Raw genomic sequence first — 57,671 nt, 5'->3', positions numbered from 1 at the left:
CGAATGACCATTCCAGAAGGCATGACGGCACCAACTTTGGCAACGACAACTTTTTGGCCGGCGTCTACATTTGGCGCGCCGCACACAATTTGAACTGTTTCATCTCCAATATCAACTGTACAAACACTTAACTTATCTGCATTAGGATGTTTTTCCTTCGTGACGACGTGCCCAATGACAAACTTAGGAGAAAGGTCTACATCTAATTTTAGATCAACATTATTCTTCCGAAGCGCTTCTTGGATTTCTGCAACTAGTTTATCCGTTAATTCAACTTGTCCGTTTCCTGTTACTTGAACATAGTCGGTCGCATGAAATAAGTTAAACCCAATTAATGATTCTGACGATTCGTCATAAATTAACGTAACATCATCGTTCGATTTTGTAATCACAGCTTGTGGACGATCCGTTGTCAATTGCACAAGCAAGACATTCCCAATTCCATTCTCATTAAAAAATACGTTCATTTTTTTCTTTCTTCCTTTCTTGCCACTCGATTTTTCGCCATAATGAAGATCGGCTCCATCTTCCCTTTTTCGAAAAGAAAAGAAAGAGACGTGACAGGTACTGCTCCTGTCGTAAAGAAATGCATTGCCATTTGGGCAAGTACATCATACCCTGTGTCGTTGCGAATGTCTCCAATAATGAGGACATCTTGATGGGGAACCGAGATGGTCATATGCCCTTTGATTTTACTTTCCATTTCATTCAAAAACGCTTGGTTTAAGATGCGGCTTGCATCATAGCCGTCATTATTATTGACAAAATAATAAACATTATCTGCCACTTCGTCTTTCTTCATGGCAGTTGGTAGTGAGCGAACACGGAACATCGCTGATTCCATTATTTCCGTCTCTGACATACCGATTTTATCCAACATTTGTTCATCCACTAGTCGATAGGTTGTATCAAGATCCAATGCATAAAAAATACGCGTTTCAGCTGTATGGTCTTTTGTGATGAATCGAACACCTGCCGATGATTCGGTTGGAAATGAAGTGGAACGAATGACCGGATAAATGACGGCCTCTTTCCCAAAGCCTTCAGATTGCTCTTTTTCCATCGCTTTAAATGTTTCTCCAATGGTGTAGACGATCTCATCAATGGCAGCTTCCTTCTTCACCTCATACTTTGCTAAAATTTCAGGTAAAGAAATATCCATTCCTTTATTCAACGTTGCATGATCTAAACGGACTTGATCTTTCTTTCGATCAAACGACCATTGGAAATGATGTGACGGCAATCGTTCTTTTAATAATTCAACTAACTGTTCAGATTTCATTTAAAGAATCCATCCTTTCTGCAATAAAAGAAGCGCAAAGACTTCTTGCGCTGATCGGAATTATGATTTTTCCTTAATCGAACGTACAATTTCCATCATCTTGGTCAAATTCTCTTCAATCTTTTTCTTATTCGCCATCGTTGTCATTTTTGCACCGCCGACACTCGCGATAAGTTCAATCTCATCTTCGCCGCTTTCCACCACAGCTGCAAAGCCAAACAGACCATTGTCTGTGAACGTTTGGGATTCAATGATTTCCTTACTCGTGTCTGCCTTTAACAAGTCGAAAAATAGACGACTATCATTTTCTTCATTCGGATTTATAAACAAAATAAAAGTCTCGTCATTTTTTGTGAAAACAATGTTTTGCGCATCGGAATTTTCCGCAATTACGTATCCCGCAGGCTTATATAATTGAATACCATCGATTTCGGCTGTTTGTTCTTTAGGACCTGCTGTAAATGTATTTCGTGCTGCTTCGATGCCAGCATGTACCTGTTCTTCAAGTGTTTGACCACAAGCTGTAAGAAGCAACGATGAAACAAGCAGCAGGAGTATGAATTTCCATTTTCGGAACATCCGATATCCTCCATTCTTACAAGTATACTTATCAATTACGCCTAGGCGTAATTGCGTCGGGATTTTGAATTGCGCTTGGGGCCTACAGGAGGTAAGTCATGCAGTCGTTGCGACAGGACGTCGCGCACTTAGACTGCCTTCCTTAACTCCTTTCAAAATCCCTGACATCCGCCGGAGGCTTAACTTGAATCAGCTAGGAGTTTGGATTCCCACTGATTTAAAGGAATTTTAGCATTCATCCCGTCACTTATAGAAACGGGGGCTTCTGCTGAATCAAGTTAAAGTTCCTTCTATTATTTTAATGATCTCTATATGGAGTTGCAACTTTGGCGATTCATGGCGTCTGTTGTCGATATTTCATTTGACCTAACAGAAGGAGCATAATATGTTCGAACAATTGATCACGGTTCACTAATCTTGCGGTAAACATGCCCATCGCACCTTCATTACTGCGAATTCCTTGCCTCTTAAAATAGGCGTCAATGACTGGACCAAGCTCCTTGCCGCGTAATATTTCCATTGCAATCTCATGCGGCAGCGGGATTTGTGCCCCACCAGCAGTAAATTGATCGCCACTTGGTAAAACAAGCACTCCCCAGTTACACAAGTACATTTGCTTGCCGATCATTCGCACGCCACCTTCTAACCCGATGCCGATTGCACCCTCTCTTGTTGCAGCTGCACGCATAGCCCGATTCATTGCACCAAGTTGCGTTTCATTATCTCCAAATGGCTGATCAGAAACACCTGAACTGACTTCCACTTTCAACAAGACTGTTTCTGGAAACCAAGCTGTAATAGTCTTTTCTACCGCTTGCACTTTTGCTGCATTTGTTGACCCGATGATAAATTCCATTATGTACACCTCGTTATCTGTCTGGTTGGTATTAGGATCACCAGGTTCCTTGCCGTTTCCTTTAAAATCATATAACTAAAGAGTCAAACAGTAAAGACTTCAACGGCTTGATGAGATGCGCTAAGTTTATTTCTTCTTCAATCAGGGAAACTCATACACATAATGAATTGATATTTCATGGAGTGAATGGCCGATATGACAATAGAAGAACAGATCCAAACGACAGAATTACCCATTCGTAGATCTCATCTTTCTTTTCTCTTACCTTTAGGATTCAATAACAAGAAAAGACTAGCATTTACACGATCACTCGAAAAAAATGAATACACCTTTTTTAAACTTAACGAATGGACTGAGCAGGAAAATATCTTTGGGGAAGACATTTCTGTTAAGTCGAAAGAACTTGAACAGTATTTCCTGCCTCATACTGAGCATATTCTTTTTCCCATCTCATTGAAAGAAAATGGATTCCACCGGTTTACAAAGGCTATTAAAAAGACCTTCTATCTTCACATCCATAAAGTGAAGATACCTTTTCATATACAAAGTTTAGATATTACGCTCGGATCTTTTGGCATCGCTTTTTTAACGATCCGCGTAACATTGGACAGTTCCGACAATGACCTGGCAGACGTTCTCGATTTTGTGCATCATTTTCGAACAGTGCAACCTAAATTGCACGAAGAGCAAGGAGCAGTCATCTTCGATCCAGACAATAACCAGCCATTTTCTGTTCATGATTTACTCTTTACAAAGCTTTGCCCTTTCTTAAAAGAGTTCATGTTGCATGATGAAAATTTAGACCGCTATTTTGGCTCACTCCCTTACTACGAGGATGAACGAATGTTTGTATCCGCGTTTCTGTTCAGTGAAGATAACGCGACAATAACGGATGATCAGTTATATCGCATGGGGGCGGTAAATGGAAGAACCTCTACTGGCGAAATTTTCATTTCAGCTAACAACCCTAGTTATATTTGTCGTTTTCTGAACCAATGCTTGCATGACAGGTGGGCACCGCACACATACACGATCGTGACGTCCCATGCTTTTATGACGATCACAAATAAACGACCCGAAAGTATGGTTCGAAAGCTCTCCCAATTTATGGGCACCCACTATTACAATCTACTGTTACACTATTTTTATAAAATCATGTTACTACGGGTTGCTTATGAATACAGTAAGATCAATTGGGAAAAAGATGATGAGTATGTTAAATCATTGATCAAGTTCATTACATTATTTTCTTCATTGTATTATAAGAAGGAAGTAAGCACACGGTCTGAAGGGAAAGAGTTCACTAGTCTTTTCCAGAATGCTTTTCATACCAATTCCCTTTTCAAAGAAGTACATCATACTTTACAAGCATTGTATAAAAGTCAGGAAAATCATACTGCGGATCGGATGAATATGCTTTTATTTGTCCTAACCGTGTTTACGGTCATTTCAGGAATTTATGGCATGAATCTCGTCATTAAAGACTGGGAACTTCCTTCAGGCTGGAAAAACCTTACGACCTATACATGGTTTGAATGGATTGCATTCGTTACCGCTATCACGGGAATTGGTCTCTCGGTTTATCTGGTAATCACGACTTTTAGTAAAATGCTCAAAAGTAAATGGCGCAAAAAAAACTCAAAAAACCAAATGGAGTAGTGTAAAATAGTTAAAAGTCATCCAAAGCATTGTCAGCTTTGGATGACTTTTTGTTATACATTTCTTTTAATGGCTTCCAACGTCGATTTGTCGCATGCTTTGACAAGCTTAATGAGGAGCTCTTTGGCTGCCGCATAATCATCTGTATGAATGATGGAAGCAGATGTATGAATATATCTTGAACAAATCCCGATCACGGCACTTGGAATTCCTTCATGCATTGTGTGTACACGCCCGGCATCCGTCCCCCCAGGTGAAACAAAGTATTGGTATGGGATGTTGTTAGATTCTGCCGTATCTAAAATGAATTCGCGCATGCCGCGATGCGTGACCATCGTACGATCAAAAATTCGCAGCAATGTGCCTTTACCTAGCTGTCCAAATTCATTTTTATCACCTGAAGCGTCATTTGCAGGACTTGCATCTAATGCAAAAAAGAGATCTGGACGAATTAAATTCGTTGCAGCTTGTGCACCGCGCAGTCCAACTTCCTCCATAACATTGGCACCTGAATACAATGTATTCGGCAGTTGCTCACCATGCAGCTCTTTTAACAATTCAATCGAAAGACCGCAGCCATAGCGATTATCCCAAGCCTTCGCTAAAATTTTCTTTTCATTGGCCATTGGGGTAAAGGAGCAAACCGGCACAATTTGCTGTCCTGGGCGAATCCCTATTTTTTCTGCATCTTTTTTGTCATCTGCTCCAATATCAATGAGCATATTTTTAATATCCATCGGTTTACTGCGAACTTCTTCACTTAACAGATGCGGCGGGATCGAACCAATAACGCCTGTAATCGGACCGCGATCTGTCATAATTTCCACGCGCTGTGCAAGGAGTACTTGACTCCACCAACCGCCGAGTGGTTGGAATCGGATCATTCCATTATCTGTAATCGCTGTGACCATAAAACCAACTTCATCCATATGTCCTGCGACCATGATACGCGGACTATTTTCTGGTCCTTTTCGCACACCGAAAATACCGCCAAGATGGTCTTGTACAATTTCATCCGAATATTTTTGCAGTTGTTCGCGCATGTAATTACGTACCGCATGTTCATTTCCGGGTGCACCTGGAAGCTCTGTCAGCGTTTTAAACATTTCCATTGTTTCATTCGACATCGTCATTTACTTCAAGCCCCTTTAATTTAGTCAGTTAAGTTAATTATATACAGTTATTAGTGTAGACGATCATTCAAAAAGTTTCCATTGATTGCTAAGAATTATCCTCACGCCTGCAATCGATATGGTACACTTATGGAAAGACTGATGTAAGGAGTGTTGGGATTCTATGAAAATGAAAGATTTTCTTGCAGGAGTTCTAACCGGCGTTGCGGCGGGTATTGTTGTAAGCGAAACCATTGACCGTATCAACCAAAACGTTCCGGCAGATTACGTCTTAGAAAATGTTAAAAATGCGTTTAAACAAGAAGGTCCGATCGATGGATCGTGGATCGTCATGAAAACCGAGCCATTTGTAAATCATGCGATCACAATGGACGTCTACCGCGGCGGCATTTCACGTGTGAAGAATGGCGACTTGGAACAATTTGAATTTGCAGCCAATGCAAAAACCGGTACAGTTGTGGAAATTACAAAAAAATAAATAAAGAGACTGTCCTAGATGCGCAAAACACTTCTAGAACAGTCTCTTTTTTCTACACCGAGCATTCTAACGCCTCAACGATTTCTTTCCCACTTTCATCCCATTGAACGAGGCGATAGACTGCATCATGATAAAAGATAAATTTGTAACCAGCAGGCAAAGCCTCTTTCATTAATCGTTCTTTGGCGTAAATGGACGTCATTGGATAATCATCGAACGCTAATACCCATAGCGGATTGCTGTGGGCATGAGTCGGCATAATATCTGCCATATGCAAAATGGTGTCACCATCTTGTGTAAGCTTGACGATGCTATGCCCTTCGCTATGGCCGCCTGTATGAATCAGTGCTATGCCAGGAAGCACTTCAATCTGTCCGTCAAATGTTTTCACCTGCTGCTGTATCGGCTCCCAATTTTCACGAAAATACGCATTTCTGGAGCGAATATTCGGATGACGCATTTCATCCCACTCGATTGCCGAAACGTAAATCTTCGCATTCGGAAAAAATGAAACAGTTTGTTCTCCAATCCGCTTCGTTAAGCCTGCTGCATGATCATTATGCAGATGGGTCATGATAATCAGATCGATGTCTTCAGGTACAAGACCTAGCTCCCCCAAACTTTCTTCAACATTCGATTCCGAAACCATGCCCAAATTACGCTTTTGTTTTTCGGTAAGCTTCCCTTTTCCATGTCCAGTATCAATCAGAACATTTTTCCCCCTATACTGGATTAAAATCGGATCATTTCTCAAGCGAATCTGGTTATGTTCATTTGTTTCATACCGTTTTGACCATAGTACTTTAGGAACAACACCGAACATTGTACCGCCATCTAAATAATTCAGCCCTCCGTCTAGCCAGGTGAGCTGCATGTCGTGAAATGTATATTGATCCACCTCAAAACCCCCATTCCCCTACTCCCTTAGATCGTTTTCGGAACGAACGCCGATTCCAATCGATAAATCGGTTGTCCTTTCGCTGAAAACTTCTCTTCATATTCCGTCATAATATTATCTTCCGGCATTTCAGCATGCAAGTCGAGAGAGACATCTTTTAACTTCATGCCATATTCAGACATCGTTACGAGCGAATACTCAAAAAGTTTGCGGTTATCCGTTTTAAAGTGAATTTCACCGCCTGGAATTAGTACTTCTTCATATAACGTTAAAAATGATTCATGCGTTAAACGTCGTTTCGCATGTCTCACTTTTGGCCATGGATCTGAGAAATTTAAGTAAAGCCGATCAATTTCTCCCGCATGGAAAATTCCCATTAAGTCGGATCCATTCGCCCGAAACAAGCGCAAATTAGATGGCTTTCCTGCCGCAATTGCTTTTTCGAGTGCGGAAACAATAACATTATCGAAATGCTCAATGCCAATATAGTTAACCGTCGGATTCGCAAGCGCCATTCCAACGATAAATTGCCCCATGCCAGATCCAACTTCAATATGAATCGGATTTTCATTTCCAAATAACTGGTGCCAGCCTTCTTTCATTTTTTCCGGCTCGGCGATGAGGACATCGGGATGTTCAGCCATGAAATCCCTTGCCCAAGGTTTATTTCGAAGACGCATTTTACTTTACACTCTTTTCTTTATTCATCTTTTAGCGCAAACAAGCTTCTCGACGTTGTTTGACCTGTGTCAAGAATTGTTTGCGCCGCTTTAAATTGTTTAAATTTCATCGGAATCGATGTTTTTCGAATGGCGTTAAACCATGCCTCATACGATCTTTTATCAATAATCGTTACATCAAATGGAGCATTCGGATAATCAACAAAACCGTTGGGGGAAATTAGTACTTTTCGAATCGGAAAGTCAATCTCTTGTTGGCGAAATAATCCTTCTACTACCCTTTCCATTCGGTTTAAGGAAATAATTGGATTTAATACTTTCGATTCTATTTCTCCCCATCTTTTCATCCAAAACCGTTCTCCGCTTCCTATGAACGACGCATCATTTTCCTTATCCAGCACCGTGATGCAAAGACATTCAATCGGTGTGAGAAGAAGAATATCGAGTTCGATCGGCGCTTTTTTCGGCACAACAATCGGATAATAAAACAACAATAAATTATCAGGAAGCTTTTCCAAAAAACTGCGCAACAACGGATCCCGGTAAAAACGCGGATCAATTGGGGAGCTTTCCATTAACGTAGAGCTTGCCCACTTTAACTGATATTGAAATAGCTGCTGTAAATAAACTTTGCGCAGTTGCTGTAAATCTTTCGGTTCATGTGCAAACTGTAAGGTAAAACCAAAATCATCTTCTTGTTCATCTGTCCCTGTTTCTTGTTCTTCTGGCTCCTTTTTTCGGCGTACCCAAAATCGAGAAAGAAACGATCGTTTTTCTTCTTGGACTTCCTCTTGCACTGCCGGGCGCTTCCACTCCGATAAATCTAGCCCGTTTTCCCACTGTTTTTTTAATCTTTCCCATTGATATTGTTTTAACCGAATATACTGTGTTGGATATCGCGATAGATCATTTTCATATCGGGAAACATAGTCTAGCAGCTTCACAAGCTGTGCCATTTCTATTCACTCCGATACTATTGTAATTAATTTTTCCCAATAGGAACAGGGATTTGTGCCGCAAAGGCTTCTTGCAGCTTTTTCGTTATGACACCGGGCTGCCCTTCTCCGATCAGTGACTGATCGACAGCAACAACAGGCATAACTTCAGATGTGGTGGACGTTAAAAACAACTCGTCCATTTGAAATGCTTCACGAAGCGTAAAGGCTTTTTCTTCAATCGGGAGCCCAATTTCCTGACACAGTCTCATAACAGTTTGACGTGTAATGCCATTTAAAATTAAATTCGTTGCAGGATGCGTGTAAACAACTCCATCTTTAATCCCAAAGAAATTGGATGCAGATCCTTCTGTCACAACTCCGTCACGGTGAAGCAATGCTTCAAAGCAGCCGGCTTCTTGCGCTTCTTGCTTTGCAAGGACATTACCAAGCAAGTTTAAGCTTTTAATGTCGCAACGCAGCCAACGGACATCTTCAACCGACTTTACTGTAATTCCCACTTCCATATTCGCAACTAGTCTTGGATTTGTTAAAGCATAAGCCATAAATACAGGCTGTACGGAAGGATTCGGGAATTGATGGACGCGCTTTGCGTTTCCTCGCGTCACTTGTAAATAAATATGGCCAGTATCCAAGTTGTTATTCTCAACCAATTTGGAAGCAATTTCAATGATTTGCTGTTCTGTGTATGGAACAGACAACTTAATTTTATCCGCGCTTTCGAATAGTCTTTGAATATGCTCATTGGCAGTGTAAAGTTTGCCATTGTATACTTTGATTACTTCATAGACCCCATCTCCAAAATAATAGCCACGGTCATCTACTGAAATCGAAATTTCTTGTTTGTCTGCAAATTTTCCATCGATAAAATAAATTGACATCTTTGGTCCTCCTAGGTCATTTCGTTCCAAGACGTGTTTCTGTTTTAACATTATAACATCCAACCGTCCAATAATAGAAGTTACGATTCGGTTTCAGTTAAGTTGATCGAACATTAACAATAATTTAACACTATTTAACTTTAAAATACGTTATACTAGTACTGTCAGAAGAATTGCATTCTGGCGAATTGGTACAGAAGATTTTTAGCAGATCCATGTCAATCGTCTCTCGTCCTTGGAAATATGAAGATGAAGGAGTGGTTGAACACTTGAACTCCCCTACTGATCGTATGCTTACCCGTATTAAGGATGTATACTTATACATCCTTGACAATGGTACTGTCACAACGACAAAGTTGGTTGAAGAATTCGGTATCACCCACAGAACTGCACAAAGGGACTTACATGTCCTGGAATACAATGAGCTCGTCACAAGCCCGGTTCGCGGTAAATGGACAACAACTGCTAAAAAAGTGAAAATATAATCTTCTGTACCAAAAATAAAGAGGCCGAGCCACAATTTGGCTCAGCCTTTTTCTTTAGTCCTAGTTATTCTTTCGGCATATAAACAGAGAGTGCTGCCAATTCTTCGTTCGTTAATTCACGATACGCACCAAGTGATAATTGCTCATCCAATTGTAACGGTCCCATGGATAATCGTTTTAAATAGATGACTTTTTTCCCAACTGCTTCAAACATACGCTTCACTTGATGAAATTTCCCTTCCGTGATGGTTAGTTCGATTTCGGAAACAGATGCAGATTGTATAATTTTTAGTTGCCCAGGCTTAGTAAAGTAGCCATCATCCAGCGTAACTCCTTCCGCAAACTGCACGGCATCTTCTTCCGTCACGACCCCTGCTATATGAGCATAATACGTTTTTGGCACTTCTTTTTTTGGCGATAATAGATTATGTGCAAGTTTGCCATCGTTCGTTAATAATAAGAAGCCTTCTGTATCTTTATCGAGTCTGCCAACTGGAAACGGTTTAAAATGTTGGCTTTCCCCGTCTAGTAAATCGATAACGGTTCGATCCCGAAGGTCTTCTGTTGCCGAAAGAACATTTTGTGGTTTATTCATCATTAAATAAATGAATTCTTTATAAATAATCCGTTCACCGAGCAACGTTACTTCATCCGCATTCGGATCAACATGTGCAGCCCCATCTTTTACTGTTTCTCCATTAACACGAACGGCGCCTTTTTTCAGCAGTTGCTTTACTTCTTTGCGTGAACCGAATCCCGTATTTGAAAGTAGTTTATCTAATCGCATCTCTTCACCTCCCAAGCCCAAGCTTATCCGTATATTTCGTGAGTCGTTCTCCAAACAGTTTTTGCGCAAGTCCAAGCTTTAATGATAGTAATCCGTATACGGCTCCGCCAATCGCAGCACAAATGGCAATATACATAAAGGCGTGCACTTTTCCGCCAACAGGTGAAATGGCCGTCAATCCTTTAAGGGTGAACAATACTGCGACGAACATGACCGCATTCAATAATCCAATTAATAAAATGCGCCGCACAACCATCTTGGATCGGTAATGAAGCGTCTTATGGATGACAAAAAGATTCAATCCAACTGCAATGGCATAACCGATCGCAGTTGCAGCGATTGCCCCATTCGTTTCAAATAGCTTAATGAGCGGAATGTTTAAAACAAGTTTAAAGAGTAAACCAACTAAAGATGTGAAAACGATCCATTTATGGCGATTAATGCCTTGCAAAATTGCCGCTGTCACAGTGTACATGCCGAACAAAATCGCAACAGGTGCATAGCTCGCTAACACTTCCGCACCGATTTCATTCTTTTGATAGAGGAATTGATAAAATTCATTCGATAACGTCATTAATCCAATGACGATTGGCAATGTTAAAAAAAATAAGATTTGAAACGTTTGGTCCAATGAGCGTGTAATTCCGTTTTGATCACGTTTTGTATAGTAGCTCGTAATCACCGGGATGAGCGCCATTGAAAAGCCCGTCGCGACCATCACAGGAATCATGACAATTTTATGTGTCAAGAAGTTCAACATCGATAAATAAATATCCGATACTTTAGCCAAACCGATCGATGCCATCGCTTGGTTAAAGGTAATCATATCGACAAATTGATAGAGCGGGTTAATAATGCCAACGAGCACGAATGGCAAAATATACGCAAAAACTTCACTGTACATATCTTTAATGGACACATTTTCTGCCGGTGGACTTTTCGCTAGTAAATGATCGAATTCCGGCTGATAGCTTTTCCAATACTTATACAAAACAACAAGTCCAGCTAACGCCCCGATGAATGCTGCGAATACCGCAAAGTTAACAGCTATACGCGGTGATTCATGCATAAAGTTAACGACGATGTATCCTCCCACGAGCACAACAACGATCCGAACAATTTGTTCGACTAGCTGCGAAACAGCAGTAGGCTCCATTTTTTGATAACCTTGCAAGAACCCACGGACAATACTCATCATTGGAACCGCTAATAGCGCATAACTTACCCAGCGAATAACACCTGTAATTTCCTCAATTGTAAAAATTTGTTCATCACTTTTTCGGACAAGGTGAGCAATCGGCTCTGCCAAAAAGTATAAAGTAAGGAAAGACAACACCCCAGTCAGTCCCATGACGAGCATGCCCGACCTTAACATTTTTCGCCCTGTTTCATAATCTCCAAGTGCATTATATTTGGCGACGAATTTCGATATGGCAAGCGGCGCACCGGAAATCGCAATTGAGAGCGCAATATTATACGGTATGTATGCGTATTGGTATAAGCCAATATTTTCTTCCCCAACTATTGCATAAAACGGAATGACATATAAAAGACCTAATGCTTTCGATAAAAAAAGCCCGATTGTTAAAATGGCAGTGCCTTTCACTAAATTAGATGACATTGTTTTAATCCTTCCATTCAATGAAGATAAAGGTAAATCTACTTTATACAGTTTACCGTTTGAAGACACTTTTCACAATGATAAGTGCCAACCTTTGTGTATAATGAAGAAAAACAGAACGAAAGTGTGGTTTCTATGATGTATGACATCATCGTCATCGGCGGAGGTCCTTCAGGCCTAATGGCATCGATTGCCGCCGCTGAAAACGGCAGCAAAGTGCTGCTTTTAGAGAAAGGCAAAAAGCTGGGGAATAAATTAGCGATTTCTGGCGGCGGCCGCTGTAATGTCACCAATCGGCTTCCCCAGGAAGAAATTGTGAAAAACATTCCCGGCAATGGGCGTTTTTTATATGGTCCTTTTTCGGTTTTTAATAACCAAGATATTATTCAGTTTTTCGAAAAGCTTGGTGTTGCGTTAAAAGAAGAAGATCACGGCCGGATGTTTCCAGTTTCGAATAAATCAAAAGATGTTGTGAATGCTTTGCTTACCGAGATGGACCGTTTAAAAGTTGAGGTACGTCTTGAAACGAAAGTAAAAAAACTGTTAATGAACGACGAAAAAATTATTGGCGCCCGATTAGAGTCTGGCGAAGAGATTCAAGCGAAATCAATTGTTGTCGCAGTCGGCGGCAAGGCTGTTCCGCAAACAGGCTCTACAGGAGACGGTTATCCTTGGGCAGAAAAAGCCGGTCACACGATCACGAAACTGTATCCAACAGAAGTGCCGCTTCTTTCAAGCGAGCCTTTCATCGCATCGAAAGAACTGCAAGGACTTGCCCTTCGTGACGTTGCCGTTTCGGTGCTAAACGCAAAAGGTAAAACATTAGTGACGCATCAAATGGACATGCTGTTTACACATTTCGGTTTAAGCGGGCCTGCGATTTTGCGGTGCAGCCAGTTTGTTGTGAAGGAGCAATGGAAAAATGGCGGAGCGCCTGTTGAGATGCGGATCGATGCCCTTCCTTCCATGAATGAAGAAGAAGTGTTTCAATCGATTCGTTCGCAGCTGAAGGATGATCCGAAAAAAGCTTTGAAAAATGTGTTAAAAGGCATTGCACCCGAACGTTGGCTACTGTTTTTATTCGACAGAGCAATGATCGATCCGCAAGAAATTGGCGCGACACTTGCTGCCGAAAAAATCCGTAAGCTGGCGCGTCTATTAAAAGCGTTTACGATGACGGTCAATGGTACACAGCCGATCGAAAAAGCATTCGTAACAGGTGGGGGCATTTCCGTCAAAGAAATTGAACCAAAAACGATGGCTTCCCGTAAAAAAGAAGGATTGTTTTTCTGCGGAGAAATTTTAGACATTCATGGCTATACGGGTGGGTATAACATTACTTCGGCACTTGTAACTGGTAGAATCGCGGGGATGAGTGCGGGAGCATTTGCGAAGAACATCTAAGGTACCTGGCACACCTGTTTAAGAGTAAGAAAAAAAGCGAGTCATTCCTCTTTTAAATGGAGGGATGGCTCGCTTTTTTCGAGTGTGTGTAATTCCCACAATCACTGCGGAACTTTATTCGAAGCGATGAACCCAGTTTCACGTCCTAATTTATTAAGGTGTCGAGTCATACTATTTAGATCCTCTTCACGTACAATTCGAAGCATTTCTTGCGTTGCTTCCCTCAGCTCGTCCTCAACTGGATGGTCTGGATCATAAAACGCCAAATGTTGCGCAGCCATAACGAAACTAGATAAATCTTTAAAAGCTTTCAATGTAATCTCGTAATTATTACTCATTAGTATCTTCCCCCCATACGTTGTTGATTTCATTATAAGCCAACTGGTACGGACAAGCAATAAAATTACAGAATTTAGTTAAAACTTAGTAAACATTCCACTATTTAATTCCCACGTGAAAAATAACTAGATCAAAATGAAAGTGGAGGGCATCTGCCGAATCAAGTTAAAAGTAAATACTAATATACGTCTTTTCCCCACATACAGTAGCAAGGGGTGGTCTTTCATGAGAAAAACCGGGTTATCATTGTTTGCGTTCTTCCTATTATTGACTATTTCCGCTTGCACCAAAGAAGAGCGTTTTGAAAAAGCCTTTTTTGAGATCGGTTATCAAGAAGTGGATCAAGCTCTTATGGATAGTAAACAACATTACAAACGTGATATTGCATTACCCATTCGAATTCCGCCGATTGCTTTCACGCACTCTTTCGGAAGATTTGCCGATTTGGAAGGCTATGAAGATGATCATCTTGAAATCACCTACTTAAACCAAAATAATGAGGAAAATCATTATAAAATTGTCATAAGACCGATTGAGTATAAGAGCCTGCTTGGTGAAGATAAGATTGATAAAGTATTTACGCTAAATGATGGCAATGAGGCACTTTTTAGTGAAACTGCGTTGGAAGGGTTTAATACGTTAGCCTTTGAAAAAAATGGGTGGCAATATGTCTTAATGCTTGATCATAATGCTGCAAAACATGCATCTGAATTATTACTAGACATTGCGAATTCAGTCAGGGATTGAAAATTGCCTTCGTCTAAAAAGAATATTCAAAAAGCCTGTATCCGAACTCATTTTATAAGTTCGGACACAGGCTTCGTTCATACAATTTATTTCGCTACAATATTCACAAGTCTTCCCGGGATAGCGATGACTTTTTTCAATTCTTTTCCTTCGAGCCACTGTTTGACATGCTCGTCATCCAACGCGACTTTTTCAAGGTCTTCTTTTGTAATATCTTTCGCAACATCGATTTTTGCGCGGACTTTACCGTTAATTTGAACGGCAACTTCCACTGTGTCGTCAACGAGCTTTGTTTCGTCATATGTTGGCCAAGCTTCATACGTAATTGTATTTGTATGACCTAGCTTCTCCCATAGTTCTTCCGCTAAGTGCGGTGTAATTGGGGAAATCAATTTCACAAAGCCTTCCACATATTCTTTCGGAATCTCGTCAACTTTATAGCCATCATTGATGAATACCATCATCTGTGAAATAGCAGTATTGTTGCGCATGCCTTCGAAGTCTTCCGTCACTTTTTTGACTGTTTGGTGATACACTTTTTCAAGTGGACCGCCCGTTGTGTCAGTAATTTTTGCACTTAGTGAACCGTCTTCGTTGACGAATAGACGCCAAATACGGTCTAGGAAACGGCGTGCGCCATCCAATCCGTTTGTCGACCATTCTTTTGAAGCTTCAAGTGGTCCCATGAACATTTCATAAAGACGCAGCGTATCCGCACCGTGAGAATGTACGATATCATCTGGATTAATAACGTTGCCAAGTGATTTAGACATTTTGACATGCCCTTCACCTAAAATCATCCCTTGGTTAAAGAGCTTTTGGAATGGTTCTTTCGTCTTGACAACACCGATATCATACAATACTTTGTGCCAGAAACGTGCGTACAATAAGTGAAGAACCGCATGTTCCGCACCACCGACGTAAATATCAACCGGCAGCCAGCGTTCTGCAAGTTTCGGATCGATGAGCATGTCATCATTATGCGGATCGATGTAGCGGATATAATACCAGCAGCTGCCTGCCCATTGCGGCATCGTATTTGTTTCGCGGCGGCCTTTCATACCCGTTTTCGGATCGACTATATTTACCCACTCATCAATATTCGCAAGCGGTGATTCACCTGTACCACTCGGTTTGATATTATCCGTCACAGGCAATTTAAGCGGTAGTTCTGATTCATCAACAGTTGTCATTGTGCCGTCTTCCCAATGGATAATTGGAATCGGCTCACCCCAGTAACGCTGTCTGGAGAATAACCAATCGCGCAGGCGGTATGTAATTTTCTTTTCGCCTTTGCCTTGTTCGACAAACCAAGCAATCGCTTTTTCAATCGCTTCTTCTTTCCCAAGTCCATCCAAGAAACCAGAGTTGACGTGCGCACCGTCACCAACATACGCTTCTTTTGAAACATCTCCGCCCGCCACAACTTCAATGATCGGCAAGTCAAATTCCTTCGCGAATTCATAGTCACGCTCATCATGCGCCGGAACTGCCATAATTGCACCGGTTCCATAAGACGCAAGTACATAGTCCGCAATCCAAATGGGCATTTTTTCGCCGCTTGCCGGGTTAATCGCGTAAGCACCTGTAAATACGCCCGTTTTCTCTTTTGCAAGATCCGTACGCTCTAGGTCGCTCTTCATTTTTACTTCGTTTAAATAGTTTTCAACCGCTTCTTTTTGCTCGGCTGTCGTAATTTTTTCGACTAATTTATGCTCCGGGGCAAGCACTGCATACGTTGCGCCAAAAATCGTATCTGGACGCGTCGTAAACGCTTCAAATGATAGATCTGTGCCATCGATTTCAAATGTTAATTGTGCACCTTCTGAACGGCCGATCCAGTTGCGCTGCATATCTTTCAGGCTTTCCGGCCAATCAAGATCATCTAAATCTTCTAGTAAACGATCTGCATATTCTGTAATGCGAAGCACCCACTGACGCATTGGACGACGCTCAACCGGATGACCGCCGCGCTCGGATTTCCCGTCGATCACTTCTTCGTTCGCTAACACCGTTCCAAGTGCAGGACACCAGTTCACAGGTACTTCATCGACATATGCCAAGCCTTTCTTGTACAGTTGGATAAAAATCCATTGTGTCCATTTATAATAGCTTGGATCAGTTGTATTAACTTCACGATCCCAGTCATACGAAAAACCTAGATCTTTCATTTGACGTTTAAACGTCGCGATATTTTTCGCTGTAAATTCAGCCGGATCATTTCCCGTGTCAAGTGCATACTGCTCAGCAGGTAGACCAAACGCATCCCACCCCATTGGATGAAGGACGTTATAGCCCTGCTTCCGTTTGAAGGAACTTAAAATATCCGTTGCAATATAGCCGAGCGGATGGCCGACGTGAAGTCCTGCCCCCGACGGATACGGGAACATATCTAGTGCATAAAATTTCGGCTTGGATGGATCATCTACCATTTTATATGTTTCGTTTTCATCCCAATACTGTTGCCATTTCTTTTCAATTTGACCATGATTGTAACTCATACTATAACTCCTCTACTATTTAAAGATAAAAAAATCCCGTCCCTAAAAAAATAGGGACGAGATCATGAAATGCATTTTCCCGCGGTGCCACCCAAATTGACGACAAAGTCGCCCAGCTTGAATCCTTAACGCGGAAAACGGCAATTAGTTACTATTGTTCACCAATGCGAGCTCTAAGGTGAGTTCATCAAAATTGCGCCGCCGACTTGCACCAACCGTCAGCTCTCTATCGATCACTTTTCTGATTACTATTCCTTATCAAAGCAAAAAATATGTTGTTTCATGTCGCTTTCGTACAGTGTACCCGAATTGTGAAAAAAATACAAGCCGACATTGAAGTTGCCATCTTTCATCGACTATCCTTTATCAAAAACGGACATTTTCTTTCACATCATTTTGAATAAGCGGCACTTCTGTTGTATCGACAACATCTTGAATCGAATAGCCTTCAAACACTTCTTTTAATTCGAGTCCTTCTGGCGTAACGTCAATCACAGCACGCTCCGTAATGATTTTTTGGACGACACCCTTTCCTGTCAGCGGCAAAGAACATTCCTTTTTAATTTTTGGTGAACCATCCTTTGCGACATGATCCATCACAACGATAATCTTTTTCGCGCCATGCACAAGGTCCATCGCACCGCCCATCCCTTTAATCATCTTGCCTGGAATCATCCAGTTTGCTAGATCTCCTTTTTCTGACACTTCCATTGCACCGAGAATTGCAACATCGATATGACCGCCGCGAATCATACTAAAAGATTCGGCACTAGAGAAATAGGCAGATCCAGGAATTGCGGTAACCGTTTCCTTTCCGGCATTTACTAAATCTGGGTCAACTTCGTTTTCAGTTGGGTAAGGTCCAATGCCTAGCAAGCCATTTTCAGATTGAAGTACGACTGTTTTATCTTCCCCAATAAAATTCGCAACTAACGTAGGGATGCCAATGCCTAAATTGACATAGTTACCGTCTTGGATTTCCTGCTCCGCTCGTTTCGCAATTCGTTCCCTTATATTTAATGCCATTCGTGAACGTCCCCTTCCCTTATCGAGTTGTCAACCGCTCAATTCGTTTTTCCTGCTCTGCTTGCAGCAAGCCTTGCACATAAATGCTAGGTGTGTGAATCATCGCTGGATCTAAACTGCCTGTTTCAACGATTTCTTCCACTTCCGCGATGGTCACTTTACCTGCCGCCGCCATCATCGGATTAAAGTTTTGCGCTGTTTTATTGTAGATTAAATTGCCGAACCGATCCGCTTTTGCCGCACGAATGAGTGCAAAATCCGCATACAAAGCCTCTTCCAAAACATACTCCTTGCCGTTAAAAATACGTGTTTCTTTTCCTTCTGCGACAGTCGTTCCAACGCCGGCCGGAGTGTAAAATGCAGGTATGCCTGCCCCGCCCGCGCGTATTTTTTCCGCCAATGTTCCTTGCGGCGTCAATTCCACTTCAATTTCGCCGGATAGTACTTGACGCTCAAACTCTTTATTTTCTCCCACATAGGAGCCAATCATCTTTTTAATTTGTTTGTTTTTTAATAAGAGCCCCAGTCCCCACTCATCTACACCGCAGTTATTTGAAATAACCGTTAAATCAGTAACGCCTTTATCAACGAGTGCTAAAATGAGCTGTTCTGGAATTCCAACTAGACCAAATCCCCCAACCATCAATGTGGCACCGTCATGTATCTCGGCAACCGCTTCTTTAGCCGATGTGTAAATTGGTTTCACGTGACACTCCCCCTTTATCATTCATCACTTTAAGAATTCCCTTGCCCTTTCATTTAATCAAAGTTCATTGAATGTTTCAATAATAGTGTCAGTGTATGCAGCGTACGGGCTAGAACTGAACAAAAGAATTTTAAAAAACCGGCAAGCTATCATTAGCTTTCCGGTTCATAAAAATGATTTTTCTTTAAAGGTCGATCATAAAGGAAGGTCGTAATAACTGGAATAATCAACAGACCGGTCAGTAAAAAGAGCATTAGTTGCATACCGTATTGATCGGCCAGTACACCCCCCGCCACCGGACCAATCATACGACCGACAGTTGCAGTAGAATTGACAAACCCTTGGTAAAATCCACTTCTGCCTTTCGGTGCCAGTTGATCAGCAATTGTCGGGATCGCAGGCCAGACAAACATTTCCGCAAACGTTAATATGACCATCGCCACAATAAACATTGTAAACGTCTCCGCAAACGCAACGACAATGAATGAGATAGCAAAAATGAAAATACCGACTAGCATTTGTGATTTAATTTTATCTTCTAATAGCTTGATCACGGGTTTTATGAGCGGTTGTCCGAGTACGATTAACAAACCATTCACAGTCCAAAGCAAGCTATACTGCGGAAGACTGATTCCGAGCGACAAAGTATGTGTGGAGATCGTCGTAATCCATTGGGAATACACTAACCACGTAATTAAATATCCGCTCGTAATTATCAATAATGCATAGAAAGGTGCTTTGTTTTGAATGCGCTTTTTTTCCTTAATAATGGATGTATGCCGATCCGGCGCAATTTCCATTTTACGATAGCCGAAAAATGCGAGCAAAAAGAATAATAGATAAAAGAATAAATTTGCAGAGAAAATGAAATGAATATTAATAGAAGCAACAATTCCCGCCAATGCAGGACCAATTGCCACGCCAACATTTTGCGCAAGGTAAATCGCATTGAACGCTTTACGACCGCCATCTGCCCAAAGCGTTCCGACCATTGCATACATACTTGGGAAAATAATCCCCCCGCTAAAACCAAGAATTGTTAATAACCAGACGTAATGGGGCCAACCGTGCCAAAAGACAAGCGCCAATAACGACAATGACGAAATGACAATGCCCGTTAAGATCGATTTATAACCACCAATTTTATCAAATAAGTACCCGCCTAATAGATTGCCTACTACACCTGCCGCGGAATTGGCCATAAGCACAAGCCCAGCAACAGACAAAGATTTTCCTAAATAATCATGCATGTAAATGGTGTTTAAGGGCCATAAAAATGAATTCCCCATCACATTGATGAACATGCCGATGATTAACAGCCAGACTTGTTTTGGCACAAAAATTTCCTCCGTTCACCGAAATATATGTCGAGTGTATGCTTTTTCGAGGATTTGAACAAGTCTTATGAAATATGTTCTATTATTCAGATGACAAAACGTGATAAAATGTACCGTTAGAGGAGATGAAAATTTTGGAGAATAATCTATTTCCGTTTCCAACTGAAGGGAAACGATACCATACATGGTCTAGACATTTAAAAGATGAATTTGGTTTTAAAGTGTTTAAAGTAGCACTTGATGGCGGGTTTGATTGTCCAAATCGCGACGGCACAGTTGCTTACGGCGGCTGCACATTTTGCAGTGTTGCTGGTTCAGGTGATTTTGCGGGTGATCGGGTCGATCCGATTGATGTGCAATTCGCGGAAATCCGTGATCGCATGCACCAGAAATGGAAAGATGGAAAGTATATGGCATATTTCCAAGCGTATACAAACACACATGCCCCGCTGCCCGTTTTAAAAGAAAAATTTGAAGCAGCGCTTGCGCAAGATGGTGTCGTTGGAATGTCGATTGCGACGCGCCCGGATTGTTTGCCCGATGATGTTGTGGAATACTTGGCAGAATTACATGAACGTACTTATTTATGGGTCGAACTTGGACTTCAAACTGTCCATGAAAAAACAGCAGCGCTCGTAAACCGCGCACATGATTTCGCAACATATGTTGAAGGTGTGGAAAAGTTGCGAAAACATGGCATACGTGTTTGTACACACATCATTAACGGATTGCCGATGGAAGATTACGACATGATGATGGAAACCGCGAAGGAAGTTGCGAAGCTTGATGTGCAAGGCATTAAAATTCATTTGCTGCATTTATTAAAAGGAACGCCAATGGTGAAGCAGTATGAAAAAGGTCAGCTGGAATTTCTAGAAAAGGAAGAATATATCAATTTAGTTGCAGATCAATTAGAAATTCTTCCGCCTGACATGATCGTTCACCGCATTACCGGGGATGGCCCGATCGAGTTAATGATTGGTCCGATGTGGAGCGTTACTAAATGGGAAGTGTTAAACGGCATCGACAAGGAACTCGAACGACGCGGCAGCTGGCAAGGTAAAAAATATGCAGGTGTGGTGGAACAGTCATGATGCTTAAACGTGTGTTGCCAATGACCAAGCACCTCATTGCACAAACGGTTGAACCGGGCGAAACCGTTGTCGATGCAACTGCCGGCAATGGCAATGATACATTATTTCTTGCGGAGCTCGTCGGCGAAGATGGACATGTGTTCGCCTTTGATGTTCAGCAGGCGGCGCTTGATGCGACGTCTGCTCGTCTTGGTACTTTGAATGACCGAACAACGCTCCTGCTCGAGAGCCACGACAAAGTTGGACAGTTCGTCGAAGGTCCAATTGGCGGTGCGATGTTTAATCTCGGCTACTTGCCCTACAGCGACGATTTATCAATTATTACAAAGCCAAAAACAACCATTCAAGCGATTCACACTTTGCTTGGTTTGTTAAAAAAGGGCGGCATAATAACGATTTCTGTTTATGACGGGCATGAGGGTGGCCCAGAAGAGCGTGATGCGTTGCTTGCTTATGTCAAAAAGCTGCATCAAGCGGATGTCCATGTCATTCGCTATGAGTTATTGAATCAGCGGAATAACCCGCCATTTTTAATTGCGCTGGAGAAGATGAAAGATTTCGATGTACCGACGTTAGTGGAATAAAATGAAAAAGAAGTGTTCGTGAAAGGTGAACGCTTCTTTTTTTAGATTTCGCGAAGATCTGCAATCGGATTTGACGTTTCAAAATCATCACTTTCGATAAAACGAATCAATTTGGCAGCGATCTCCTCTGCACTGCTTAATAGACCTTGTTCCTTATAATCAACGAACCGATCGATTAACGGAAACTGGTCAGCATTACTTTGACGGATCGTTTCCTGCATGCCCGTATCAATAATCCCCGGTGCAATCGAGACGATCGACACCGGGTGCTGTGTATTTTCCTGCTCAACCGCAACAACGCGTGAAAAATGATCCAATCCGGCTTTCGTCGTACAATAGACGCCCCATCCTTCATACACTTTTCGCCCGGCGCCTGACGAAATGTTGACGATCTTTTTCTTTCCGCTAAAATGATTTAACTGTTTAATGAATGTATTTGAAAGAATGATAGGAGCTGTCAAATTAACCGCTAGCGCTTTTGAAATATCTTCTGGCGATAGTGATCCAACCAACCCAATCGGCTCCACCATTCCCGCATTATTAATCAATGTAAATGAAGTCGCTTCTTGACGATGTTGCGAAATACACGATGCCATGATTGACTCAAGCTGCTCGGTATTCGATAAGTCAATCGCAACAAAGCTGTCCGCGTTCTCAGGATTCGTCCTCGCCATGCCAATCACTTTTTTTCCTGCTGCTTGTAGTTGCTTAGAGAGTTCAAATCCAATCCCTTTCGAAGCCCCTGTGATGATAAAAACATCCATTTGTTATTCTCCTTTCATAAATGCTGCTAACATTTTTTCCGTTTCCCCTTCCACAAGAGGTGTTTGCACTTCTTTCTTGAATACTTCCGGATCTAGCAATGCCTGGAAATCATTACCAAACCATTGTGCCACATTTTCCCTTGTGACAATGTAAGAATGATCTTGGAAATGCATTTCGATCTCTTCAAGATTATGAATGAGGACAAATGCAGCGGTCGTATTATAAATTACTGCTTGCTCCGCCTTCCCTTGAAGTTCATCGGTGCTGACTTCATAATTCATCGTCAAAGAGAGATGTTCTGGATTCAGCGCAAGCGTTCCTTTATATTGATGGAGCGGTAATGCCCCAAAAAGATTGCTGATATTCGATGCATTCCCCATATAATCGTTTTCAAATGAAAGAACCTTTTCAAATTCATGCTGTTCCGGGTCTTGTTGCATACGTTCCTCTCCAATTTCCACCTTGTTCGGTATCTCAAAAAATTGCAGCCAGATGAACAGCGGAATAGCAATCGCAACGATTCCGAGTAGAAGAAGTCTTCGTCGATCCATTCTTTTCCCCACTTTCCTTTTTGACAAGTTTACCATCGAAGGGATTAAAATAATATGATGCATGCACAAAAAAAGCCTGTCCACTCTTGCCGGACAAGCTTTGAATGCTATTATTCAAGCACTTTAATTTTAACGCTTTTTCTTCCCCAATTATACGCTTGGCTTTTTGTTGGGAAAAAGACGTCGATTTTATTTCCTTTAATCGCACCGCCGATGTCGCCGGCAACCGCATAGCCATATCCTTCAACATAAACCTTTGTGCCAAGTTTAATGACACTTGGATCGACCGCTATGACTTTAGCATTTGGATTTTTCTTTAAGTTGATACCCGTTTTCGTAATGCCCGTGCAACCATTGCAGCTTGCTGTGTAAGCTGTCGCAGAAACAACGAACTCTTTTACAACTTTTTCTCCATTCGATCTAGAGGGTGTTGTTGACACCTTTTTTGCTACTGGTTTTGCAGTTTGTGCTTTCGTTGTACCCTTTACAACTTTAAGTTTTTGATTTGGATGAATTAGATCTGATTTTAATCCATTCCAAGACTTTAAATTCGCAACAGTCACATTATGCATTCTGGAAATTTTGTATAATGAATCACCTTTTTTAACAGTATATGTGCTAGATGCAGCATAGCTTTCTGTTGAACTTCCGACCAATAACGCAATTACTATAATGAGTGTCCCAAGAATTTTCTTCAAATTTCTCTACCCCTCGCTGTTTTAGTCTATTGCTAGAATAACAGCCGACTATTACAATGAGGTTACAATAGTCTACCGATCTGTTTACAAATAAACATCGATTGTTACAAACTAAACAGGAAGGAAATGGAAAACGCGTTCTTTTGACATCTTTCGCAAAATTGAAACCTTAAGATCTATGAACTTTTGAAAGGGTTTACATACTCTTTGTCGAAAGAAAGATTATTACAAAGTGAAACATTACATAAAAAATTCAAAGAAATACCGCATGCAATATATTGTGCACTTTTTATTTTATTCGTTTTCCTGTATACTACAAAGTAGCAACTATTTTAGGATGGTGATTCAGTCATGCCGGTACCTACAGATCTCGCAAAACCTATTCGTGTTTCTGCGAAAGAAAACGCATTCAAACAATTACAGCAATGGATTATCGACGGAACGTTACACCCCGGCGAAAAGCTGAACGATACAGAACTTGCTTCTGCATTAGGGGTTAGCCGTACACCGATTCGCGAATCTCTTCAGTTATTAGAAGTGCAGGGATTTGTGAAAATGTATCCTGGTAAAGCAACGCAAGTGACAGAAGTTGACCGTTCATCAATCGTCGATTTACTGCCTCCACTTGCTGCTTTACAAGCCCTGTCGGCTGAGCTTGCAGTTCCACATCTTACCGATGAAATCATTGAACTATTAGAACATACAAATGAACGATTTGCAGAAGCTGTTCGTTCTAAAGATTATTTTTCCGCTTTAAAAATCGATGAGGAATTTCATCAAATTATCGTCGATACAGCGAACAATCAATATATCTCTTCATTGTTGTCTTCGCTTCAAGCGCATGTACGCAGAATGTTCTTCCACAATTCGATCATTTTGACAGATAAATCGATTGATGAACATCAAAAAGTCATAAAATTAATGAAGGACCGAAATGCTACTTACGCTTCAACCATTATGCGCGAAAACTGGTTGCGGGCAATTGATGAGTTTCATTCATTAGAAGAAGCAAAATAAAAATCCGTGAAGAATATTCTTCACGGATTTTTATTTTTACAGATAAACTTTACATGAAAAAACGCCTAGCGAAAAATCTTTCACTAGACGTTTTTGATCTTTATTTATGCTTCCACTGTACTTGAAGCAAATAGACGAGCGATGATTCCAGTTACAATCATCACGATAGCGACTGGTAACAGCCATCCAAGCCCATCGCCATAGAACGGCAAAGTACTTTCGTAAAATGATATAATTGGCGCTAACCAATCAAAATACTCGATTTCTAGCAATTGGCAAAGAGTTTTTAATCCATCCACAGTACTAATCATCAATGTAATAGCCGTCGCTGACACATACACAAGACGCGAATGGTTAAATAATGGTGCTGTGAACGTTAAAAGCATTAATGCTACTGCTAATGGATACAAGAACATAAGAACCGGAATGGAATACGTAATAATATTTGACAAACCAAAGTTTGCTATGATAAAACAAAATGCAGTGAAAATAATAACAAACATTTTATAGCTAACTTTCGGTAATAATGCATGGAAATACTCACCACATGCAGTGACTAGTCCAATCGCAGTCGTTAAACATGCTAGAATAATAACGATCGCGAGAAGTACCAAACCAACTGTACCCAAATAGTAGGATGCTGTTTCGCTTAATACCATACCACCGGAAGATAAATGACCTAGCTTCTCAACACTTACAGCTCCTAAATAAGCAATTCCTACATAGATTAGTGCTAAGAACGACGTGGCAACAAGGCCTGTTTTTGTGACAGCAGACATGATTCCGCTGCGCGATGTCACACCCATTGAACGAACGGCATTAATGACAATGATTCCAAAAACTAATGAAGCAAGTGCATCCATCGTATTGTAGCCTTCGGTAAATCCTTTTGCAAAAGCACCACTTATATAATCTTGTGATTGGGGCATTTGAATGGCACCCATCGGCTTCACAACAACCATGACTAATAATGCCAATAAAAGAATGATGATACCTGGCGATAGAATTTTTCCTACATTATCGACAATTTTCGCAGGATTGAGAGAAAGCCACAATGTCAATGCGAAAAATAATAATGTGAAAATAAATAACGCTATTTTGATATTTCCTTCCCCAATAAATGGCGCGATCCCAATATCAAATGCAACAGCGCCTGTACGAGGTGCCGCAAAGAAAGGTCCGATTGTTAAATAAAGAAGAGATGTAAAAATGATTCCATAAATCGGGTGAACGCGGCTTGCCAAATCTTGCAAGTTTCGGCTTCCCGAAAAGCCCATTGCTAAAATTCCAAGAAACGGAAGTCCAACACCGGTGATTAGGAATCCAATGACTGCCGGCCATAAATTTTGGCCCGCATCTTGACCAAGCTGCGCTGGGAAAATAAGATTTCCTGCTCCAAAAAATAATGCAAACAGCATAACCCCTATCGCAAGATAGGAAGTAAAATTCAATTTTGTTTCTTGCATATGAGTTCCTCCTTAAGTTTTGTATGCAATATATCACTTTAAAATATCATACTGCTTCTTGTCCCATAATGCAATATATTAAGAAAGTTTTTTTCATTAAAATTATAAACTTAAATCTGATAAAACCAATGAACATTTAAAATGTTTTAATAATTTAAACTATTAAATTAATAACTTTCTGATAAAAAAGGAAATCCGAATGTACTGACAATACACTCAGATTTCCTTTCAATCATTTTACAATAAACTTCGTTCGACTATAACCGCCCGTGGACTTTGTTACTTCCAATGTGGCCGGCAGCGCTGCTTTTAGCTCTTCAACGTGTGAAATGACGCCGATCATTCTACCTGATCTTTGCAGGTCGATCAGTGTATCAATAGATTTATTTAAGGCTTCTTCGTCTAATGAGCCAAAGCCTTCATCGATAAACATAGTTTCAATTGAAACAGCGCCTTGAAAACTTTGGATTACATCCGCCATGCCAAGCGCAAGACAAAGTGAAGCATTGAATTTTTCGCCGCCCGATAATGTTTTAACATCTCTCGTTTGTCCTGTATACGCATCATAAACATCCAATCCTAATCCGCTTTGCTTCCCCCGTGTTTCTTGGCGATCACTTCGTATAAAGACAAATTGCCCATTCGATAACTCTTTCAACCGCTCATTGGCAGATTGTAAGATTCGCTCCAAATATTCTATTTGGATAAATCGTTCAAATGATAGCTTCCTGTTATTCTGTCCTCTGACGGTATCGTACAAATCGGTGATTTTGCCGTAAGTATGCTCAAACGCCGCAATTTCCTCTGCCGACTGTAGCAAGTTTTCTTGTAACGAAGCCGCAGCTTTCGTAAATTCGACGGATGCATGATATTGCTTTAGCGCCTGCTCATAATGCATTTTTAATTCATCAATTTCCACAGCTAAAATAGTGAGGTCCGTAACTGCTTTCCCTTCCAATACTGTGTGTAAGTGCGCCACGGTTTCCCGGACAGTGTGAAGCTGTTGGTTAAAAGCGACAATTTTCTCTTTTAGCAACTGCCGCTCGTACTCCGGCATTTTTGCCGCTTGGTAAGCCGCTAACGAGGGGAATGCTGATGTTTCTAGCGCGTTTTGAAACCTTGTTTCTGCATGATTTTTTTTATTCTGCACTTCTTGTAAGTTTTTTTCGGCATGCAGTTGAGCAGATTGTACTGTGACTTTTTGCTTGGCAGCCTCCTCCCTCTCCTGTTGAGCGGTTTTCCATGCAAGTTCCCCTTCATTTTTCAGTGTTGCTGTCTGTGCGATTTGTTGCTTTAGCGCTTCTAAATTCCGGACTCCTTCTGGAATGGCTTGCAGCGTAACTTCAAGCAATGCCGCCTGCGTGTTATAAGAAGATTTATTTTCAAATAAGTCCCGTTCTAGTTGATGATGTTGTTGAGTGATTGTCTCAACGAAAACTTCTTGTTTTTTTAAGCTTTCCTTTTGTTTTGTTTGAAATTCCCTTGCCTGTTTCAGTTTGGCGACTTTTTGTTCTAAAGCCATTTTGTTTTGTTCTAGCTCATTTCTGTCGGTTTTACTTTTTAAACCTTCTATCTCTTTTTCTTTTATAGACAATTGTTCCGAAGCCAGATCGAATTGAGCGCTGATCCTCTGAAAGTCGCTTTCCCTTTTCCTTAACTGCGTATTTTCAGTCTTTAATCGCTCTCTTGAAACAGTCTCTTCCGCTTCTTTATGGGATTTCAAAGGATGGTGCTCGCTTCCACATACCGGGCAAGCTTCTCCTTCTTGAAGCGACGCCGCTAAAAAGGCGGCTTGCTCATCCAGCCACTGCTGTTCCATTACATCATATTGTGCTTTGTTCTTTTTATACAGCGCTTCACTTTCTTCCTTTTCAATCAATAAGGCATCATAGCGCTTTTGCATTTGCACAAACTCATCTAACTTCTTACATTGCTCAACCGTTTCATTATATTGATCGATCGTAGCATCATAAGTGAGAAGCAGCTCGTCCAATTGGTCAATATTTTCTTTTATCGTCTTTAGTTGATCAGTTTCAATTTCCACCTTTTTCGCTAGCTGCACTAAATCGGCTTCCATCTGCAAATTTTCTTTTTCCATTATTTCCAAACTTTCTTTTCTGGAAGACAAGCTTGAAACTTCCGGTAAAAATTCTTGTAAACGAATGAGACGTTCTGTTAACCTTTCTCGCTCTGCCTCACGCCTTACCTCCGCATCATAACGAAGTTCGGCTTGTTCCATTCGTCGGGCCGCTTCTGTCACGGCAACTTTCATTCTTTCAAGGTGTTCGGCTTTTGAAACTACTTCGTCTTTAAAAGAATTGGACTGATTTTCAATTTCCTCTATCGCCGCCGCACGCTCTGCCTCCGTTAATTGGCGCTCCCGCTCTTCAACTGTCGGTAACGCTTTTGTGAGTTGAGTCAATTCTTCCTGCTTTTCACGCAGCTCTTCAAACCGTTCATTGATCGCTTTCGCGTGATGATAAGCGTCCACTTCTTGCGTGTGCTTTTTATGCGCTTTTTCATAACGCTTTTGATCGTCAACTGTTTTGGCTTTATAAAAAAGATGTTCTTCTTCTAACCCTTCTATGATTTGATGCATATTAAAATGTTCATTTTCTAAGGTCGTAAAAATGGAAGATTCGCGCGTTGGCAATAAAGTTGATATTTGGCCGATCATCCCTTCGCTCTTTTGCGTTTGCTTTGTTAAATTTTGATAGGCTTCCTCTCTTTTCTCTTTGAGTCGTTCAACGATTTCACGATACGGTTCTGTTTTAAATATTTTGCGCATAATCGCTTCTTTATTATCCGTGTCGGACGTTAAAAACTTTCTAAACTCACCTTGCGGAAGCATGACGATTTGACTAAATTGTGCTTGTGTAAAGCCAATTAGCTGTTCCACTTTCCGGTTAATTTCCGAAACAATTTGCCGGTCGACACAAGGAGTTTCTCCCTCTTCCGTTAGTTGATAAAGCTCGCATTGTCCCACCGTTTCTGACTTATTTCCTTTTTTCGTGTAAGGAATTTGCCGCGAAATCCGATACACTTGTTGATGGATCGCAAAGGTCAATTCAACGGTCGTTTGAACGGCGTCGTCCGCAAAATCACTGCGCATTGCTCGAATATCAACCCGGTCTTGTCCACTGGCTTGACCATAAAGCGCAAAGCAAATCCCATCGAAAATGGTTGTTTTGCCCGCCCCTGTCGCCCCCGAAATAACGAATAATCGATTGTCTTTCAGCTCCTCAAAATCGACGACTTCAGTATCCTTGTATGGCCCGAATGCTGTCATTGTTAAACGAATCGGTCTCAATGCAGGCCACCCCCTTTATTCATCACTTCATGTAGTACTTCAGCAAATAATGCTTCCGTTTCTTCATCCGGAACATCATTTTTCATTTCCTCGTAAAATGCTTTAAAGAGCGTGTGATCATCTTGCTTTACATGCTCAATTTGCTGCTCTTTTGTAGACTCCATTGTCGCTTTCAGAATGACCTTGCGTTCAACGTGCATTGCATTTGGAAAAACAGAACGTATTTTCTCCATTGGAAATAAAACTGGCGCTTCATCCAACAGTTTTACAAAGACATAATCCTCATTGATCGGTTGGCGTAATAGGTTATCCAAAGTCCCTTCAACCGTACGCAAATCTTGTTGAGGTGTAAGTTCGCGTTTTTCAATGTTCACCTGACCGTCGCCATCCATTTCAACAATTAAAAAACCTTTTACGTGGTGCTCTTCAGAAATAGAATATTTCATCGGTGAACCTGCATAACGGATGGTTTCATTATGTACATAATGCGCTTGATGCAAATGTCCAAGCGCAGTGTAATGAAACGGTTCAAATAACTGCGCCGATACATATTCTGCCCCTCCGATTGAGAGCGGCCGTTCAGCATCACTCGTATTGTTCTCACTTTCACCATGAGGTGTAACGAATGCATGTCCGACAAAAACATGCCGTGCCTTTTCTGCCATTTGCGGACGTAGCCCGTCAATGACTTTTGCCATCGCACTGTGATGATCCACGATTGTTTCATCTTGATAAAGATGCTTCACAACAGACGGGTCTGCAAATGGGATCAGGTGAAAATGGACTTCACCATATTCATCATTGAGCACAACTGGTTCCATCTGTTTTGTCAGCTGACCCACAATGTGAAATCCGTTTGCCCGCATGAGTTTGCTGCCGAAATGCAAACGGCTTGGACTGTCGTGATTGCCGCCAATGGCAAGTACAGGTATTTGTAGATCTAACGTAATTTTCTCAAGTACATCATCCAGCAATTGAACTGCTTCAGTCGGCGGGACAGCTCGATCATATAAATCACCTGCAATAATGACTGCATCAGGTCTTTCTTCCTCAATCGCTTCAATGAATTGGTCGAGGATATAACGCTGCCCTTCGGTCATATAGACACCTTGAACAAGCTTTCCTAAATGCCAATCCGCTGTATGGAAAAACTTCAAAAATCTCTCCCCTTTACACGCTTTACTTCTATTTTACAGAACGTCTCCTGGAAATGAAATACACATACCTTTCGAACTATTCCAAAAACACAGTTGACCTTCTAGTACTTCTATGCCTATAATAGTTTTGAGTCCAATTGCATAAGAACCACCCTGGGGGTGCTCGACAAGAGCTGAGATAGGCGTAGTGCCTGACCCTTATAACTTGAACTGGATAATTCCAGCGTAAGGAAGAGGTGACGAAGACAGTAAATTCTGCCAGTCTGGCTACTTATCTCATTGTCTACAACCCACTTCTTCAAGGAGTGGGTTTTTGATTTGCTTGAAGCAGAGATTCCAGCATATGAGGACAGTGTGGGGGATGATCCGAGGTCATGACGTCCTGTCGTGACTACCACTCTCTCTACAGTAAGCCGTCCTAAAGCACGAATGGGAGAATGTTGTAGCTTTACGGCTGAGGATTCAGGCTGGACACAATGACAGAGAGAGGTAATCAGCTGATTCCTACGGCAGAGGGAATGACCCCTGGGTAGAGTTCCGAAGTAGTTGCAGCAATAATTGGATAAAAATTCAAAGGGAGTGTTGGGGAAATGAAGTTCACTGATCGCTTGCTTGAAAAAACGTTACCAATTTGGAGGCAGAATCATAGTCATCCGTTCGTCCAAGGAATTGGCGATGGGACACTAGATCCGGACAAATTCAGATTTTATATGGTACAAGATTATTTATATTTGATCGATTATTCGAAGGTATTCGCAATCGGTGCGGTAAAGGCAAATGATGATTTGGAGACAATGGGCAAATTCGCTTCCCTTCTCGATGGAACGTTAAATACGGAAATGGCGCTTCACCGAAGCTACGCAGAACGCTTCGGCATTACACATGAGGAGCTTGTATCGGCAAAACCATCACCAATCGTACTAGCTTACACGCATTACATGCTGCATGTGTGTCAAAATGGGACGGTTGCAGAAGTAATCGCTGCCCTGCTGCCTTGCGCATGGAGCTATTGGGAAATTGGAAAAGAATTAAATGCCATTCCGGGTGCAGCAGACCACCCGTTATACGGTGATTGGATCCGTATGTATTCCTCAGAAGAATTTGGAGAACTTGCGAGATGGTGCATTGAGTTAATGGACAAAGCAGCTGAAGGAAAGCCAGAACATGAGCTATTGAAACTTGAGGAAATCTTCCTGAATACCACACGTTTTGAATATATGTTCTGGGATATGGCAATGAACAAACAGATGTGGCCTGGAGCAGAACTGGAAAATGTTGGCGTTTGACAATGTAACATTCGGGTATGAGAGGAGCCGCAATATTCTAGATGGACTTTCGTTTAACGTCCAATCTGGTGAATTTATTTCGATTGTCGGTGCAAGCGGCTCAGGGAAAAGCACCATCTTCCGCCTTGTTACTGGACTGGACGAGCCGTCAACAGGTGCCATTTCACTAGCAGGCAATTCGAATGGTCAACTCCTTGGGAAAGTTGGTTATATGCCGCAGCAAGATCTACTCTTACCGTGGCGAACGATCTTAGAAAACGCTTGTCTTCCCCTTGAAATCGCGGATGTTAAAAAGAAAACAGCCCATGAGCAAGTAAAGCCGTTATTAAAAGAGTTCGGTCTTGCCGGTACAGAAGATAAATATCCCGGAGAACTTTCTGGTGGGATGAAACAGCGCGTAGCTTTTCTGCGCGCTGTCCTTTCCGGCAATGAGCTACTATTATTAGACGAACCTTTTTCTGCACTCGATGCCATTACAAAGTTATCGATGCAAGAATGGCTAGTCAATCAATGGGAAAAACGCAAAGCTACGGTACTGTTCATTACACATGATGTGGAAGAAGCTTTATTTCTTTCGGATCGGATTTTCCTGTTGAAAAACAGTCCTGTCACATCATTCGAGGAAATCGAGGTGCCACTTCCAAGGCCGCGAAATCGTAGCGATTTGCATCGCTCAGATATTCTTCAATTGAAGGAACGTTTACTGCAAGCATTGCGTGAAGCGGTGATGCTATGAAAAATGCATCTACGGTACTAATTGTCATTGTATTCCTTACGATCTGGGAAATCGGTGCACGGCTGATCGATAAATCATTCATTTTGCCTTCACCCATCCAAATTTTACTAAAATCTTGGGAATTAAAAGAAGTGCTTTTACTCAAGCATTTACCGATAACTTTATTGATCATACTCATCGGACTGATTATTTCTATCGGATTAGGCACGGCCATCGCAATCTGGATGTCTTCGAATGCGTACGTTCGAAATGCACTTTATCCAATTTTAATTGCATCGCAAATGATTCCTGTGATTGCCTTAGCACCCATTTTCGTACTTTGGTTTGGCTATACGATTTGGAGTAAAGTTGCCGTTACGGTTTTAATTACCTTTTTCCCGATTACTGTGAACACATTCGATGGACTGTCATCCGGAAACAAGGAGAACGAAGAATTATTTTTAACAATGGGTGCAACAAAAAAAGATATTTTCTTAAAATATTTAGTGCCAATCGCTCTGCCTCATTTCTTTTCCGGCTTAAAAGTAGCTGTAACGCTTAGCGTCATCGGTGCAGCAATTGGAGAATGGCTCGGGGCACAAGCAGGGCTTGGCTACTTCAGTAGGCGAATGATGACACAGTTCGATGGAGCTGGTGTATTTGCTCCCATATTCATTTTAACACTGATCGGTATTTCACTATTTATATGTGTGAATTTTATAGAAAATCGAATGATTAGATGGAGGTTGAAAAATTGAAGAAAGTAAAATGGTTTTTAGTGGGCATTGCGCTTATGTTATTACTGAGTGCGTGTAATAATGAAACAGAAGCTGGTGCCGAAACAGGGAGCGAGACAGAAAAAGTGAGCATTATGCTCGATTGGTATCCGAATGCTGTACATAGCTTTTTGTATGTTGCAGAGGAAAAAGGTTATTTTGAAGCGGAAGGCATTGAAGTAGATATTCAATTCCCTGCAAACCCGACAGATCCTATTAACCTGGCAGCGGCTGGAAAAGTAACGATGGGCATTACGTATCAACCGGATGTCATTATTGCAAAATCCGAACAAAATATTGATGTAAAGTCTGTCGGTACACTCGTCCGTTCACCGTTAAATCATGTTGCCTTTTTAAAGGATAGCGGCATTCAATCACCTAAAGATTTGGAAGGAAAAACAGTCGGCTTTTCAGGGATTCCATTGAACGAAGCGATGCTTGAAACGATGATGAAAGCAGATGGAGCGGACTATAGCAAAGTAACAATGGTCGATGTTGGATTCGAACTCAATTCCTCATTGATCTCGGAGAAAACAGATGCCGTCATCGGTGCGTATATTAACCATGAAGTGCCGTTTCTTGAATATGAAGGATATGCTACTGGCTATATCGACCCGACTGATTATGAGGTACCTTCTTTTTACGAGCTTGTCGTCGTAACGAGTGGGGATACTTGGAAGAAAGAACAAAAGAATATTGAAGCATTTTGGCGCGCAGCAGAAAAAGCATTTAATGATATGGAAAATGATCCAGAAGAGGCATTGTCGATTTTGTTAAAAAATCAGGACGAAGCGAACTTCCCGCTGATTGAAGAGGTTGAAGTTGAATCCCTCTCCATTCTCCTTCCAAAAATGAAAGCACCTGGAACATTTGGCGAACAAGATCCAGAAACATGGGAAGTAACAGCTAATTGGATGGAAGAAAGTGGATTACTCAAAAACAAAGCGAATCTTGATGGTATTTTTGTGAATATGAACTAACAAAAGCGGCGGGCGCTGCCTAGCCCGGCGTCTAGAAAAAAAGCAGCTAGGACTTTACTGTCTTAGCTGCTTTTTGTATTATTTGCCTAACCCATTGAAAATCATTTCCGCATTCCATTTCAACATCTTCATATACGTATCCCCTTCTTCCCCAGGTTTACCAAGAGAATCAGTGAAGATTTTGCCAGCAATCGGCACGCCTGTTTCACGCGATACCATTTCCATACTACGAGGGTCCACACTCGTTTCAACAAATAGGGCCGGCACATTTTTCGTTTTTACAATATCAATAATGCTTTTCAATTGTTCGGGTGTTCCTTGACTATGTGCATTAATTTCCCATATATAAGCTGCTTCAAAATCATTCGCCTTGGAAAAATACTTGAAAGCCCCTTCGCTAGTGACAAGTACACGTTTGTCTTTTGGGATACTCGCCATCAGCTCAGTAATTTCGGTATGAAGTGCTTCAAGCTCTTGAATATAGGCAGCAGCATTTTTTTCGTAAACATCCTTGTGTTCAGGATCAATTTTGATCAATGCAGCTCGAACTTTTTCAGTATACAAAATACCATTTCTTACATCTAGCCAAGCATGTGGATCTTCCGCCCCGTTCTGTTCGCTCGACCTTAAATAGAGCGGATCAACACCTTCACTCACTCGGAACACAGGTGCATTGTCGCCGGACTTTCCTGCTGATTCCATTAACTTCTGAAACCATCCATTTCCCTCTTCTAAATTTAAGCCATTGTAAAATATAGCATCCGCATCTGTCGCTCGGACCGCATCTTGCGGCAACGGATCATACTGGTGTGGATCCGTACCGATTGGCACTAAGCTGTATACCTCTACCAAATCTCCTCCGACATTTTTGACAATGTCATAAATGACAGAGTATGTGGCAACAATTTGCAGTTTGTCACTTTTTTCCTTCGTAGAAGGATTGCTGCATGCGGATAAGAAAAGTGCTAGCGCAACGAGCACAATCCCCATGATTCGCTTTTTCATATAAAACATTCCCTCCTTCTCGTTATGACACAGCTGACTTTTGTTTATTTGCACGAATCGTTCTCCAAAAAACGCCTTGTTTTGGAGAAAATATGAACGTTGCAATAAATAGTGCAGTGGCGACTAATACAATTGTAGCCCCAGAGGCAAGATTATAAGTGAAGCTCAAATATAATCCAACGACCGCGGATATCATGCCAAAGAAGGCGGATAAAAATATCATGATCGATAGTCTGTCGGTTAGTAAATAGGCTGTCGAAGCGGGCGTAATTAGCATCGCTACGACTAAAATGATCCCTACAGTTTGTAATGAAGCAACCGTAACCAATGTTAATAATGTCATTAAAAAATAGTGGATAAGCTTATTTGGTAAACCATATGCCTGTGCCATAATCGGGTCAAATGAGCTAACGAGCAACTCTTTGTAGAATAAAAAAACACTCCCTAAAACAATGACCCCAATCAGCAACGTCATCCACATATCGGACGGTCGAACGGCTAATACATTCCCGAACAAAATATGATACAGATCGGAACTGCTTTTTAACATCGTGATCAAAATAATCCCAAGTGCAAATGCAGATGTAAACATAATCCCAATCGAAGAGTCATTTTTCACACGGCTATTTTGACTAATATAACCGATCCCTATCGCGGTTAAAATTCCCGTGACAACTGCTCCAATAAAAAAATTAATACCAAGCATATAAGAAACTGCAACCCCAGGCAAAACGGCGTGTGAAATGGCATCTCCCATTAAAGCCATGCCGCGCAAAATAATGAAGCAGCCAATCACTCCGCTAATGATGCCTACCATGACTGAAGTAATGAGCGCTTTTTGTAGGAATTCATAAAATTGAATAGCCTCTATAAAACGCATCATTTCGCCATCACCTCATTTAAAAACGACAACTGACTGCCATACGCCTTCGCAATGATTCCTGGCGTATAAACTTCCTTCACACTTCCGGCGGCAATAAGTTCACGATTCAACAAGAGCAGTTCGTCAAAATATTCTTCCGCTTTTTTCAAGTCATGGTGAACGACAATAATCGTTTTCCCTTCATCCCGTAACTCCTTCAAAATTTTCACAATCATTTCCTCACTTGTAACGTCAATACCGACAAATGGCTCGTCAAGTAAAAACAAATCTGCTTTCTGTGCAAGTGCTCTAGCCAAAAAGACGCGTTGCTGCTGTCCACCGGATAATTCTCCAATTTGTCGATCCTGATATTCAGCCATATTGACTTTTTCCAAACATTGCATCGCCCATGCTTTCTCTTTCCTACTCGGTCTTTTCATCAACCCAATTGCAGGATACGTGCCGATCAGCACAGTATCCTTCACTGTAATTGGAAAGTCCCAGTCGATCGTGCTACGTTGCGGTACATAAGCAATTCTTTTCCGCACTCCTTTTAAATTTGATCCGAGGAGCATAATATCTCCTTTATCCTTTCCAATCAAATTTAATAATGATTTTAATAATGTTGACTTCCCCGCGCCATTTGGACCTATAATACCGGTGAGCTTTCCCTGCTCAATCGAAAAATTGATATTATGCAATACTTCTTTTCCATAATAAGAAACATTTAGGTTAGAAACTGCTATGGCATCTTTCATATGCGCACCTCCGTACATCTATTTATATGCAAATGTTTCCTTAGGGAAACATTTTTCATAAATTTTTTTGCCACTCCTAAAATAGAGGGCAAATCATCGATCAAACATAATGTTTCCCTAAGGAAACTTTCTTGTTACTATAATAAAATATCCGGCCCAAGAAGTAAAGTAAAAGTTTTTAAAAAATGCCTATACTTCCTGCATTGAATTTGCAGAAAGTATAGGCATTCGTCATTTCATGATGTTGCAGTTAACGTTCCATTGCATTTTTACTGTTTGAAGGATCTTCGATATGATCAACGTCAAACTTTTCACCGAATATTTGTTTTGCTTTGTGTTTGGCAGCGTTTCTCATGTCATCATCTAAATGCTGAACAATTTTATAAACAGCAGCAACAATAACACTTGCGTCATCAGCTAATCCGATGGCAGGGATAAAATCCGGGATAAAATCAACCGGCAAGAGCAAGTAACTTAAAGCTCCAAGGATAATCATTTTTGACGATTTGGGAACAGAAGGACTTTTAGCTGCATAGAAAAGCAGCAAACTATAATAAACCGACTTTTCCCCAATTTGCATGCCAACCTTTTTAAGTTTGTCCCAAAATTTTTCATCAGAATAATGTTCGGGGGATGTTTGTAATCCCGCCTCTGGATCAAAGTCTATCATTGGTTGTTCAACTTCTTTTTGTTTCAAGGACATGGAAATCCTCCCTCCTTCTTGAATATAACATTTTTGCAATTATTCATTCTTTCCTAATGCAACCTTACATAACCTATATTACTCAATAGAGAAAGAAAGGACGTTTGCATTGGATTTACCTGTTTCCATCGTAACGAAAAAATTGCCGCATGCATCTCCCAGTATTACTGTTTATTACCCAGCTGTCGTTCATTTACAAAATGCCAATGTACAAAGCCGCATCAACCATGCCATCGTCTCCGCTTTGAACAAGTTGCTTGTCGAACGAGACTTTTACGCCCCTAGTCTTGTAGAATTATTAGCCAACTATGAAATCAAGACAAATGAACGAGGTATTTTAAGTCTGAATTTGATTGTCTATTCGTTTACTGGCGGTGCACACGGAATGACAACAGTTCAATCATTAACTTTTGACACGAAAACTGGCAAGCAGTACACACTAAAAGACTTATTTAAACCAAATAGTAATTATGAACAAAAAATTTCAGCAATCATTAGCAAGAAAATTAAGGACTGGAATATCCAATTACTTGAACCTTTTAAAGGAATTCGCAGTGACCAAGATTTTTATATTGCAGACACTTCGCTTGTGATCTACTTTCAATTATATGAAATTGCACCTTATGCATGGGGATTCCCATACTTCCCAATTCCTATTTTAGATCTTCAAGACATCGTCCAGCCAAATTCTCCACTGGACCGAATGATGTCTTTTACTTAAGTATTCACGATATTCCGATCTACTTCCGCCAAAACTTCACCAATTTTCCGATCGTTTATGACAAGATCCGCATAATGATCAAATTGGGTCGGTTCTAAATTGACGATGACAAGTTTTGCGCCGCTATCCTTGGCAAGTATCGGAAACTGATTTGCGGGTGAAACGGTAAGCGAAGATCCAAGTACAATAAACAAATCTGCCTGCTCACTCTCATGAATGGCTTTCATAAATGGTTCCTCGGGCAGTCCTTCTCCAAATAAGACAACAGATGGTCTTAGCTTGCCGCCGCATTCACAGTAAAATACTTCCTCTTCATACCGATCATTGGAATACGTTTGTCCGCATGATTGACAATGGATTTGTTGCAAAGTTCCATGAAGTTCCATAATGTTTTGAGAACCAGCTACCGAATGAAAACCATCTACGTTTTGCGTAATAATCCCGCGAATAACGCCTTGCTTTTCCCAGTCCGCCAAGATACGATACCCTTCATGTGGCTGACAATCTTTCACACCTAATACACGTTTTCGATAAAACTGGAAAAATCTTTCCACATCCCGATTCAATGCATCCGTACTTGCCACTTGTGATGGATCTTCTACTTCCCAAAGCCCCTTTTTCGCCGAACGAAAATCCGGCAAACCACTTTCCGTTGACATACCTGCTCCAGTATACACAATCGTTCGCTTTGCATTTTTAAGTAATTTCGTTAACACGTCATCCTCCCCCTCATTCCCTGGGAAATATTGACCCATACTGTCAACTCATACTTCCCTTTTCACCATTCTACCATGGATTGACAATTAAGATGAAATAGCCTAGTTCCCTTCATGCATAATTGCTTTACCTTTTTGCCTCTTCGATGTTAGCAGATAGAACAAGAATACAACCGTCAGAACGCCACATGACACAAAGTAAATAGACTGATATCCAAAGTAGATAGCGACTAAACCAAGAACGTATGATCCTGCCGCCAATCCCGTATCAAATAATGTAAAAAAGGTTGCTGTCGCATAACCGCTCCGCTCCTGCTTTGCCGACTGAATCGCTAATGTTTGGAAACTTGGTACAAGAGCGCCATAGCCGAGGCCGATAAATCCGCCTGCGATTAAAAACGTAAACGCTGATTTTGAAAATGCTAATACAATTAATCCAATAATAAAAAAGACAAATCCAGGTGTAATAATGTATTTGGGTCCTTTTTCATCAAAGACTTTCCCAGTAAATGGACGAGTTAACAACATCACTGCAGCGAACACGAAAAAGAAGGAGCTTGCAAATTCTAGAATCCCTTTCTGCTGTGCATAGATAGATAAATAAGATAATACGCTCGCATAGGAAAATGCGAGTAAACTCCCAAGAGATGCGATAGGCAATGCATTTTTTTCAAACAAGTCATGAATCGTTAATCGTTTTCTTTCCAATTGCACTTTAGAAACAGTGCCTTTTGGCGCGATGACCGCACTTGCCGATCCAATCATCATTAACACACTTAGCACAATGAATAACGCATGAAATGAGTAGGTTTGGATCAGATAAAGTGCAATAATGGGACCCAGCACGACTGCCGTATTCGTAGACATGGCATAATAACCAAGTCCAGTACCTCGTCGTTTAACAGGAATCGTATCCGCCGCCAATGCCCCGCTTGCAGTGGTCACGATACTGAACCAAATCCCTTGCACAAACCGAAGGATTAAAAGTCCATGATAGGAAGGAATAAAATAATAAAGAATAGTACAAATCAAATACAGGAACAAACTTAACCATAGCATTTTTCTTTTACCAGCTAAATCTAAAATTTTGCCTGTGAATGGGCGGACAATTATGGCGGAAAGTAAAAAAATTGTCATTAACAACCCAGCTTCTTCATCGGTTCTGCCAAGTTCACCAATTGCATAAAGCGGTAAAGTTGCAACAAGCCCATAAAAGACAATAAATACTGCGATATTTGTAAAAAATAAACTAATAAAAGGTTTGGTCCAAATTGGTTCTTTAAGCAACTGCGTACTTCCTTTCAGACTTTTTTTCATCTATATAAAAATGGAACGCCTTGGCGCTTACGAATGCCGATACGAAGAACAGCATTTATTCGTTCGATATATGAATTTTACTACATAAAAAAAAGCAATCCCATTATTGAGATTGCTGTACCTTCAATTTACGCTGTCCTTTCCAAAGAACAGATACCAATGTCGTCACGGTTAATACAATAAACCCTAACAGGAACGGGAGTGAAATGTGCACATCATACAACAATCCGGCAAATAATGGACCGAGCACATTCCCGATGCTCATATACGCATTATTCATCCCCATGGCAAAGCCTTGTTCATTCCCCGCTAACTTCGAAACAAGTGTCGTAAGAACAGGTCTTAAAATTGACGTTGATAAAAATATAATCATTGTGATGATAAAAAACAAGACATAACTTGGCGCAAAGATCGACACTAAAAAGCCAAGCGCTGCGACACAAAGAAAAATACTTAACACTGCTAACTCTCCGAAACGTCGTACAATCCAATCAACTGCAAGTAATTGAATAATGACACTAATAATACCTGTCGATGTTACCATAATCGCGATGTCTTTCGGTGAAGCACCGAATTGATTATCTACAAAAAGACCGAGCACGGACTCGTACGCCATGAGACCGAAACTCATAACAAGCGCAATGAAGAGTGGAATAAAATAAGGTTTGCTAAATGATTGTGCGATCTCTTTTGCCATCGGTGTTGGCTTGTCATCCGAAACTGTTACAGTGCCTTTGTCCATGCTTTCTTCGAGCATAACTGCTGAAAAAATGACGGCAAATACACCAACGATCGCCGAAACAAGAAGTGGTACTTTCAATCCGTAATCTGCTAAAAACCCGCCAATACCAGGACCCACAACAATGCCAAGAGACATCGAGGCCGATATGTAGCTATTCCCTTTTGCACGTTGCTCAAGTGTCGTAATGTCTGCGACATATGCAAAAATAGCCGGTACCAATAAGGCTGCACCAATCCCCCCTATGATTCTAGACAAGTACAGGACGGCGATTGAATCAGAAAAATAAAAAACAAACATCGATATCGCCAAAATACTTAACCCTACAATAATCATAATGCGACGTCCATATCGATCTGTCCATCTTCCTGCAATCGGCGACATGACAAACTGTGCGCCTGCAAAAATGGCAATCATCAAACCCGCTGCCGTTCCGGCCTGGCCGATCGATAACAAGTAGGCAGGCAAAATGGGAATAATAATACCGAAACTTCCGATGGCGATAAACATATTCACCATTAATATAATCATTTTTCTTTGTTGTTCACGTTCCAACTGTTTTACCCTCTTTCCCTATGTTACCCAAATTCCCGATTTTCGGTCAAGTTTACCGAATCAAAAAATGGCGACTCATCATTATAATAAATGTAAAGGTAAAAAACAAGTGTTGTGAACACAGTTGATAAATTACATCGCAGCCTTTGAAGTGATTTTCCCATCTTTTGGTAACGCCAAGCCGACAAGTCCAATAACTGGCAAAAAGGAAACGATGATCATTGTCGTCGCAATGCCAATCTGATCCATCAACATTCCAATCACAACCGCGCCCACCGCACCCATTCCAAAGGCAAGACCGACCGTCAAGCCTGACATTGTGCCAATCTTACTGGGTACAAGCTCTTGTGCATAGACAACTGTGACTGAAAAACTAAGCATGATGAAAAAGCCAATTATGACTATTAATGGGATCACAATCCAAAGTGGAACATATGGAAGTACGATGCATAATGGAATCGGTAACACAAGAGATAATACGATAACATTTTTACGGCCAATTCGATCCGCAATCGGTCCACCGAAAAATGTTCCAATTGCACCCAGTGCCATAAAAATAAAAATATACAATTGCCCTTCTTTAATTTTCAACCCATAATTCTCCATTAAATAAAATATGTAAAAGCTCGTCATGTTTGTCACGTAAAATGAACGTGCAAAAATGACAACAAGCAATAGAATAAGTGCAATCATAATTTGCTTACGTGTTAACACACCAATGGATGAAAGCATTACTTTTTTTCGATTCCCCTGCTCTTCTTGTTCCAATCGTTTTTTATACCACGCAGAAATTTTCATCATAATGAAAATCGCAATTGCAGCTACAATCATAAATAACGCCGCTCCCCTTTGGCCTAAAGGAACTAATATGAAAGCGCTAATTAAAGGAGCTAAAGCTTGTCCAGTATTTCCACCAACTTGGAAAATTGACTGGGACAGCCCTCTTTTGGAACCTGCCGCCATATAGGAAACACGTGATCCTTCTGGGTGAAATACAGCCGAACCAAAACCGAGCAGCATCACTGAAAGAATGATTAGCCAATAATTCGCAGCGAAAGCGATTCCTCCGATTCCGATGAGTGAAAATGCCATTCCAAAAGGTAAAGCATACGGTCTTGGCTTCCGATCACTATAGTAGCCAATGACAGGTTGCAGAACCGAGGCAACCATATTTAATGCGAAAAGCACGAACCCTAATTGTGTAAACGAAAAACCCCGTTCTGCCTCAAGTATTGGGAAAATCGCTGGAATGACGGCTTGCAATGTATCATTTAGGAGGTGACACCCTCCAATCGCAAACATAATCGGATAAACAGGATTTCCTAAAGGCATTGTTTTTTTTATTGTAGTAATTATTCTCACTTCCCTTTCATCACCATAACGATAACTGACAATTCCCATTATATCTTAACGTTACATAACAATGTTGACTCCCCCTCTTATTTGTATATCCATTCAAAAAAGCTCCCATACTTGTGTTAGCACACCAATGGTCCATGAATTAATCAAAAATAGATGAAATAAGATTCAAATTATTAACAAGCGGGAATAGAAACGAATAGAAGAACTCGTCCAGCAGCTAATGTTCTATGGAATTGAATGACTGATTTACAATATTTTGGGGAATACTATCCATTCATCAGAAGTATAAGGGGTTGAATACAGTTGACTATTTTTAATGGAGAAACATTATTAGCTTACTTCCCTTTCACATTAGTCATGATTATGCTAGAGCTGCTGATGACTTCGTACAAATCCGAGGAGATCGAATGGACTTTAAAACACGCTGTCAGCAATTTAGTCGTCAATGTCATGTGGATTGCATTGCTTTTTGCGGTCATCATGAATCCCAATATTTTTTCCCCGGAATTTATTCCGTATCTATCCAACTTATACGATCAGTCCATTGCTAAAACGACGTATATTTTGAATACAGTGATGGGTCTTATTGCATTTGCTGTGATTGTGACAAACACAATCGACACGTACACAGGATTTGTGAACTGTAAAACAAGTAAAAAAAGCGATCAAGTTTGAGTCTTCTCAAACTTGGTCGCTTTTTTTGTTTGGTCTTAGTATGTTTTTCGGATCGACAATGAAGCTGGCTGTTATACCTACAAAAATAACTGTTGTAATGGAGTAAATTAAATAAATGGAATGGACCAGAAGACTGCCAACAACAACAATTAAAGCATCCAGTAAAAAAATCATAATACCGGCATTTATATGCAGTTTTTTCGCAATCATTTGCGCCAGTAAATCGATTCCCCCGATACTAATGTCTGCCCTCAGCATAATACCGATCCCCATTCCAATGACAATGCCGCCGATTGCAGCACTGACCAATGGCGTTGTCAATGTTTCCCCTCCCAAATGATGGAGCGGGTAGAAAAAATCAATGATGATCGAAGAAAGAAGCATACCGTGAATGCCGTTGTAGAAAAATCTACGGAAATAAACCCATGCTAACATAAAAATGGGTGCACTAATGATTAAAAACGTCAAGCCGACCTTTGTTCCGAACAGATAATGGAATACCAGACTAATGCCAAGTGCGCCGCCTTCCATTAATCCAAAAGGTACGAGAAAAACATTTAACCCGATTGCAATCAAAATACTGCCAATAAATATCGTCATCGTCTTATAAAAAAAGAACATGGGATCCCACCTATACCTTGACTTTCTAGATATATATGTATGTCCCAAGCAAAACTTCACAGTACAACCGTTTGAATCCAAAAAATAAACAAAGTGCCAGGCACCTTGAACACTAAACAGAGTATCGAAATTAGAAAATGATACTCTATTTTAACAGTGTTTAGTGGTGCTTGGCACTTTCGGGGCATCCCCTCAAATCCATCTTCCTACGATTGGATAGTTATAATCTTCACCATTCAATGCTTTGACGATTCCGATAATCGGCACGATGATCCACATAATGCCAAATGCAATGACCATTGGAATGCCGATGATCAGTACGATGAGCAAGATTGAAATAAAAACAAAAAGACCCATGACAAGTTGGAATAGAATCGCCTGGATCGATAATCGTTTAATCTCTTCGTCTTCCGTGAAATGAGCGACTAGAAAAATACAAAAAGGAACGAGATAGGGAGCGAAAAAAGCACTCGCATGAATTAATACTTTCATTCCTACTTTTTCCAAATAAAACACCTCCAAATACATCTATTTACATATACGTATGTGACTTCGAGATGTTTCAGTTCCAAGTAAGTTTTAATGGATTTTTTGCTTGGTTGAATATTCAAGTTTCATCTTATCTAATTCTAACTTCATTTTTTCCGTTTCAAGCACATAATTTTGTTGTTTTAGTTTTTCTAATTCAATTTCTTCTTTTAAAAACTCTGCCTTCATTCTTGTAATTCTTCGATTATGTTCCGTGAAAATTGCTACGATTGGGACAGTCATCACGATGGCTACGATGAGGATCGGCGTTAGTTCCATTTAAAACTCCTCCTTTACATATTGAAATGATATGTGGGCATACTTTTGGCACAACGAAGAAATGAGGTACCCAATTATATGCAATCTTCTTTCGATACGATGAAACGTTATGCACTTCCTTTTGAATCTGACGATGATCTGCTTCCTTTACTTGAAGCAATTGGCGATGCAAAAATTGTCTGTCTTGGAGAAGCAAGCCATGGCACATCGGAGTTTTACACAGTACGAGCACGGTTATCAAAAATGCTGATCGAACAAAAAGGATTCACCTCGATTGCAGTGGAAGGTGATTGGCCATCCGCTCAAAAGGTAAATCGCTATATTAAAGATTATACCACAAGTGATAAAATTGTCGGTCAAGCACTGCAAGCTTTTCATCGTTGGCCAACTTGGATGTGGGCAAATGAAGAAATCTCCAATCTCATTAATTGGCTAAAAAAATTTAATCAGAATAAAACAGCTATACAAAAAGTCGGTTTTTATGGCATTGATTTATACAGCTTATGGGAATCGATTGATGAAATCATTCGGTATTTGACAGATACAAATCCCGCGGGAGCGGATCTCGAATTAGCAAAAAAGGCTTTTTCTTGCTTTGAGCCGTATAATCGCTATCCGGAACAATATGCCATTTCAACTGTCCATTTTTCCCAAGATTGCATCGACGAAGTCAGCCAGCTGCTCGCTTCCATTCGGTCGCACCCGCAATATTATAAAGATACGGAGGAATCCGATTTAAATATTAAGATGAATGCGCTTGTAGCCAAAAATGCTGAAAGTTATTATAGAGCGATGATGCAAGACAATGCCGCTTCGTGGAATATTCGGGATGAACATATGGTAGAAGCGATTAACGAAATTCGTGCACATCATGGTTTAGATACAAAAATGATTGTGTGGGAACATAACACCCATATAGGGGATGCCCGGGCAACAGCTATGAAAGCGGAAGGTATGTTAAATATTGGTCAAATTCTTCGTGAGCAATATCATCCAGATCAGATCTATACAGTAGGATTTGGTACACATCGCGGTACCGTCATTGCAGCGGAAAAATGGGGCTTGCCACATAAAATTGTCAATGTCCCCCCTGCTAAACAAGATTCCTGGGAAGACTTGCTTCATCGCATGGGCAGCCAAGATAAGCTTTTCCTTTTTACGGAAGAAAATCGAAAATACTTTCAAGATTGGATCGGACATCGCGCGATTGGCGTCGTGTATAACCCTGAATTTGAAATGTATGGCAACTACGTACCTTCACAAATTGGCAACCGATACGATGCCTTCATTTATATTGATCGAACAAAGGCTTTACAGCCGATTAACGTTGGGGCACCTATAGTGAATGTATAGAAAAGAAGAACAAGTGCCAATTTCGGTACTTGTTCCTCGCTTTTTATCTACATTAAAGTCAAAAAAGGCTGCAACAGCAGCCCCTTTAAATTACTTCACATCTTCAATATTGAGTTTTGTCCCATCGTTAAAGTCTACTTCAAGATCAAACTTGGAATACGAATCCAAGCTAAAGTATTTCATGATTTGATCAATGATTTCTTGCTGTGCTTTATTTGCTGTAATATTTAACTCCATAAATAATTTATGAAGCTCGTCCATCGCCGCGTCACCAGTTACATTGATATTCGTTAATTTATTTTCATAATCTGAATCCGCAATATCACTCGTCTTATAATCTACATCAATCGCGTCTTTGCCATCGACATCGATTTCAAGATCAAATTTTTGAAAGCCATAATCATGTGTTGCTTCATTTACAGTATTTGTGTTTTCTTGTGTCGTTGTATTTCCTTGTCCATTTGTAGCTGGCGGGTTTGTCGTTTCTGGCGTCGTATTCGTATTTTTCCCTCCGCAAGCGCCAAGTATTAATACACCTGACAACGCGATTACTGAAATTACCGTAAACTTTTTCATCGCTTCACAACCTTTCTAAGTCCTATGCCATTAATTTTGCCTCTTTCCATAGAAGTTAAACATTGGATCTTGCAGCTGTATTTTACGAAATTGTTCGATTACAGCCTATTTGTTCGTCCTTCCTCCACCAATTTTTCAATCAAATCACTTTCACGTTTTCCAGCCATAATGACCATTATAATGACGCCAAAGCTGTCAATTATATTTTTCATATTCAATCCCCCCTTGGTACGTATATTGAAATCATCGGAGGCTTAACTTAATTCGGAGGCAATTGACGTTCGCAATTCCTCTATTAACAACTACCAAGTCAAGTTAATCCGATTCCGCCCAAGCAGTCTACCCATCTATTCGGATTGCATACATTTTTCATTTTAATAATGCTTCACATTTAATCTTGTATTTAATGAAAATCAAAAAAGCACTGATTGTTAGTCAGTGCTTTTAACATTTATTTATTTTTGTAAAAAAGTGGAGGGCATGACGACTGCGACAACTTCCCCAGTTGCGCAGAGTACATCATCTGCAAAAACATCCACTGCTACTTTCCATTTCTTTGGATGGACTTCCTCCACTTTCCCAACCGCTTTCAATCCTTTCCCTTGAGGCGTCGGTTTTACATAATTCACATGTAACGAGGCAGTAACAAACCGAGGCGGTTCCTCTCCGCTACCCGGCTCATGTCCGTTTTTCCGATGTAGGGCAAGTGCGGCAGATCCTGTTCCATGACAATCTATAAATGACGCGATGAGGCCGCCATAAACAAATCCAGGAAGCGCCATATGTTTCTGTTCGGGCCCGTAAAAAGTAACTGTTTCCTCTCCTTGCCAACCTGTTCGAAAATGATATCCTCCTTCATTTAAACGACCGCATCCAAAACACCAGGCAAAATCGTCTGGATAATCATCTTGAATTGCATGTACTACTTTATTTTCCATTGCACATCCCTCCCGTTCTCATACCTCATTTAAGTATAACACTAGTTTCTGAATCTTCAGAGGTCAGATTACTAATTTTATCTGTCTGATTTGCGTATACTGTAGAAACGATTTTCAGGAGGAATTACACGTGAAAATGAGGGCTTTCCTGCTCATCATCATATTGGTCGGCGGAACGTACGCTATGATTCAATCCTACACCGAATACAATGAAAAAAACTTTCGGGATTTCGTCGGTTCACTCGATACTGAATTTACTTCTCTTGTATTCAATCAACCTTCTACTACTGGCGCTACTCCGAATACGTGGATGGTTGAAGATGAGGGGAAAATTGATGATCTGATCAGCTTTCTAGATAATTACCAAATCCGTAAACTAAAACAGGAAGAGGTCATTTTTGATGTCGTCGAGCCTCGGTATAGTATTAGTCTAAAAGATAATAACCATAATGTCTTGACGATCTTTCTAGATGAAAATATCATTATACAAAGCGATTCCAATTACTACGAAATCGTTGGTGGACCCATCGATGTAGCATGGCTCCAACATTTTTTTATCAATAGTCAAAAATAAACAGACGATCCCGTGAAAATTTCTTTGCAACGGGATCGTCTGCTTATTCATGTTAACATATTACATACGGGATGTTATTTCATCTAGATTAATCACACGATGACAAAGTCTTTGAACAAGTTTTTCCTCGTGGCTGACGACGATCATGCCCATATTTCTTTCACGGACAATTTCAAGCACTGCATGCCAAATTTGCGCTTGTGTAATCGCATCTAGCATCGTCGTCATCTCATCTGCGATCAAAAATTTTGTATCTGGTCCAAGCGCTCTTGCGACACAGAAACGTTGCAGTTCGCCACCTGATAACTCGTTTGGCCACCGCGTCATCCATTCTTTTTCAATTCCTAATAAGTCTAATAAGGATTGATCTGGACGCCATCCTTCATTTAATACTTTGTCCATTTTCCAACGCGGATTCACGGCTTTTTCTGGATGTTGAAAGATCAATTGGACAGGGTGAAAGCCTTTTGAATTGATTGGCTCACCGTTTAACAATACTTCGCCCTCTACTGGCTTTTCATATCCAGCTAAAATTTTGCATAGCGATGTTTTCCCATAGCCGCTCGGAGCCTTCAGCCCTACAATTTCCCCGGGTTGAATGGTTAAATCAACGTTTCGAAATAACCAAGGATACCCATCATAACGAAATCCTAGATTTTTCGCCTCAATCTTCATGAATACACCTCACCTTTCCGTCCCGCAGTTCACGCATTTCCGGTCTTGCTTCACCGCAAGCCGGCGTTGCAATTGGACAGCGCGGCGCAAATAGACATCCAGGCGGCAATGCATTCGACTGTGGCTGTGATCCTGGGATCGGTGTAAAACCGTTTTGCGGCAGTGCGTTCCAAAGCGCTTTACTGTACGGATGCCGCAAAGCTTCACCTTTCCCTTTAAAATTTTCGACAGGTGCAATTTCCATCGTCGTTCCCGCGTAAAATACGGCAATTTTATCGGCAATTGTTAATGCTGATTCAATATCATGCGTGATCAGCATGACTGCGCATCCTTGATCGGCAAAAGCACGAAAATTTTTGAGCGCCTCTTTAATGACAACAGGATCAAGTCCAGGCGTTGGTTCATCTGCAATGATTACTTTCGCACCGCTGACCATCGCAGTTGATAACAACGTCCGCCTTGCCATCCCTCCCGATAGTTGGAACGGGTAAAGATTTTCAACGCCCTCCTGTAAATGCAACTGTTCAAAAACGTCTCTTTGCAAAGTGACTGGGTCTCCCGATTTAGCAGAAGCGCGCACTTGCTTCCCAACACGCATCAAAGGATCCAAATAATTGACGGACTGCGGAATTAGTGAAATTTCACTTCCCCGCAACTCCTCTTGTCTTGCGGATGTTAACGTTTCACCCTTATATTTAATCGTGCCGCTCTGAATTGCATTTCCAGGAAGTATGCCAAGAATCGCATGGGCAAGCAAACTTTTCCCCGAACCGCTCGCACCGACGACCGCAAGAATCTCGCCTTCTTCTAAAACAACATCTAAACCTGAAATAACAGTTAATGTCTCTTGTTGCCATTTACTTGTATATTGCTTAAATGATATAGATAAATCTTCAACTTCTAAGATAGGCATTTCACTCCCCCTTTCATGCATTTATTCATGAGCTTTCGTTGGATCAGCAAGTATGCGAATATTTTCCCCTACCCAATCGAAAATCCTAACAATCAACAACAATGACAAACCTGGGAAAAAGGCAAGCCACCACATGCCCGAAGATAAATACTTCATTGACTCCGATAAAATGACCCCAATGGCGGGCTCGTGCGGAGACAACCCTAACCCGATAAAGGTTACTGCTGCTTCATGTAAAATTACGTGAGGAAATAACAACAGAAAACCAATGATCATTTGTGGCAACAGGTGCGGAAAAATATGGTGTGCGGCAATCCAAACGCTTGATTTCCCCATCCGTTTAGATATTTTTACGTACTCGGAAGAACGAACTTGCATCACTTCCGCCCTTATAACCCTGGCAAGGCTCGGCCAATGCGTCAGCATTAAGCCAAAGACAACGCCTTTAAATCCACCGCCTAAAGTAAACGCAATGAGAATAAGGGCGACAAGATGCGGCACACTTAAAAATAAATCGATTAACCAAGAGACGATCCGATCAGCTGCTTTTCCCATCGTTGCCGCAATCATACCCAGAGAAACAGCAATGAATGTACTGCCAATCGCGCCAATTAGCCCTACCTTTATACTAAGAGAAAGCCCCATAACCGTCCGGCTGAACATATCACGTCCAAGCCAATCTGTTCCAAACAAATGATGAAGCGAAGGCGCTAAATTTTTCTCCTGAAAGTTTGTGGCAATACGTTCCGGGTTCAAAAATGTACCGCCAATCACAACGAGCGCCAAAAAAACCGCGGCGAAGATTGTGAAAAAAATCATCCAATGACGCCGGTTGAGCGCCAAACGATCGGTTTGAATTGCTTGCCTCATAACGATTTCCCCTCCCTCGTTCTAGGATCGACAAGGTAAGTAACAATATCGGCAAGCAAATTACCAACAAAAACAAATAATGTACTAAAAATGACGAGCCCTAATAATAACGGCACATCGCCTCTTAACCCCGCTTCAACTGTTGCTTGGCCCAAACCTGGATACGAGAAGACTTGTTCAGCCAGCACCGCGCCGCCGAACAGCTCGCTAAAAGCGGCAAATTGTAATGTAATGGCCGGCAATGCGACATTTCGTAAACCATGCTTCCAGAACAGCGGAAAACCTTTTTCACCTTTTGCTCTTGCAAAGAGCACATAATCACTCGCTAATACATCGATCAACTTTTGTCTCGTATGCAAGGCGACATTGGCCACGCCTAGTATACTTAACGTCAATGCCGGAAGAATTAAATGATGAATTCGCTCGGCGAGAGTTACGTCCTGTGCTAAGACGCCAGCTGGCACCCCTAACCCAACTGGGAACCATCCAAGCCATACCGCAAACACTATGAGCGTCAGAAGTCCCATCCAAAATGTTGGTGTTGACGCAAGTGTGAAACAATACCATTTAATGATACGATCAATCCACGTACCTTTTTTCATAGCCGCAACAACACCTAACACAAAACCGAGCACGCCCGATATAACCCATGCAGTAATCATCAAAATAAGCGAATTCATAAATCGTTCTTGAATAATTTCTGATACAGGACGGCGGAAAATCATTGAAGTTCCTAAATCCCCGGCGAGTAAAGATGATCCCCAATTGAAAAATTGCACCATTAGGGGCTCATCCAGCCCCCAATAAGCCGCAATTTTCTCCCGTTGCTCGGGGCCGACTTTTAACATGTCGGCTCCGATATAAGCTCGGATAGGATCGATGGGAGAATTCTTTATTAATAGGAATGAAATGAAACAAATGGCTATTAATAATGTCGCCATTCTTATACTTTTCAACAGAAGAAAAGTACCTGTCTTTTGTAACATTCGTTTATTCACGTTACTGACTCCATTTCCAGTCTGCAATATTATCTGTTGCAGGCCAGCCATGTCCATGAACATGAATACGCTGCTTGCCAATGTCCAATCCATCTTTTACAAAATAAAGGTGATCGATGTTCACAAGCCACGCCCAAGGTGCATCACCTTTTGCGCTTAAGCCCGTCGTGCCATCCCATTGCGCTTTTTTCCAAAATTCCAGTGCCTCTTCTTCACTTCTCGCTTGAAGTGCTTTTGCAAAATAGTCATCTACTGTTTCATTTTTGTAATAGCCTGTATTGTACCAGTCAACTCCTGCATTTGCACCACCATAAATATTGTACATTTCATGCGGATCATGACTTCCCCACCCCATTAAAACAGGCTCAGAAAACATCTTTTGTGCAATGACATCCCAGCTTGCGCCTTCTACTTTAACCGAAATGCCAAGAGGTTTTAACATATCTGCAACAGCAATCGTCAAGGATTGTCTGACAGCATCATCCGCCGTATAGTAAAGTGAAAATTCCGCTTTCAAATTATCCTTCTCTAAAATCCCATCACCGTCTATATCTTTCCATCCCGCATCTTCTAACAATTTACGAGCAGCTTCTAGATCTCCATCTTCGATGACAGTATCCGGATTCCACCATGGCAATCCATCAACAGATGTATAAGCTGGAGAACCGTATCCACCTAATACACCGTCAACTAACGCTTGGCGGTCAAGTGCTATATTGATCGCTTGGCGAATGGCTGGATCTGCGGTTACGTCATTTCCAATAGGAAGTCCATCTTCAGTTTGCTCCCCAGACGGCACATATGGAAACACGATGCCGCGGTTGTCAACAGTTTTAACTGATTTTAATGTCATACCAGGAACTTTTGTATCGGCAAATGCTGCTGGAACAGCGACAAAGTCAACAGTACCAGCTTTGGCAGCCGCTAACCCTGCATCTTCGCTTAAAAATAAAAACGTAATCTTTTTGAAGTATGGTTCTTTACCATAATAATTTGGATTTGCTTCTACAATCAGCTGCTGACCTTTGTCCCATTGAACGAATTGGAAAGGACCTGAACCAATTGGATTTTCTGCATAATCTTTCGTGTACGCATGTTTAGGTACAATACCTGTTGCAACGAGGGAATTGACAAATGTTGATTGTACTTCTTTTAAAGTAAATTGAATCGTTGTATCGTTTACGACTTCAATTTTCTCGATCACATTTAAATCGACAACGGATCCGTTTTCAGCAGCTGTTTCAAATGTGAATTTCACATCTTCTGCGGTTAGCGGTTCACCATCTGAAAATTTCACATCATCGCGAATAACAACCGTCCAAACTTTACCGTCTTCGCTTACTTCATAATCCGTTGCTAAATCGTTAACGATCTTTAAATCGTCATCTCTTTTTAATAAAGTGCTCTGAAATAAAGGCGATCCATAACGTCCCCAACCAGTTGTCGGATCGAAGCCTGTTGCCGGCTCGGAGCCAAATGATAGAACGAGCTCGTCTTTTGGCTTAGAATTATCCTGATCCTTACTCTCTTTGGCTGGATTCGATTTGGACGAACAACCTGCCAATACAATTGCTAGCATAAAACTAAATAGGATCATAAATCCGATGCGTTTTTTATTCAACTCTAACACTCCTTTAAATTTGTTCAACAGGTGCAACTGTGAAGTTTCCATAGGTCACACCTTTTAAACTCGTTAACTGATGACTTAGTGCTTGTACTTCCTTCGCTTTTCCTCTTACTACGATGATTTCAAGACAGCTATCATGATTAACGTGAAAATGCATCGTCGCAAGAATTAAATGGTGCACATCATGTTGAATCACTGTCATTTCGTCCAATAAATTTCGTTGGTGATGGTCATAAAACAATATTATACTTCCAGCTATTTCCTGATCACCATCTTCCCATGTTTGATGGAGAATGGCTTCTCGTACAAGATCCCGTACGGCTTCAGACCGATTTTCATACCCCTGTTGCTGTACCAAGTGATCAAATTTGCGCAGCAAGCTTCCTTCCATCGAAACACCGAATCTTTTTAATGTTGAATCTTCCAAAATAACACCTCCCGATCGTAACACATTTCTTCACATTCGTAACACGCGATGTCAAAAAAATACCCGCACAATGCTAATTTTCAGCACGGCATTCTATTATAGAAGCATACAACTTTCTATAATATGTCAATTTCATGGGAATCGCAATCATTTTACCCGTGCTATAACATTTCCCTCCGTGACACGTTTCTCCCTATTCGTAACACGCGATGTCAAAAATATGCCTGCATAACACTAATTTTTAGCATAGCCGATTATTATACAAGCATCCAATTCTCTATTATATTTAGATCACATGAAAATAGCAATCATTTCACATGCATAATCAAGTTCATTTTATCCATCCTAATTAGAAAAATGGAGTTGAATCGTTGTGTCTAATTTCTGTCCCATTGAATGGCGGAAAGACCCTACTCCACCTTCTCAAATAGATTGTCCGGATTGCGGCCTTCTAGAGCACGGAACTCGCATGGTTTGGGGCGAAGGCAATCCAGCTGCCCCCATCATGATCATTCTTGATAATCCGGGTGCACGGGAAGACCGGGAAGGAAATTCATTCGTTTGCGGTACAAGGCAAACATTACAAAAAGCTTTGCATGAAGTTGGATTTTCACCGTCTGATCTATATGTAACTTTTATTATTAAAAGAAAACCGACCCGTGCCTATGATAAGGAACAAACACGCGCGACGTGCATGCATAAACATTTGTTAAAACAATTAAAGGAGAATAAGCCATTACTAATCATTTGTCTAGGTAATATAGCCGTACAATCTTTTTTTGAAAATCAGGAAGCCGAAGTCAAAACATTTAGAGGGAAATGGCATCAGGTTCACGGTTATCGAACAGCTGTTGCTTACCATCCACTAGCCGTCAGACGCCGCCCGAATCTATGGAAACTTTTCATAGAAGATTTATCTTTTGTTTCAACGGGTTATCAAACGTTAAAGAAGGGGCCGTTCTAGACAGCCCCTTCTTAGTATGTAGGTTACCAAAGCATCGGTTTTTGTACCATAAGCCATAGCATAATGAGCATTAAACCGAGGTAAATCCAAGAGGTACGATTCAATCGAAAAAGAATATTCTTCTTGTCAACGCCCGGGTCATGAAACCTTCGAAGGACAAATGTAAATCCTTTCGCAAGAAAAACACCCGATAACAGCATGACAGCAATCGTCATAATCACCCAGGACGTATACCATGGCCATGGTCCAAGTATCAATAAGAGAACCCCACTAAAAACAAGTACATGCCCTGCATGCATGACAACTCGAATAATTACTTTAATGATGGCTAAGTAAATCTCTTCAATTTCTTCCTTTACTCCATGCAACCGCTTAATCACCGGCATTAAAAGAACTAAAGGACCAATCGAAAGTACTGCACTCACGACATGGGCAAAAACAATTATGCCATAGACAACATCGTACTTCATTTAGAACATCATTTCTTTACAGGGCTAAATTCGTGTACCCAAACTTTCATCGTCGGCAACCAAGGCATATTTGGATGGATAGAAAGAATGGATTCTTTGTATGCTTCTAAACTTTCAAATCCTTCTCGTAAAGCATCTGCATCCGTCATCTCACCAAGCTCTTGAGAATAAAGCGCATCGATCACAAACTCTTGTCCTTCCAACGTCATTATTTCGCCTGGATGTGCATAGACACCGTTGCGGCGTGTCGCTGTTTTTTGACAATTTAGTACGCGTGCAACATCTTCGGGAATCGTGACAAGACGTTCAATTTCACAAGTCTTTTTTGGATATTCATTCATTTCAGTCGCCTCGTTTCATAATATTCACTTCTCTTTAATCATAGCCATTCTTCAGCTTTTTTGCGAGTCATCCACTGTAGTTTTCGTTTATTCGTAACAAAAAAGAGACAACCGGCACCTCTTCAGTCGCCAATCGTCCCTTCGTATTACGTAAGTAAATTTAAAAATTGTCTCGTTCTTTCTTCTTTCGGATTTGTAAATAGTTCACTCGGTTTGTTTCTCTCAACAATTTTCCCGCCATCCATAAAAATGACTTCGTTTCCGGCTTCCTGAGCAAAGCGCATTTCATGAGTGACAACGACCATCGTCATGCCTTCATTGGCAAGGTCTTTCATCACTTGTAGCACTTCTCCTACTAACTCAGGATCAAGTGCCGAAGTCGGCTCATCAAACAACATCACTTGAGGTTCCATTGCCAACGCTCTCGCAATGCCGACGCGCTGCTGCTGACCCCCGGATAGTTGAAAAGGATAAAAATCTAGCTTGTCTCCTAACCCGACTTTCTCCAATAAGTTCACTGCTTTTTTGCGCGCTTTTTCTTTAGGTATGTTTTTCACAATGACAGGACCTTCCATTACATTTTCAAGTGCCGTCTTATGTGGAAATAAATTATAATGTTGAAAAACCATGCCAGTTTCTCTTTTAAACGTATCGATGTCTTTTTTCTGTACTTTTTTTGAGAAATCCGCAAGGTGTCCATTTAATAGGATGCTGCCTGACGTTGGCATTTCTAATAAATTTAAACACCGAAGAAGTGTCGTTTTACCGGATCCGGATGGGCCGATGACGACAACAACCTCCCCCTTGTCAATTTCGAGGTCGACACCTTTCAGTACTTCGAGGTCCCCAAAACTTTTATGTAAGTTCTTAATCGATATCATGCGCTTTCCCTCCATCCTTTCATCGTTTCGCGACATAGCGATCTAATCGTTGCTCAATCCGATCTTGAATAATGGAAAGGATAAAACAAACTACCCAGTAAATAAGTGCAGCTTCTATGTAAACTAAAAGAAATTCATAGTTCGCGGAAGCGATTTGTTGTGCACGCCGGAACATTTCAGTCACTAAAATTACGGATGCCAATGAAGTATCTTTCACTAAGCTGATAAATGTATTTGAAAGCGGTGGAATCGATACACGTGCCGCTTGCGGTAAAATAATTCGCTTCAACGTTTGAGAATAATTCATGCCAATCGTATGTGCGGCTTCCCACTGGCCTTTCGGGATGGATAAAATAGCCGCTCGAATAATTTCAGACGCATAAGCACCGACGTTTAGCGAAAACCCAACGATCGCTGCAGGGAATGGATCAATAATAATTCCAATTGTCGGCAACCCAAAAAACAAAAT

Annotated in this window: 62 protein-coding genes, 1 riboswitch and 1 other annotated feature (2 of these 64 running past the window's edge); of the genes, 17 read left to right on the top strand and 45 right to left on the bottom strand. The window is 41.0% G+C overall.

The annotated features are described in order from the left end of the window. The 4 genes from ytpR to AU377_RS00855 form a co-directional block, all read right to left on the bottom strand. On the bottom strand, positions 1 to 467 hold the 5' portion of the coding sequence (gene ytpR, locus AU377_RS00870; RefSeq protein WP_067402680.1) for a YtpR family tRNA-binding protein. 139 nt of this gene lie to the left of the window's left edge; the window shows 467 of its 606 coding nt (coding positions 1-467); its start codon is at positions 465 to 467; its stop codon lies off the left edge, out of view. After that, positions 464 to 1,282 carry a DUF1444 domain-containing protein gene (locus AU377_RS00865; protein WP_067402677.1) on the bottom strand — a complete coding sequence of 273 codons (819 nt, stop codon included), beginning with the start codon at positions 1,280 to 1,282 and terminating at the stop codon, positions 464 to 466. The genes ytpR and AU377_RS00865 overlap by 4 nt, the downstream gene beginning before the upstream one ends. Before the next feature lie 60 nt (positions 1,283 to 1,342). After that, positions 1,343 to 1,861 carry a hypothetical protein gene (locus AU377_RS00860; protein WP_067402674.1) on the bottom strand — a complete coding sequence of 173 codons (519 nt, stop codon included), beginning with the start codon at positions 1,859 to 1,861 and terminating at the stop codon, positions 1,343 to 1,345. Between the two features lie 334 nt (positions 1,862 to 2,195). Then, entirely contained in the window at positions 2,196 to 2,717 is a 522-nt protein-coding gene (locus tag AU377_RS00855; protein ID WP_067402671.1) for a DUF84 family protein, read from the bottom strand. Between the two features lie 195 nt (positions 2,718 to 2,912). Here AU377_RS00855 and AU377_RS00850 point away from each other — a divergent pair, with 195 nt between their 5' ends. Then, positions 2,913 to 4,376: a hypothetical protein gene (locus AU377_RS00850; RefSeq protein ID WP_067402668.1), complete on the top strand. Its 1,464-nt coding sequence runs from the start codon at positions 2,913 to 2,915 to the stop codon at positions 4,374 to 4,376. Positions 4,377 to 4,429: 53 nt separating this feature from the next. On the opposite strand, the gene AU377_RS00845 is transcribed toward AU377_RS00850, so the two are convergent. Beyond that, positions 4,430 to 5,503 carry a M42 family metallopeptidase gene (locus AU377_RS00845; RefSeq protein WP_067403879.1) on the bottom strand — a complete coding sequence of 358 codons (1,074 nt, stop codon included), beginning with the start codon at positions 5,501 to 5,503 and terminating at the stop codon, positions 4,430 to 4,432. A 169-nt stretch (positions 5,504 to 5,672) separates the two neighbouring features. On the opposite strand from AU377_RS00845, the gene AU377_RS00840 reads away from it, so the two are divergent. Further along, positions 5,673 to 5,987, top strand: a complete 315-nt coding sequence (locus tag AU377_RS00840; RefSeq protein WP_067402664.1) for a peptidase M4 — start codon at positions 5,673 to 5,675, stop codon at positions 5,985 to 5,987. 52 nt (positions 5,988 to 6,039) lie between these two features. Here AU377_RS00840 and AU377_RS00835 read toward each other — a convergent pair whose 3' ends face one another. Genes AU377_RS00835 through dat form a run of 4 tightly spaced genes read right to left on the bottom strand, consistent with a single transcriptional unit; the run spans position 6,040 to position 9,402 of the window. Then, the gene (locus tag AU377_RS00835) at positions 6,040 to 6,885 is read right to left on the bottom strand and encodes an MBL fold metallo-hydrolase (RefSeq protein ID WP_067402661.1); all 846 of its coding nucleotides are present in this window, start codon (positions 6,883 to 6,885) and stop codon (positions 6,040 to 6,042) included. 26 nt (positions 6,886 to 6,911) lie between these two features. Continuing rightward, positions 6,912 to 7,565 (bottom strand): tRNA (guanosine(46)-N7)-methyltransferase TrmB, encoded by a 654-nt coding sequence (trmB, locus tag AU377_RS00830; RefSeq protein ID WP_067402657.1) that lies wholly within the window; start codon positions 7,563 to 7,565, stop codon positions 6,912 to 6,914. A 20-nt stretch (positions 7,566 to 7,585) separates the two neighbouring features. Next, positions 7,586 to 8,521 carry a nuclease-related domain-containing protein gene (locus tag AU377_RS00825; RefSeq protein WP_067402654.1) on the bottom strand — a complete coding sequence of 312 codons (936 nt, stop codon included), beginning with the start codon at positions 8,519 to 8,521 and terminating at the stop codon, positions 7,586 to 7,588. A gap of 26 nt (positions 8,522 to 8,547) precedes the next feature. Next, positions 8,548 to 9,402: a D-amino-acid transaminase gene (gene dat, locus AU377_RS00820; RefSeq protein ID WP_067402650.1), complete on the bottom strand. Its 855-nt coding sequence runs from the start codon at positions 9,400 to 9,402 to the stop codon at positions 8,548 to 8,550. Positions 9,403 to 9,671: 269 nt separating this feature from the next. Between dat and AU377_RS00815 the strand changes: the two genes are divergently transcribed. After that, positions 9,672 to 9,887, top strand: coding sequence for a DeoR family transcriptional regulator (locus tag AU377_RS00815; RefSeq protein WP_156450359.1), 216 nt, complete (start codon positions 9,672 to 9,674; stop codon positions 9,885 to 9,887). Positions 9,888 to 9,951: 64 nt separating this feature from the next. Here the strand turns inward: AU377_RS00815 and AU377_RS00810 are convergent, their stop codons facing one another. Next, positions 9,952 to 10,674: a pseudouridine synthase gene (locus AU377_RS00810; RefSeq protein WP_067402647.1), complete on the bottom strand. Its 723-nt coding sequence runs from the start codon at positions 10,672 to 10,674 to the stop codon at positions 9,952 to 9,954. Between the two features lie 4 nt (positions 10,675 to 10,678). Next, positions 10,679 to 12,295: a polysaccharide biosynthesis protein gene (locus AU377_RS00805; RefSeq protein WP_067402644.1), complete on the bottom strand. Its 1,617-nt coding sequence runs from the start codon at positions 12,293 to 12,295 to the stop codon at positions 10,679 to 10,681. A 138-nt stretch (positions 12,296 to 12,433) separates the two neighbouring features. Between AU377_RS00805 and AU377_RS00800 the strand changes: the two genes are divergently transcribed. Further along, on the top strand, positions 12,434 to 13,699 hold the full coding sequence (locus tag AU377_RS00800) for an NAD(P)/FAD-dependent oxidoreductase (protein WP_067403873.1): 1,266 nt from the start codon (positions 12,434 to 12,436) through the stop codon (positions 13,697 to 13,699). A 101-nt stretch (positions 13,700 to 13,800) separates the two neighbouring features. Here AU377_RS00800 and AU377_RS00795 read toward each other — a convergent pair whose 3' ends face one another. Beyond that, positions 13,801 to 14,037, bottom strand: a complete 237-nt coding sequence (locus AU377_RS00795; protein ID WP_067402640.1) for a hypothetical protein — start codon at positions 14,035 to 14,037, stop codon at positions 13,801 to 13,803. 226 nt (positions 14,038 to 14,263) lie between these two features. Here AU377_RS00795 and AU377_RS00790 point away from each other — a divergent pair, with 226 nt between their 5' ends. After that, positions 14,264 to 14,785 (top strand): hypothetical protein, encoded by a 522-nt coding sequence (locus tag AU377_RS00790; protein WP_067402637.1) that lies wholly within the window; start codon positions 14,264 to 14,266, stop codon positions 14,783 to 14,785. Between the two features lie 86 nt (positions 14,786 to 14,871). Here the strand turns inward: AU377_RS00790 and leuS are convergent, their stop codons facing one another. The 4 genes from leuS to AU377_RS00770 all read right to left on the bottom strand — a co-directional run bounded on the left by leuS (position 14,872) and on the right by AU377_RS00770 (position 20,355). After that, the gene (gene leuS, locus AU377_RS00785; RefSeq protein ID WP_067402634.1) at positions 14,872 to 17,286 is read right to left on the bottom strand and encodes a leucine--tRNA ligase; all 2,415 of its coding nucleotides are present in this window, start codon (positions 17,284 to 17,286) and stop codon (positions 14,872 to 14,874) included. Positions 17,287 to 17,335: 49 nt separating this feature from the next. After that, positions 17,336 to 17,557: a binding site (T-box leader), on the bottom strand. A gap of 95 nt (positions 17,558 to 17,652) precedes the next feature. Beyond that, positions 17,653 to 18,312, bottom strand: coding sequence for a 3-oxoacid CoA-transferase subunit B (locus AU377_RS00780; protein ID WP_067402631.1), 660 nt, complete (start codon positions 18,310 to 18,312; stop codon positions 17,653 to 17,655). Positions 18,313 to 18,331: 19 nt separating this feature from the next. Then, entirely contained in the window at positions 18,332 to 19,018 is a 687-nt protein-coding gene (locus tag AU377_RS00775) for a CoA transferase subunit A (protein ID WP_067402628.1), read from the bottom strand. 152 nt (positions 19,019 to 19,170) lie between these two features. After that, positions 19,171 to 20,355: an MFS transporter gene (locus AU377_RS00770; RefSeq protein ID WP_067402625.1), complete on the bottom strand. Its 1,185-nt coding sequence runs from the start codon at positions 20,353 to 20,355 to the stop codon at positions 19,171 to 19,173. 125 nt (positions 20,356 to 20,480) lie between these two features. Here AU377_RS00770 and AU377_RS00765 point away from each other — a divergent pair, with 125 nt between their 5' ends. Continuing rightward, positions 20,481 to 21,449 carry a TIGR01212 family radical SAM protein gene (locus AU377_RS00765; RefSeq protein ID WP_172794002.1) on the top strand — a complete coding sequence of 323 codons (969 nt, stop codon included), beginning with the start codon at positions 20,481 to 20,483 and terminating at the stop codon, positions 21,447 to 21,449. Then, positions 21,446 to 22,033, top strand: a complete 588-nt coding sequence (locus AU377_RS00760) for a class I SAM-dependent methyltransferase (protein ID WP_067402622.1) — start codon at positions 21,446 to 21,448, stop codon at positions 22,031 to 22,033. The genes AU377_RS00765 and AU377_RS00760 overlap by 4 nt, the downstream gene beginning before the upstream one ends. A 41-nt stretch (positions 22,034 to 22,074) precedes the next feature. Here the strand turns inward: AU377_RS00760 and AU377_RS00755 are convergent, their stop codons facing one another. The 3 genes from AU377_RS00755 to AU377_RS00745 form a co-directional block, all read right to left on the bottom strand. Next, a complete protein-coding gene (locus AU377_RS00755; protein ID WP_067402619.1) occupies positions 22,075 to 22,797 on the bottom strand; it encodes an SDR family NAD(P)-dependent oxidoreductase in 723 nt (240 codons plus the stop codon). 3 nt (positions 22,798 to 22,800) lie between these two features. Continuing rightward, positions 22,801 to 23,349, bottom strand: coding sequence for a DUF4825 domain-containing protein (locus AU377_RS00750; protein WP_067402617.1), 549 nt, complete (start codon positions 23,347 to 23,349; stop codon positions 22,801 to 22,803). Positions 23,350 to 23,459: 110 nt separating this feature from the next. Next, entirely contained in the window at positions 23,460 to 24,047 is a 588-nt protein-coding gene (locus AU377_RS00745) for a 3D domain-containing protein (protein ID WP_067402614.1), read from the bottom strand. Positions 24,048 to 24,398: 351 nt separating this feature from the next. On the opposite strand from AU377_RS00745, the gene AU377_RS00740 reads away from it, so the two are divergent. Then, positions 24,399 to 25,064 (top strand): GntR family transcriptional regulator, encoded by a 666-nt coding sequence (locus tag AU377_RS00740; protein WP_067402612.1) that lies wholly within the window; start codon positions 24,399 to 24,401, stop codon positions 25,062 to 25,064. A gap of 104 nt (positions 25,065 to 25,168) precedes the next feature. Here the strand turns inward: AU377_RS00740 and brnQ are convergent, their stop codons facing one another. The 3 genes from brnQ to AU377_RS00725 all read right to left on the bottom strand — a co-directional run bounded on the left by brnQ (position 25,169) and on the right by AU377_RS00725 (position 30,997). Then, complete coding sequence (gene brnQ, locus AU377_RS00735) at positions 25,169 to 26,530, bottom strand: branched-chain amino acid transport system II carrier protein (protein WP_067402609.1); 1,362 nt, start codon at positions 26,528 to 26,530, stop codon at positions 25,169 to 25,171. Between the two features lie 232 nt (positions 26,531 to 26,762). After that, a complete protein-coding gene (locus tag AU377_RS00730; RefSeq protein ID WP_067402606.1) occupies positions 26,763 to 29,840 on the bottom strand; it encodes an AAA family ATPase in 3,078 nt (1,025 codons plus the stop codon). Further along, entirely contained in the window at positions 29,837 to 30,997 is a 1,161-nt protein-coding gene (locus AU377_RS00725) for an exonuclease SbcCD subunit D (protein WP_067402603.1), read from the bottom strand. The genes AU377_RS00730 and AU377_RS00725 overlap by 4 nt, the downstream gene beginning before the upstream one ends. A gap of 145 nt (positions 30,998 to 31,142) precedes the next feature. Beyond that, a riboswitch (TPP riboswitch) is annotated at positions 31,143 to 31,246 on the top strand. Between the two features lie 341 nt (positions 31,247 to 31,587). On the opposite strand from AU377_RS00725, the gene tenA reads away from it, so the two are divergent. Genes tenA through AU377_RS00705 form a run of 4 tightly spaced genes read left to right on the top strand, consistent with a single transcriptional unit; the run spans position 31,588 to position 34,754 of the window. Further along, positions 31,588 to 32,283 (top strand): thiaminase II, encoded by a 696-nt coding sequence (tenA, locus tag AU377_RS00720; protein WP_067402599.1) that lies wholly within the window; start codon positions 31,588 to 31,590, stop codon positions 32,281 to 32,283. After that, positions 32,270 to 33,019 (top strand): ABC transporter ATP-binding protein, encoded by a 750-nt coding sequence (locus AU377_RS00715; RefSeq protein ID WP_067402596.1) that lies wholly within the window; start codon positions 32,270 to 32,272, stop codon positions 33,017 to 33,019. The genes tenA and AU377_RS00715 overlap by 14 nt, the downstream gene beginning before the upstream one ends. Continuing rightward, a complete protein-coding gene (locus tag AU377_RS00710) occupies positions 33,016 to 33,756 on the top strand; it encodes an ABC transporter permease (RefSeq protein WP_067402592.1) in 741 nt (246 codons plus the stop codon). The genes AU377_RS00715 and AU377_RS00710 overlap by 4 nt, the downstream gene beginning before the upstream one ends. Next, entirely contained in the window at positions 33,753 to 34,754 is a 1,002-nt protein-coding gene (locus tag AU377_RS00705; protein ID WP_368664415.1) for an ABC transporter substrate-binding protein, read from the top strand. The genes AU377_RS00710 and AU377_RS00705 overlap by 4 nt, the downstream gene beginning before the upstream one ends. Positions 34,755 to 34,832: 78 nt before the next feature. On the opposite strand, the gene AU377_RS00700 is transcribed toward AU377_RS00705, so the two are convergent. From AU377_RS00700 to AU377_RS00685, 4 genes are all read right to left on the bottom strand, one after another. Then, positions 34,833 to 35,759, bottom strand: a complete 927-nt coding sequence (locus tag AU377_RS00700; RefSeq protein WP_067402586.1) for a metal ABC transporter substrate-binding protein — start codon at positions 35,757 to 35,759, stop codon at positions 34,833 to 34,835. Between the two features lie 22 nt (positions 35,760 to 35,781). After that, the gene (locus AU377_RS00695) at positions 35,782 to 36,639 is read right to left on the bottom strand and encodes a metal ABC transporter permease (protein ID WP_067403867.1); all 858 of its coding nucleotides are present in this window, start codon (positions 36,637 to 36,639) and stop codon (positions 35,782 to 35,784) included. Further along, a complete protein-coding gene (locus AU377_RS00690) occupies positions 36,639 to 37,379 on the bottom strand; it encodes a metal ABC transporter ATP-binding protein (protein WP_067402583.1) in 741 nt (246 codons plus the stop codon). Before AU377_RS00690 ends, AU377_RS00695 begins: the two co-directional genes overlap by 1 nt. Positions 37,380 to 37,629: 250 nt before the next feature. After that, complete coding sequence (locus AU377_RS00685; RefSeq protein WP_067402579.1) at positions 37,630 to 38,082, bottom strand: YkvA family protein; 453 nt, start codon at positions 38,080 to 38,082, stop codon at positions 37,630 to 37,632. A 109-nt stretch (positions 38,083 to 38,191) separates the two neighbouring features. Between AU377_RS00685 and AU377_RS00680 the strand changes: the two genes are divergently transcribed. Continuing rightward, a complete protein-coding gene (locus AU377_RS00680; RefSeq protein ID WP_067402576.1) occupies positions 38,192 to 38,803 on the top strand; it encodes a DUF3298 and DUF4163 domain-containing protein in 612 nt (203 codons plus the stop codon). Here AU377_RS00680 and AU377_RS00675 read toward each other — a convergent pair. The 4 genes from AU377_RS00675 to AU377_RS00660 all read right to left on the bottom strand — a co-directional run bounded on the left by AU377_RS00675 (position 38,800) and on the right by AU377_RS00660 (position 43,462). Continuing rightward, the gene (locus AU377_RS00675; RefSeq protein ID WP_067402573.1) at positions 38,800 to 39,519 is read right to left on the bottom strand and encodes an NAD-dependent deacylase; all 720 of its coding nucleotides are present in this window, start codon (positions 39,517 to 39,519) and stop codon (positions 38,800 to 38,802) included. The two genes, AU377_RS00680 and AU377_RS00675, sit on opposite strands and share 4 nt — an antisense overlap. A 102-nt stretch (positions 39,520 to 39,621) precedes the next feature. Next, the gene (locus tag AU377_RS00670) at positions 39,622 to 40,806 is read right to left on the bottom strand and encodes an MFS transporter (protein ID WP_253724344.1); all 1,185 of its coding nucleotides are present in this window, start codon (positions 40,804 to 40,806) and stop codon (positions 39,622 to 39,624) included. A gap of 133 nt (positions 40,807 to 40,939) precedes the next feature. Then, positions 40,940 to 42,130 (bottom strand): MFS transporter, encoded by a 1,191-nt coding sequence (locus AU377_RS00665; protein ID WP_067402567.1) that lies wholly within the window; start codon positions 42,128 to 42,130, stop codon positions 40,940 to 40,942. Between the two features lie 132 nt (positions 42,131 to 42,262). Next, complete coding sequence (locus AU377_RS00660) at positions 42,263 to 43,462, bottom strand: MFS transporter (protein ID WP_067403864.1); 1,200 nt, start codon at positions 43,460 to 43,462, stop codon at positions 42,263 to 42,265. A gap of 333 nt (positions 43,463 to 43,795) precedes the next feature. On the opposite strand from AU377_RS00660, the gene AU377_RS00655 reads away from it, so the two are divergent. Next, positions 43,796 to 44,167 carry a hypothetical protein gene (locus AU377_RS00655; protein ID WP_067402564.1) on the top strand — a complete coding sequence of 124 codons (372 nt, stop codon included), beginning with the start codon at positions 43,796 to 43,798 and terminating at the stop codon, positions 44,165 to 44,167. A 6-nt stretch (positions 44,168 to 44,173) separates the two neighbouring features. Here AU377_RS00655 and AU377_RS00650 read toward each other — a convergent pair whose 3' ends face one another. From AU377_RS00650 to AU377_RS00640, 3 genes are all read right to left on the bottom strand, one after another. After that, a complete protein-coding gene (locus tag AU377_RS00650; RefSeq protein WP_067402561.1) occupies positions 44,174 to 44,788 on the bottom strand; it encodes a YitT family protein in 615 nt (204 codons plus the stop codon). A 192-nt stretch (positions 44,789 to 44,980) separates the two neighbouring features. Continuing rightward, entirely contained in the window at positions 44,981 to 45,295 is a 315-nt protein-coding gene (locus tag AU377_RS00645) for a DUF4870 domain-containing protein (RefSeq protein ID WP_082731865.1), read from the bottom strand. 72 nt (positions 45,296 to 45,367) lie between these two features. Beyond that, positions 45,368 to 45,595 carry a hypothetical protein gene (locus AU377_RS00640; protein ID WP_067402555.1) on the bottom strand — a complete coding sequence of 76 codons (228 nt, stop codon included), beginning with the start codon at positions 45,593 to 45,595 and terminating at the stop codon, positions 45,368 to 45,370. A gap of 78 nt (positions 45,596 to 45,673) precedes the next feature. On the opposite strand from AU377_RS00640, the gene AU377_RS00635 reads away from it, so the two are divergent. After that, the gene (locus tag AU377_RS00635; protein ID WP_067402552.1) at positions 45,674 to 46,948 is read left to right on the top strand and encodes an erythromycin esterase family protein; all 1,275 of its coding nucleotides are present in this window, start codon (positions 45,674 to 45,676) and stop codon (positions 46,946 to 46,948) included. A 90-nt stretch (positions 46,949 to 47,038) separates the two neighbouring features. Here AU377_RS00635 and AU377_RS00630 read toward each other — a convergent pair whose 3' ends face one another. Next, positions 47,039 to 47,524 carry a YusW family protein gene (locus tag AU377_RS00630; RefSeq protein WP_067402549.1) on the bottom strand — a complete coding sequence of 162 codons (486 nt, stop codon included), beginning with the start codon at positions 47,522 to 47,524 and terminating at the stop codon, positions 47,039 to 47,041. 455 nt (positions 47,525 to 47,979) lie between these two features. After that, positions 47,980 to 48,462 carry a PaaI family thioesterase gene (locus AU377_RS00625; protein WP_067402546.1) on the bottom strand — a complete coding sequence of 161 codons (483 nt, stop codon included), beginning with the start codon at positions 48,460 to 48,462 and terminating at the stop codon, positions 47,980 to 47,982. Between the two features lie 130 nt (positions 48,463 to 48,592). On the opposite strand from AU377_RS00625, the gene AU377_RS00620 reads away from it, so the two are divergent. After that, the gene (locus tag AU377_RS00620; protein WP_067402543.1) at positions 48,593 to 49,036 is read left to right on the top strand and encodes a hypothetical protein; all 444 of its coding nucleotides are present in this window, start codon (positions 48,593 to 48,595) and stop codon (positions 49,034 to 49,036) included. Positions 49,037 to 49,096: 60 nt separating this feature from the next. Here AU377_RS00620 and AU377_RS00615 read toward each other — a convergent pair whose 3' ends face one another. From AU377_RS00615 to nikR, 6 genes are read right to left on the bottom strand one after another with little or no spacing between them, the layout of a single operon-like run. Continuing rightward, the gene (locus AU377_RS00615) at positions 49,097 to 49,711 is read right to left on the bottom strand and encodes an ABC transporter ATP-binding protein (protein WP_067402541.1); all 615 of its coding nucleotides are present in this window, start codon (positions 49,709 to 49,711) and stop codon (positions 49,097 to 49,099) included. Next, the gene (locus tag AU377_RS00610; protein ID WP_067402538.1) at positions 49,701 to 50,624 is read right to left on the bottom strand and encodes an ABC transporter ATP-binding protein; all 924 of its coding nucleotides are present in this window, start codon (positions 50,622 to 50,624) and stop codon (positions 49,701 to 49,703) included. Before AU377_RS00610 ends, AU377_RS00615 begins: the two co-directional genes overlap by 11 nt. Positions 50,625 to 50,645: 21 nt before the next feature. Next, entirely contained in the window at positions 50,646 to 51,443 is a 798-nt protein-coding gene (locus AU377_RS00605; protein WP_253724360.1) for an ABC transporter permease, read from the bottom strand. A gap of 47 nt (positions 51,444 to 51,490) precedes the next feature. After that, on the bottom strand, positions 51,491 to 52,480 hold the full coding sequence (locus AU377_RS00600; RefSeq protein ID WP_067403862.1) for an ABC transporter permease: 990 nt from the start codon (positions 52,478 to 52,480) through the stop codon (positions 51,491 to 51,493). A 13-nt stretch (positions 52,481 to 52,493) separates the two neighbouring features. Further along, the gene (locus AU377_RS00595; protein ID WP_067402532.1) at positions 52,494 to 54,113 is read right to left on the bottom strand and encodes an ABC transporter substrate-binding protein; all 1,620 of its coding nucleotides are present in this window, start codon (positions 54,111 to 54,113) and stop codon (positions 52,494 to 52,496) included. 13 nt (positions 54,114 to 54,126) lie between these two features. Continuing rightward, the gene (nikR, locus tag AU377_RS00590; RefSeq protein WP_067402529.1) at positions 54,127 to 54,546 is read right to left on the bottom strand and encodes a nickel-responsive transcriptional regulator NikR; all 420 of its coding nucleotides are present in this window, start codon (positions 54,544 to 54,546) and stop codon (positions 54,127 to 54,129) included. A gap of 373 nt (positions 54,547 to 54,919) precedes the next feature. Here nikR and AU377_RS00585 point away from each other — a divergent pair, with 373 nt between their 5' ends. Then, positions 54,920 to 55,510, top strand: coding sequence for a uracil-DNA glycosylase (locus tag AU377_RS00585; RefSeq protein WP_067402526.1), 591 nt, complete (start codon positions 54,920 to 54,922; stop codon positions 55,508 to 55,510). A 23-nt stretch (positions 55,511 to 55,533) separates the two neighbouring features. Here AU377_RS00585 and AU377_RS00580 read toward each other — a convergent pair whose 3' ends face one another. The 4 genes from AU377_RS00580 to AU377_RS00565 all read right to left on the bottom strand — a co-directional run. Beyond that, a complete protein-coding gene (locus tag AU377_RS00580) occupies positions 55,534 to 55,980 on the bottom strand; it encodes a hypothetical protein (protein ID WP_067402523.1) in 447 nt (148 codons plus the stop codon). Positions 55,981 to 55,988: 8 nt separating this feature from the next. Next, positions 55,989 to 56,321 carry a fructose-1-phosphate kinase gene (locus AU377_RS00575; RefSeq protein WP_067402520.1) on the bottom strand — a complete coding sequence of 111 codons (333 nt, stop codon included), beginning with the start codon at positions 56,319 to 56,321 and terminating at the stop codon, positions 55,989 to 55,991. Between the two features lie 146 nt (positions 56,322 to 56,467). Then, entirely contained in the window at positions 56,468 to 57,202 is a 735-nt protein-coding gene (locus AU377_RS00570) for an amino acid ABC transporter ATP-binding protein (RefSeq protein ID WP_067402517.1), read from the bottom strand. A 19-nt stretch (positions 57,203 to 57,221) separates the two neighbouring features. Continuing rightward, positions 57,222 to 57,671, bottom strand: the 3' portion of a protein-coding gene (locus tag AU377_RS00565) for an amino acid ABC transporter permease (RefSeq protein ID WP_067402514.1). 255 nt of this gene lie beyond the right edge of the window; 450 of the gene's 705 nt are visible here — the last part of the coding sequence; the start codon falls outside the window, past its right edge; it ends in the stop codon at positions 57,222 to 57,224.

The organism is Sporosarcina sp. HYO08 (genome assembly GCF_001563475.1).
Taxonomy (GTDB): domain Bacteria; phylum Bacillota; class Bacilli; order Bacillales_A; family Planococcaceae; genus Sporosarcina.
This window is presented reverse-complemented; position numbering and strand designations above follow the sequence as displayed.

Bases quoted from the DNA above. Each gene is read 5' to 3' on its own strand.
- AU377_RS00650 (WP_067402561.1), bottom strand. From the start codon at position 44,788: ATGTTCTTTTTTTATAAGACGATGACGATATTTATTGGCAGTATTTTG.
- leuS (WP_067402634.1), bottom strand. From the start codon at position 17,286: ATGAGTTACAATCATGGTCAAATTGAAAAGAAATGGCAACAGTATTGG.
- AU377_RS00580 (WP_067402523.1), bottom strand. From the start codon at position 55,980: ATGAAGTACGATGTTGTCTATGGCATAATTGTTTTTGCCCATGTCGTG.
- AU377_RS00615 (WP_067402541.1), bottom strand. From the start codon at position 49,711: ATGAAGATTGAGGCGAAAAATCTAGGATTTCGTTATGATGGGTATCCT.
- AU377_RS00755 (WP_067402619.1), bottom strand. From the start codon at position 22,797: ATGGATGTTTTTATCATCACAGGGGCTTCGAAAGGGATTGGATTTGAA.
- AU377_RS00865 (WP_067402677.1), bottom strand. From the start codon at position 1,282: ATGAAATCTGAACAGTTAGTTGAATTATTAAAAGAACGATTGCCGTCA.
- AU377_RS00810 (WP_067402647.1), bottom strand. From the start codon at position 10,674: ATGCGATTAGATAAACTACTTTCAAATACGGGATTCGGTTCACGCAAA.
- AU377_RS00790 (WP_067402637.1), top strand. From the start codon at position 14,264: ATGAGAAAAACCGGGTTATCATTGTTTGCGTTCTTCCTATTATTGACT.
- AU377_RS00600 (WP_067403862.1), bottom strand. From the start codon at position 52,480: ATGTTACAAAAGACAGGTACTTTTCTTCTGTTGAAAAGTATAAGAATG.
- AU377_RS00845 (WP_067403879.1), bottom strand. From the start codon at position 5,503: ATGTCGAATGAAACAATGGAAATGTTTAAAACGCTGACAGAGCTTCCA.
- AU377_RS00700 (WP_067402586.1), bottom strand. From the start codon at position 35,759: ATGAAAAAGCGAATCATGGGGATTGTGCTCGTTGCGCTAGCACTTTTC.
- AU377_RS00795 (WP_067402640.1), bottom strand. From the start codon at position 14,037: ATGAGTAATAATTACGAGATTACATTGAAAGCTTTTAAAGATTTATCT.
- AU377_RS00805 (WP_067402644.1), bottom strand. From the start codon at position 12,295: ATGTCATCTAATTTAGTGAAAGGCACTGCCATTTTAACAATCGGGCTT.
- AU377_RS00780 (WP_067402631.1), bottom strand. From the start codon at position 18,312: ATGGCATTAAATATAAGGGAACGAATTGCGAAACGAGCGGAGCAGGAA.
- AU377_RS00660 (WP_067403864.1), bottom strand. From the start codon at position 43,462: ATGCCTTTAGGAAATCCTGTTTATCCGATTATGTTTGCGATTGGAGGG.
- AU377_RS00635 (WP_067402552.1), top strand. From the start codon at position 45,674: ATGCAATCTTCTTTCGATACGATGAAACGTTATGCACTTCCTTTTGAA.
- AU377_RS00840 (WP_067402664.1), top strand. From the start codon at position 5,673: ATGAAAATGAAAGATTTTCTTGCAGGAGTTCTAACCGGCGTTGCGGCG.
- AU377_RS00855 (WP_067402671.1), bottom strand. From the start codon at position 2,717: ATGGAATTTATCATCGGGTCAACAAATGCAGCAAAAGTGCAAGCGGTA.
- AU377_RS00605 (WP_253724360.1), bottom strand. From the start codon at position 51,443: ATGATTTTTTTCACAATCTTCGCCGCGGTTTTTTTGGCGCTCGTTGTG.
- AU377_RS00570 (WP_067402517.1), bottom strand. From the start codon at position 57,202: ATGATATCGATTAAGAACTTACATAAAAGTTTTGGGGACCTCGAAGTA.
- brnQ (WP_067402609.1), bottom strand. From the start codon at position 26,530: ATGCAAGAAACAAAATTGAATTTTACTTCCTATCTTGCGATAGGGGTT.
- AU377_RS00825 (WP_067402654.1), bottom strand. From the start codon at position 8,521: ATGGCACAGCTTGTGAAGCTGCTAGACTATGTTTCCCGATATGAAAAT.
- AU377_RS00765 (WP_172794002.1), top strand. From the start codon at position 20,481: ATGAAAATTTTGGAGAATAATCTATTTCCGTTTCCAACTGAAGGGAAA.
- AU377_RS00640 (WP_067402555.1), bottom strand. From the start codon at position 45,595: ATGGAACTAACGCCGATCCTCATCGTAGCCATCGTGATGACTGTCCCA.
- AU377_RS00695 (WP_067403867.1), bottom strand. From the start codon at position 36,639: ATGCGTTTTATAGAGGCTATTCAATTTTATGAATTCCTACAAAAAGCG.
- dat (WP_067402650.1), bottom strand. From the start codon at position 9,402: ATGTCAATTTATTTTATCGATGGAAAATTTGCAGACAAACAAGAAATT.
- AU377_RS00630 (WP_067402549.1), bottom strand. From the start codon at position 47,524: ATGAAAAAGTTTACGGTAATTTCAGTAATCGCGTTGTCAGGTGTATTA.
- AU377_RS00750 (WP_067402617.1), bottom strand. From the start codon at position 23,349: ATGGATCGACGAAGACTTCTTCTACTCGGAATCGTTGCGATTGCTATT.
- AU377_RS00685 (WP_067402579.1), bottom strand. From the start codon at position 38,082: ATGTCCTTGAAACAAAAAGAAGTTGAACAACCAATGATAGACTTTGAT.
- tenA (WP_067402599.1), top strand. From the start codon at position 31,588: ATGAAGTTCACTGATCGCTTGCTTGAAAAAACGTTACCAATTTGGAGG.
- trmB (WP_067402657.1), bottom strand. From the start codon at position 7,565: ATGCGTCTTCGAAATAAACCTTGGGCAAGGGATTTCATGGCTGAACAT.
- AU377_RS00575 (WP_067402520.1), bottom strand. From the start codon at position 56,321: ATGAATGAATATCCAAAAAAGACTTGTGAAATTGAACGTCTTGTCACG.
- AU377_RS00710 (WP_067402592.1), top strand. From the start codon at position 33,016: ATGAAAAATGCATCTACGGTACTAATTGTCATTGTATTCCTTACGATC.
- AU377_RS00800 (WP_067403873.1), top strand. From the start codon at position 12,434: ATGTATGACATCATCGTCATCGGCGGAGGTCCTTCAGGCCTAATGGCA.
- AU377_RS00690 (WP_067402583.1), bottom strand. From the start codon at position 37,379: ATGAAAGATGCCATAGCAGTTTCTAACCTAAATGTTTCTTATTATGGA.
- AU377_RS00850 (WP_067402668.1), top strand. From the start codon at position 2,913: ATGACAATAGAAGAACAGATCCAAACGACAGAATTACCCATTCGTAGA.
- AU377_RS00740 (WP_067402612.1), top strand. From the start codon at position 24,399: ATGCCGGTACCTACAGATCTCGCAAAACCTATTCGTGTTTCTGCGAAA.
- AU377_RS00625 (WP_067402546.1), bottom strand. From the start codon at position 48,462: ATGGAAAATAAAGTAGTACATGCAATTCAAGATGATTATCCAGACGAT.
- AU377_RS00760 (WP_067402622.1), top strand. From the start codon at position 21,446: ATGATGCTTAAACGTGTGTTGCCAATGACCAAGCACCTCATTGCACAA.
- AU377_RS00715 (WP_067402596.1), top strand. From the start codon at position 32,270: ATGTTGGCGTTTGACAATGTAACATTCGGGTATGAGAGGAGCCGCAAT.
- AU377_RS00860 (WP_067402674.1), bottom strand. From the start codon at position 1,861: ATGTTCCGAAAATGGAAATTCATACTCCTGCTGCTTGTTTCATCGTTG.
- AU377_RS00610 (WP_067402538.1), bottom strand. From the start codon at position 50,624: ATGCCTATCTTAGAAGTTGAAGATTTATCTATATCATTTAAGCAATAT.